This window comes from Pirellulales bacterium (genome assembly GCA_036490175.1).
Classification (GTDB): domain Bacteria; phylum Planctomycetota; class Planctomycetia; order Pirellulales; family JACPPG01; genus JACPPG01.
This window is the reverse complement of sequence record DASXEJ010000077.1, coordinates 1-57,671: the sequence shown is the minus strand read 5'-3', so window position 1 is coordinate 57,671 and position 57,671 is coordinate 1. Positions and strand designations below refer to the sequence as shown.

Below are 57,671 nucleotides of genomic sequence, written 5' to 3'. Positions count from 1 at the left end.
CTGGTAATTCCTGGACGGGCTGGCAAAGACACATGCGACGGAGTCACCCGCCGCGAGTTGCTGCGAGTCGGCGGTTCGTCGATGTTGGGACTCTCTCTCGCCGACATGTTCCGTCATCAGCAGAGCGCACGTGCTGCCGAAGCCGCCGTGACCGGTGGGCCTGGTTGGGGCAAGGCGAAAAGCGTGATCTTGATTTTCTTGCAGGGCGGTCCCAGTCATCTCGACTTGTGGGATCCCAAGCCTAACGTTCCTGACAATGTGAAGAGCGTCTTCAATCCCATCGATACCAAAACGCCAGGGCTGCAAGTCACGGAGCTGATGCCCAAGCTCGCACAAGTGACTGATAAGCTGACACTGATCCGTTCCGTAAGCTACACGCCGAATGGCCTGTTCAATCATACGGCTGCCATCTACCAAATGCTGACCGGCTATACGACCGATCGCGTCAGCGCGTCGGGACAATTGGAGCCGCCGAGCCCGAAGGACTTTCCGAACTTTGGCTCCAACATCGTCCGTCTGAAACCGACGACGGTGCCGATGCTGCCGTTCGTGATGATGCCACGACCGCTGCAGGAGAGCAACGTAGTGGGCAAGGCCGGCACGGCAGGCTTTCTCGGCCGCGCCTTTGACCCGTACTATCTCTATCCGACTGGCGACGACATGGACATGGCCAAGATGTCGCGCATCAAGGTCGACGACTTACAGCTGCGTCCCGAAGTTTCCTCGGCGCGCTTGGAGCGTCGTGCCAAGCTGCGTGATGTGATTGCCGAGGGCATGCCCGCCGTCGAGCGAGCCACGGCGCGCTACGATCTGGACGAATACTATGACCGGGCTCTCAGCCTGGTGATCTCGGGACGAGCACGCGATGCGTTCGATCTATCGAAGGAAACGCTCGCCACACGCGAAAAATACGGCAACAACACCTTTGGCCAGAGCCTGCTGCTCGCCCGCCGATTGGTCGAGGCCGGCACCCGCGTGGTGGAAGTCAATTGGCCCAAGGTCGCCAACAGCGACAACCATTCGTTCGATGTACATGTGGGGTTATCGGGCCGCATGAAGAATCAATGTGCGCCGCTGCTCGATGGCGGCTTGTCGGCATTGATCGCCGACCTCGACGAACGCGGTTTATTGGCCGACACCCTGGTGTTGGCCATCGGTGAGTTTGGCCGCAGCCCCAAACGCGGCGTGAGTACCTCGGGCAATACCAACAGCGACGATGGCCGCGACCACTGGCCGTATTGCTATACGGCCTGCATCGCGGGTGCCGGCATCAAACGGGGCAGCGTGTACGGCAAGTCGGACGCCACGGGCAGCGGCCCCCTCGAGGATCCGGTCCATCCGGCCAACCTGTTGGCGACGATCTATCATTCGGTCGGCATCGATCCGAATACGATCGTTTACAACCACCTGAACCAGCCTCGCGAGCTGGTGAAGGGGGAAGTCGTTACAGGGTTGTTGGCGTAGAACCGCCGCGCGATCGTGCGTGGTTGGTGTTTGCGGATGCGTGTAATCGCAATTCTTGGTGCGTGTAGACGCTCGCCTTTCGGCTGCGCTCGTGGGATGGGACTCCCTGGCAACTTTCTTCCGAAACTTGCGGTGTCTGTTGTGCGTGCGCACAATAGCGGCCGACCGAAGCCTGCTTTCTCAATGCTTCGGTGCATACGAGTCATTCCCGCGCCACAAGGAAACACCATGAGCCGCCTCTTCGCCCGCGCCGTTCTGCCCGCCCTGTTGCTGTTTGCTGCCGCGCCGCTCGGCCAAGCGATCGCTGCCGACAAGGGGCAGTCCACGTTCACCGCGGCAGCCGACGCTGGGCCTGACTACAAAGTGCAGGGCGAGTACGTGGGCGAACTGACGATCAACGGAGAGCCCCGCAAGGTTGGTATGCAGGTCATCGCGCTGGGGGACGGCAAGTTCGATGCCGAGGGATATCCTGGCGGTCTGCCGGGCGACGGCTGGAACAAGGACGCGGGTCGGCGCCATCGCTCGGGCGAGACCAAGGACGGCGTGACAACGATTAGTGGAGAGGGCCCCACCGGCAAACTGGTCGACGGCGTAATTACTGTGACTGGTGCCGACGGCGCCAAAATCGGAACATTGAAGCGCGTTGAACGCAAAAGCCCCACACTCGGTGCCAAACCACCCGCAGACGCTATCGTATTATTCGACGGCACGTCGGTCGATAAGTGGAACGGCGGTCGATTGGCGGACGGCGGATTGCTCGCTGCTGGTTGCATCAGTAAGGACAGCTTCCGCGATTTTCAGTTGCACATCGAGTTCCAAACCCCGTTTATGCCAGCCGCGCGCGGCCAGGGCCGGGGCAACAGCGGCGTCTACCTGCAAAACCGCTACGAACTGCAAGTGCTCGATTCGTTCGGGTTGGACGGAAAAGACAACGAATGTGGCGGGTTTTATTCAATTCAGGCGCCGGCCGTAAACATGTGCTATCCGCCGCTGACGTGGCAGACCTATGACATAGACTTCACCGCGGCACGATTTGATGACGCCGGCAAGAAAACGAAGAATGCCATCGTCAGCGTGCGGCACAACGGCGTGCCGATCTACGAGAACTTCGAACTGCCGAAGCTGACGCCAGGCGGCTTGCCGCAAGAGGCACCCGGCGTCGGACCGTTCCAGCTGCAGAACCACGGCAACCCGGTCTACTATCGCAACATCTGGATTGTCGAGAAGAAATAGAGCGCCATGACCAATTTCCCGCAGAGCCCCGCGGAGCGACGAGTTCGGCTGGCCGAGATTCGGCAAGCCATCGAGGCCGGGACGTACGAAACGCCCGAGCGTCTGTCGGCCGCTGTGGACGCCCTGCTGGACGACTTTGAGGGTCGGGAGGACTCTGCCAACGGTCCGCGGCGCCGGCCGAAATAGGCCATAGGCGGTTCTGCCGCTTCCCCGCCGTGCGAGTGCCAAACTGTCTTACGACAGCACTCCGTCAGGCGATCGTCGTCCCGGGGCCCAGGCGGCTTATTGTTGGCGTGGATTGCCCTCATGGGTTCGACGCTGCCGTAAGGCCAGCCCGCGACTGCATGAGGACGCCCGTTGCTACCCTTTGCCGGCAATGCAAATCACGAGCCGCAGCGCAAATCTCGGGAAGTTTTCGCCTCCTGGAATCACTCTAAGCGTTCGCGCGGTAGAATGTTATTACCGGGTTGCAAAATCGCCCGGCGGGTGGCGACGTAAAAAATCGAAAATTCCGTCGTACCCGCCGGGCAATGCTGCCGATGTAATCTGCAACCAGTAGATACGACTTTTAGAGCCATGCCTCTCGCCTCGAATTCCGTCGGAGGTGCCAACCCAAAAAGCGAGGACCGGGGTCCTAGACCGGCTAGTGCCTAGCACAGCCTGACCATCGTCCTTCTCGCAGCGACTCCACCGTCGCAATCGGCGGGAGGTTGGATTCAGTTAGGCCGCGGCCATCTTCTCAAACAAGATGGCCGCGGCTTTTTTTATGCGCGGCGCGGCAAAGGCAACGCGCACTCTGGGCTCGCGATCGCTCGGCGATCGCGTGTCACGGAGCCGTCGTCACCATCTCGGGCCGGCTGGTCGCATTCTGGCCGAAGTTGGTGGCGATATCAGGATGCCGGCGCACGAAATCGACCATCGCGGGCACGCATTCTCGCGGCGACGGGCAGTGAATGCCCGAGCCGGCGAGCGCGGCATCCAGATTGCGCGTATCGTAGGTCACGTCGTGCTTCATGTAGGCGAACACTTCGGGCGGAAATTGTAACGCCCGCGACAGAACCGGAAACATCTTGAAGAAAAAACGGGCGAGCCATGGGGGCGTGCTGAACGGCGGCGGTCGCAATCCGAATGCGGTAAACAATGCGGCGCTCAGTTCTCCCATCGTCACGGCTGGATTCGGCAGCACGTGATAGGCTTTGCCCGCGGCACTGTCATGATGTGCCAGAAACTCAGTCGCGTCGCAGATGAAATCGACCGGCACCATGTAGAAACGTGTGTCGCGCCCGCCCGACCAGAAGTAACGGCTCCAGCCGAGCAGACCTTTCTGTTCCAGGGCGGCCATCGCGCGAATCACGAAGTAGGGCCCGTCGTACTTGTTGATTTCCCCGGTTCGCGAATCGCCGGTTACGACGCCTGGCCGGATGATCACGGTCGGAATCCGTTTCCAGCGCCGGCGCACGGCGACTTCGGCCTCCCACTTGGTGAGTTCATAATAGTTCTTCCAACTGGTCGACTCGGACAACTCGTCTTCCAGGACCCGGCCGGTTCGCGTGCCCGAGACGTAAGCCGTGGAAAAGTAAACAAGCTTGCGTAAATGGGGAAGCGATTCGCAGAAATCGAGAACGTTTTCCGTGCCTGTGACATTGACCAGCCGCGAAATCTGCTGCGGCGTAGCCAAATCATAAATCGCGGCCAGGTGATAGACGGTGTCGACTTCGGCGGCCAGGCTGGCGAGGGTGGCTGCGTCGAGCCCCAGATAAGGCCGCGTAATATCCCCCAACACGATTTCCGTCCGCTCGCGCCCCAACGGGATTTCCTCGCGGGCTGCCTCGGCGGCGGCGCGCATTGCCGGAATGACGAGCAGCCGGACCGTGGTTCCGGGTTTGGCTAGGAAACGTTTCAACAATTGTCCAGCGATGAAGCCCGGATAGCCGGTCACGAAGATGCAGCGGGGAATCAGGCACCTCGGGCGGATCTTGCTGTAGATATGTCACGGATCCCGAATCGTTCGGGATCCGTCCTTAGCTGATTTGCGCGGCTCTCATCACTTTGCGGCGACCGGAGCGGCCAGGTACTTGTCGAACCAATCTGCCAACAGGGCCGTGTCGGCCACCATGTCGGGCCAGCCATGCGCGGCCCCTTTCTTGACGACTACTTCGGCCGGAACACCCGCCGCTTTCAGCTTTGCGACGATCGAATCCGCCTGCTGAATTGGCACCAGCTTGTCGGCATCGCCGTGAATGATCAATGTCGGCGGGTCGTCGGACGAGACATGCGTGATCGGCGAAATCTGTTTGCCGACTTCGACGATCTTGGGCTCGTTGGTCAGCGGCACGAAATGCTTCGTTTCCTGATCGAACTCATGGAAGTCGAAGGGCGCCTTGAAGTTCTTCAGTACGCCGCGCCCCAGAGCGTTCTCGCCCGGCTCGCCATAGTTCAAAAAGTCTGTCGGGGGGAAGAAGCAGGCCACGGCCTGCACGCGACTGCTTTCGCGTTCGACGGGATCCTTGGCTTCGGGATTGCCGGCGGTGCCGGCGGTGCCCTGCATCAGCGAAAGATGCCCGCCCGCCGAGCCCCCGCTGATGCCGATCCTTTGCGGGTCGATCGCGTAGTCGGCCGCATGATAGCGGATGTAGCGGACCGCGCGGTGCATGTCTTCTAGAACCTCGGGAATGGTGAACTTCGGTTGGCTGCCGTGTACCACGGCAAAGACTGTATAACCGCGCTTGAGGAACTCGTTTAAAAGTGAAGTATTGATCGCCTCGTGCGCCGAAAACCAACCGCCGCTGACGCAAAACACGATCGCGGCGCCGTTGGGCTTCGAGGGTTGAAAGACATCCATCGTCAGCGCGGTACCGAACTTGCGGCCGTAGATCACGTCTTCGGTGCGCTTGTACTTCGGATCATCGGCGGCGCCGGCGATCGCCGTGCCCAGCATCAGGCTGCAAACCGCGATCAGGCTGGCGATCGTCAGACTCCGCCCACCACTAACTCGAAGGCAACGCATGTCCGAATACTCCTTAATGCCGCTGTAGTTGCAGTTGAACTCAAGAAGTGCGATCGACCGTGAGGCGGGGCCTGAAGTGCGGCCAACCAACACGCTTGCGAGCGTACCCATCGGAACGTGGCGCAGCAAGCAAATTGGGAGAGAATCAGGTTGGATTTGGATGTGCAGGCAAGTCGCCGCTACATAACCTTTACCAATGTCAAGACGATTTCCAACGCGATCAGTACGATGATCACCACCTCCATGAACTCGGCGCGGAACGTGTCGGCCCGATCCGAGACGATGGCGTAAACATCTTCCATCGTGCGCAACGACCGGGTGATGCTCTGTTCCCAGGCGTCGAGGTGAAATCGGCCCGCCAGCAGGCGATAGACACGGGCCAGGTATTGATCGCCGACTAGCTTCAGCACGTTGCCCGTCCGCTCGAAGACGTCGTTGGCTTCCATCCGCAACTCGCCCAGCGCCCGCAGCGGCAGTGAGTGTGTACGCCAGAAAGGCAGGATCGATCGCTGGCGTGGGTGGATCAACCGATAAGCCTCTGACAGTCGCCGATCGAGCTGCTCGTCCAGGAAGCGAAATTCCAGCAGCTGCAGATTAGCAAACTCGATCGTTTGCAGTGTCTCGCCACATTCCTGATCCAACAAAAAGGCGGCTGACCATTCGGGTATGAACAAATCGCGCGGGCCGTAGCCGATGCGCGCACGCAGCGCCTCGTCGATTTCTTCCTGGCTGAGCGGCTCGTCCTCCAATCGCACCAGGCCTGCCAACCAGGCGCCGTGCTGCGCTAGCAATGCGGCCGGCGGCGGCAGCGAGTCGTTAGGCGGAAGCTGAAAAACAAAATACTCCTCGGTGAGGTCGCTCCAGTCGGGCTGATGAATCGCCGGCAGCAAACTGGCATACAGCGGGGCGAACGATTGTCGGGTGACGCGCACGATTTCGCCAGGCTCGGCCAGACTGCGGGCAAGCCGCAACAGCGCCGCGGCCGAGAGCTGAAACGGCACCTGCAGCGTCACACCAACGGCGCCAAAGTCGAACACGGTAGCTTCCACCGAGGCTTGGACCGCGCCCAATTCCGCCAAGGCCAAGTTCGCAGGCGGCAAGGGAAATCGCAGCGGCGCAGGCCGATAGGCAATCGAGGGTGGCGTGCGTGGCCGGCGCGGCAGGCTCTGCGATTCGGCCGGCACCAACTTTCTTGCCCGCTCTAGCAGCACCTCGCCCCCGATATCGAACGCCACGTGAATATGCAGCGTGCCACAGAGCATGGCGGTGAGAGTCGCTTGCCCCAGGTCATTCCCGCGCGGTGAATCGCAGGGCTGGCTACTCATGTCGAATCGGGCGCGCGTTGGGGCATGGCAGTGAGAACGTTGCCCTATCTTACGAGTCGCGCGCACGCGGTGCCAGGACGTCGCCCAAGCGGTGATCTACGGCGCAGGACTGCCGACGAGCGTGCTAAGAATCTACAAGCCGGTTTCGGGATAGATCTTGATCGGCTCTTGCGGCAGTTTGGTGCCGGACGGCAAAGGGGTCGGAGGAACCGTACGATCCAGCGGAGGGAGCCGCCAGACTTTCGGTTCCGGCTCAGCCGCGTCGGACGGTGCCTTCGCCGAAGTCGACTGGCTCGATGCGAGCGCTTGAGCCGCGGCCTTGGCGCGCTGTGGCGATGTGACCGGGACCACAGCCGCGCCGCGATGGACGTCGGCAAAGCGCATCACACGCAGCGGCGGACGTGTCGATGCTGCGAATTTACTTTGCGGAAATAAGTCCGCGCGCGACGAACCCGCGCCCAGGCCCGAACCGATTTCGTTTGTTGACCCACTTGTGATTGTCATCCCCGTCGGCTTGTCGGCCCTGCGGAACAAATGCAACAGGCCGGTATTCGGCACGAATGGCTTAGCCGGGGGCGGCCGTGACACGACGGAAGTTTTCGATACCTTGTCGCGAGCCGTTGTTGGCGCGGCGGGTGCCGACGGCGCGCTGCGTAAAGGATTGCCAACACCCGGCGCCGTGGCTGCCGTCTGGCGAGAGTTGGCCTGGTAGCGAACCCCTGCGGAACGTGACGGATTTGTCGAGGGGGGCGCCGCTGCAACGTGGCGTTGTCCCGTGGCACCGGAACAAACAATGCCAATTACGAAGACGCCGTAAAAGATTCCGGCGCGGAAAGCCTGAGCCATCGACTCGTTCCCTGTCTCGGGCCGGCCAAGGTGGCGCGGAGGCGCGCACAAATGGGCCGCGAAAACATAACCCGCGGATGACAGATGTCAATTTCAGCAGCACGTAGCTCCGGTCACGGCAGAGCTGACGGATGCCCAGGGCCATGGGAACGAGCCCTGCGTTCGGCAAGGTTTCGCGCTAGACCGCGTTTTGCGATGCCGCGGGCCCGCGATCGAGGAGCGCCTGATCAATTGCAGCTAATTGCGTCGCGCTGAGCTGCCAGTCGAGTGCGCCGGCGTTCTCACGCAATTGTTCCGGACGTTTCGCGCCGCACAGCGCGGCCGTGATCCCCGGACGATGGATGGTCCAGTTAACGACCACCTGCGCGACGGTTTTTCCCGCTTCGTGGCCGATCTCGCGCAGGGCCTCGACAAGGTCCTGATTCCTCTGCCACTCTGTGCCCTGGAACATCGGATACTTGGCGCGGCCATCGGTGGGATCGAATTGGTGATCGCGCGGCAGTTTGCCCGCCAGCAGTCCCTTCATCAGCGGCCAGTACGTGACCAACGACACCTCGTGCGCTTGGCACCAGGGAAGAATGTCGGCCTCGATCTCGCGTTGCAGCATGTTGTACTTCGGCTGGCAGGCAGTCACGGGGCACACGCTAGCAAACTGTTGGAGTTGTGCCAGAGAGACGTTGGAAACTCCCACCGACCGCGTTTTGCCCGCGGCCAGCAAGCCGGCCAATGCTCCGGCCGATTCAGTTATCGGTGTCTGGGGATCGGGCGCGTGCAGATACAAAAGGTCGACGTGATCCGTCCCTAACCGGCGCAGGCTTTCGTCGCATTCGCGCCATAGCGTCTCGGGCCGCGCATCGTGCTGGCGATCCTTCTGAGCGCCCCAGTGCAGGCCCCCCTTGGTGGCGATGACAACTTCGTCGCGTCGCCCGCCGATTGCCTGGGCGATCAAACGCTCGCTTTCGCCGTCGGGACCGTAATTGAATGCCGTGTCGAGAAAATTAATGCCGACGTCCAGGCACGCTCTGATCGTGGCGATGCTGTCGATGTCGTTGACGTTGATGCTGGTCATGCCGGCGATGGGCCAGCACCCCAGCGCCACCGGCGAAACCAGCAAATCGGTTGTTCCCAGACGACGAAGTTCCATAGGTTTTCTATGCGTGATCGTGAGTTGCCTCTAGTTTGCGCGAACGTGTTGGCCCGCGGGGGCGCCGGAACCATTCGCGGCGGCACGCGCGGCCGCTGGGCCGGGCGCGAGCAACTGACCGGCTTTGACGATGCCACCCTGCATGATGGCAATGAAGCGCGAGCGGTCTTCCAGCACGCGAATATCGGCCAGCGGATCGCCATCGACTATCAGCACGTCGGCCAGCTTACCGGGCGCGAGCGTGCCAAATTCCGTGGCGCGCCCCATGATCTCGGCACCGGTTTGCGTGGCCGAGCGAATAGCTTCGAGCGGAGTAAAGCCGACATAGTTGACGAAGAAGCTGATCTCCTTGGCGTAGTCGCCATGAGGATTCCAAGCGAAACCGTAATCGCCCCCCAGCCCGATACGTCCGCCGGCACGGAGAATCAGCCGGGCGCTTTCGGCGCCCCCTTCGAGCGTTTCTTGATGGCCATCGATCACGGCTTGAGACAGGCCAAACTCGGGGCCTCGCTCGACGCTGGCGTACTCGAACTGTAAGGCCGGGACCACGGGCGTATTCTGCGCGAGTAGCATGTCGAGCGATTCGGCGTCCATGAACGTGCCATGTTCGAGCGTGTCGTAGCCGGCACGAATCGCGTTCTTGATTCCTTCGGTCGCGCGGCAATGCCCCGTGACCTTCAGATGGTGATTGTGTGCCTCGGCTACGACGGCGTGCATCTCTTCGAACGTCATGCATAGCGTGTGGTGATCGTTAGTATCGGGGGCGGCGGCGTCGCCGGTCGGGTACGTCTTGACCCATTCGACGCCGTCCTTTACCAGTTTGCGAACGGCGCGGCGCCCTTCCTCGGCGCCGTTGATCAATAGCACCAACCCTTCCATGCCGATCTTGCGAAAGTCGGGGTTCCAGTCCATCAGCCCCCCGGCGCCACAGATCTCACGTCCGCTGGCTGCCAGGCGCGGTCCCAGCGAGAGGCCGTCTTCGATGGCCTTTTTCAGCCACACATCGACGTTGAACAGGCTGCCGCCGCTGCGCGCCGCGGTATAGCCGCATTCCAACGCCAGCCGCGAATTGGCGGCCGCCAGCAATGTGACGAACTCAACGGGATATTTGATATCCAAATCCTGCAACTCGGCAACGTCGAAGTACGTCGGATGGAAATGGGCTTCCACGAGCCCAGGCATGATCGTGCCGCCGCGAGCGTCGATGCGCGTGGCATCGGCCGGTACTGCCGGCGCCCCGACTGCGGAGCCGGCGTACACAATGCGCCCATCGCGAATCACGAGGGCTGCATCCGCCGTGGCCTGCGACCCTGTACCATCGATCAATTGACCGTGTTCGACGAGGATCGTTCCTTGCGCTGTCTTCATGGTCGCAGCTCCGCCCGCGATGGTGTGTTTACAGGGATTCCAGAAAGGACGTGACCAGGCGCAGGGTCGTTTCGGTTTGCATTGAATGAATCAAATGTCCCGCACCGGCCACGCGTACGTGCGTCGCGCGTGGTAATAGCGCGGTGACGCGGGCTGCCTCCGCGTCGTCGAGCATGCTTCCTTGCGAGGCTTCTCCTTGTAGCAGCAGCGTCGGACAAGCGACGCGCCGCAGCAGATCATCTTGATCATAGCCGTCCAGCCAGCATCCTTCGACCAGGGGTGTCATGGTCGCAGGATCGAGTTGACTAAGACATTTGGCCATGAATCGCAGAGCCGCGGGATCGCGCAGCTCACCCAGCCGCAAGCGTTGTGATTTTCCCGGAGTCGCCAACGTGACGCCCGCGAGTAGCGCGACCAGCTCGTCGACCGTTTGTCCTGACGCGGCCAATTGGCCAAAGGCCGCGAACATGCCGTGATAGACGGTCTGACGAATGTTTGCACCAAGAGTGCCAAACGGTGGGTCTTCGAGCACGATGGCCCGCACCTGGCCTGGCAGTTCAGCGGCGACTGCCGCTGCGACCATGGCCCCCAACGAATGGCCGTACACGACGACAGGCTCGGAAGCGTTGCGCGCGACAACGGCCGCGGCGTCGCGCACGTAATCGACGACGCGGTATGACGTGGCGCGTGACGATCGTCCATGCCCACGAAAATCGAGCGCCATGACTTGCCAACGCGTGCCCAGCGTCGGAATCAGCGTGATATAGTCTTGCCAGCAGCGCGCCACTCCGTGCAGCAAAAGAAGCGGCGGCCCGGCCGACGGCCCGGCGGCCAGATTGAGCGTGACACGATCGGATTCGAGCTGGGTTTCTTGCAACATGTTGAGAGTCTAGGTACGCGATGCGGGGCGGGGGGCTGCAAGGTTGAATTAAAGGATGGTCGTACGTTTGACGCCGCCTTGCGCGGTTGGCCACAATAGCTGCGTTGCTGGTGATCATCCTTCCTGGTAGTTCCGCCCGTTTCGCCGGTCTCTCGGATTGTGGCAGTCTACCAGTCGTGCTCCCGATCGTAAAAAGGTTCTGCTCACGATGAGAATGTTCGCTTACGCCGGTATGTGCTTGGTGATCGTGGGCGCGATTGCTGCCGCTTTGGGTGCGGCCGAGGACAAACCGCCACCGAAGGACGCGTCCCCGCGACCGAAAAAAATCGTCCTGGTGGCAGGCACAAAAAGCCATGGGCCGGGGCACCATGAATATGAACAGGGCGCACGGTTGCTGAAAGCGTGTCTCGATAGTTCGCCGAACGTTCCTCCCGTGGTGACCGAAGTTCATACCGACGGATGGCCGAAGGATCCCAGCACGTTCGACGATGCCGACACGATTTTGTTTTTCTGTGATGGCTCCGACCACGACGAGCGAGACCATCCGTTGTTGCGGCCCGAGCGCCTGGCGACCATCGAACGGCAGATGAAGCGTGGCTGCGGATTGGTGGCGCTGCACTACACGATCTTCGTTCCCAACGAAAAAGGGGGACGGCAGTTCCTGGATTGGATCGGCGGCTACTTCGACTACCAGAGCGGTCCGGGCGAGCGCGGCTGGTTCTCGAAGATTGCCACGCATAAAACCACGCCGCGTCCCGGTGCGCCCGAACATCCCATTTGTCGCGGTCTCGGCCCGTTCGAACTGCAAGAAGAGTATTACTACAACCTGCGATTCGCGGCGAAAGACAAGCGGCTGACGCCGATCCTGACGACCGAGATTCCCGGAGAAACGCAACCGCAAGTCGTGGCGTATGCCGTCGAGCGGGCCGATGGTGGACGCGGCTTCGGTTTTTCTGGCGGGCATTTTCACAGTAATTGGCAGGTCGAAAACTATCGCCGCATGGTGCTCAATGCACTGTTGTGGACGGCGCACGCCGAAGTGCCCGTTGGCGGTGTGCAGTCGACCCTGCCGGACGCCGCGTCGCAGTCGATCGACACGAAGCCGATTCGCACCCTGATCATTACCGGGCATCAGCATCCGGCTCACCCCTGGCGCGAAACGACGCCGGTGCTGGTCGAAGCGCTATCCGGTGCCGACAAACGTTACCAGGTCCAGGTCGAGGAGGATCCCGAGTTTCTGGCACGCGACGAGCTGCGAAAGTTCGATCTAGTTGTGCTGAACTATTGCAATTGGCAACGTCCAGGCTTGAGCCAGCAGGCCCGCGACAACTTTGTAGAGTATCTGCAAGCGGGCGGCGGACTGTCGATTATCCATTTCGCGAATGGGGCCTTCAATTTCTCGTTGCCCGGCGCGGGAGAATCCGATTGGCCGGAATACCGCACCAAAATCTGCCGCCGCGTGTGGGATCACACAGCCGGTAAAAGCGGGCACGACGCCTACGGACCGTTCCGTGTCGATATCGCGGACGGCCAGCACGAGATCACGCAGGGATTGGCCGCGTTTGATACGACCGACGAGTTGTACTACCGCCAACAAGGGAGTGAGCCGATTCACGTGCTAGCCACGGCCCGCAGTCGCGATACCAAGCAGGACGAGCCAATGGCGTTCGTCTACGACTATGGCCAGGGTCGCGTATTTCAGACGGTGCTGGGGCATGATGCGGCGGCCACGCGCAATCCGGGCACATCAGCACTGATACGTCGCGGATCGACTTGGGCAGCCCGGCGACCACAATTGTCGGTCGCTAGCGCTGCCGCGCCCTAAGGCCCTGCCAATACACTGATCCCCGAGACCGCGCGTGTCACGCGTTGGTCGCGCGTCGCGATCTCAGGGAGTGTATTCAAGTGGTAACTATTGAACGCTTCCGCCGGTATAAGGCGCGTAATCGAAGTTTGCCTTCGAGCCTGCGTAACGAATGCTACGCGAGTCGCCAGAAGCGCGGGGGGTGCGAAATACGCGCGGATATCCGGACGATCCCGGGGCGTACGAATATCGTCGCGTTGCGTTGTTGCTGGCCATGTTGCGGTCCCCCGCGAACATACCTGCGGTGTAGGGAACCCAAGCATTGTTCTGCCAGACGACCCAACTGTTGTTGGGCATCGAGTACCACCACCGTCCGTTGTGGCGGCGATACCGCGACTGGTTCGTGGCGGCGGGCGTGGTCGCCTGTGGGGCCGCTTGTGGCGCGCTGGCCGCGGCGGCCGGCGCAACAGCATTCTGCGCGGCGGCAGCATTCGCGGACGCGGGATCGGCGGCCGAGACTACACTTGCCACCAGCAATGCGGTGGTGGCCCCCGCTGTGCAAAGTAGGGCATACATGGGCAAGCTCTCCTGACTGCGTGTAACCGAGCAAGCACGGCGCTTCTCGGCGAGACAAATTCCGCACGCAGTCAGAAGCAGCAGCGGAAAGGAAGCCGCACGACTTCCCCGCATGCGGTGGGCGATATCTAAATCATACCGCGCCCAGCAGCATAGCAAGGGCAGCATTTCCCGCGCCCTTGCAGTTGCGATGGCGAAATCGCAAGCAAATGCACGTTGCCCCTGCACATTCCATCACCGCAAAAGCCGGTTGCACGACCTGGTCACTTGGTTTCGCCACGTGAGGGCCTACCTGATCGGCTGGGGCAACCAGCGCGGATGATCCGCACCGCGATCGTCGACACCCTGCGTGATTCGCCGCGGGCTCGTGCCGTCGGCATCCATAACCCAAATGGCTGGGGCGGCGCCGGTCGCTGCCCGACAAATTACGAGCTGTTTTCCGTCCGGAGACTCGCTGGCGCGAAAATCCCACACTGGTGGGTCGCTATGCGTCAGGGCCGTGACCTGGCCGTCGCGTGGATCAAGGCGACAGATCTCGGTGCCGCCGCGGGCTAGCTCGGGCTTGAAGTCGCGATTGAAATGGTCAACGTCGGGCTGCCCCACGCGGTACTGCCAAGGGACGACCGCGCCCTCGGTGCGGCGGGGGAACAGTATCTGGCCGTCGCGCGTCCAGGCCGGCAGATTGGAACCGCTGCCGCGCGTCTGCGGATCACCGTACGTGGCGGCAAACCACATCGCCGCGCCCGTGGTCAGCACGCGATGTTCGCTGCCGTCTGCACGGCCGACACACACATCGGCCCAGTCATGCCCCGGCTGTTGCTTGTATTGGCAATCGACGTACAAGATCCATTTTCCGTCGGGCGACCAACTGGTGCCAAAGTACAGGTGGTCGGGATGGGCCGCCACGCGCACGCGATTGCCGCCATCGACATCGCTCGTCCAAACTTGATAGCCCTGGGGGCTCGCCAGATGAAATGCCACGCGTTTGCCGTCGGGGCTCAGGCTCAGGCCGTAGGGCAGGCCTTCGCCGGCGCGGGTGAATTCGCGCGGATCGCTGCCGTCGAGCCGCATGCTGAAAATCTGGCCCACCCTGTTGCGCACGACTTGCACCAGCAATCGCTCGTCATTGATCAGCAAGGCCGGAGTTTCGAAGGGCGCCAGCCTATCGCGATTGCAAATCTCGGTGAGTGAACCGTCGGCCAGGTCATGAATCCACAGATGTGTCGGCGTTTGCGTGTAATACTCATCGAACGGCCGGCCCGGTCCGTCGCGACGTGGCTCCATGCTGAGGAACACCACGCGCCGGCCGTCGGTAAAAGCCGAACTCGGTTGCCAGGTGGCCTGCCCCGGCACGTCGAAATCGAAGTATCGCAACCCGCTACCGTCGGCATTGACGATGGCGGTCTTGCCTTGCGAGGTGAAGAATAAACGCGCCGGCGACTTGGATGCTTCGCTGTCGGCGGCGGGCGCATGCTGCGAGACGCTGGCCACAAGGGCAAGCGAAAACGCCAAGGCCAACTTGGGAAGCAAATCGCGGCGTGTTGGACCGACGGGGACTCTTAAGAGATTTCGTGCGAGCATGGGAGGGATCCGGCAGGGGAAGGCGGGAAGTTGGTCACGCTGTCGCCTGTCGATTATCACCCAACCACTGCCGAGTACAACGCCCTACACATTCAGCAGTCGACGTGCCTCGGCCACGCCCGGAGCCGGTTGGCCATATTCGCTGGCCGTGACGCGGGCCAGCGCCACGAATTGCCGCCAGCGGAATTGCGGCCGCGATCGGGCGAACTCTTCGCTGGTGGTGCGGTAGAACTTCTCTGCGTGCAGGGCTCCGTCTTCACTGATGGCATATTGCCGCAACAGGTCCTGCACCGGTCGGACCGCGAATCCTTGCTGGCCGTAGACATGTACCAGGGCGCACGCCCTTGCCTGATCTTGCTGGCGGATGGCATCGTCCAACTCGCGGACCAGGGAATCTTGATCGCGCACCGCGATTTTGTCGACCTGCTCGGTGTCGGGTCGCGGATGCGCGGCCAATATCTCGCTACCGCCGTAACCACGGTCGCTGGCAATTTGCCAGGCCGAGAGGATCAAGCTGGCCACGGCGTTGCGACGGTTGCTCACCGTGGCAATATTCCGCCAGGCGTTCACCGAGTCGCAGGCGTGCACGCCGATCGAGTCGCCGTGAACGCTGCCGACGGGCTTGTTCGGTTGGACATTTCTGGCGGCACGTCCGGCATCGCGCAGCACCAGCTGATTAGCTGCCAGGGCAATGCCGTCTGCCACCGAGCTTGCGCTCATTCCATCGGCCAGTGCGGCGGCAACGGCGTCGGCCGCCTGATCGGCGCTGGAGGTGAATATCGTGTTGCACATCGACTCGATCCAGGCGTCGTCGGCCACGCGCGTGCCCGCTTCTCGCTCGACCAGCTTGTATTGATCGAGCAGCCGCGGCAACAGGGCGCGAATTCCGGCAAACCGGTCCGTGTATTGCGGCTTGCAGTTCTCGACGCAGTAGTGCAACGATTGCCGTAACATGGTCACGGCATGTTCGCGACCCACCAGGTCCAACAGATCCCAGGCCCGATAAGCCAAGACGGTTCGATGCACTTCGACACCGTCGGCCACGGCCGGCAACAAATCGTTGAAAGCTTCTTCGGGTGAATTGCGGGCAGCGGCGGCCAGCAGCTGTTCGGCAAGAGGCAGGTTTTTGGCACGTACCGCCTCGCGAATGCGCTCGTCCGCTTGAGTGGCGTCGACCGCCGCGCTATCAGCGATCGGGTGCAGCACTTCTTCGGACGAACCTCCCTTGGCCTGGATGCGGCTCGTGTTGCGGTAGAGCACCTTCAGCACCGGCAATGCGGCGCTCGCCTCGGGCATTTCGTTCGCCATCTGCCAGGCGGGCGCCAGCGCCATGAAGGCGTGGAAGCCGATGTAATCCTCGCCGCCGAAAGTGCGGGCGTTGGCCAGCGTCCCTGCGGCGACCAGCTCCTTGAGTGCGACTCCCTGGCGAAGCTGCTCGACCAGAGTTGGCATCAGCCGATCGATGGGCGTCTCTTGCATCAGCGCGACTAACGACTCGCGCGGACCGAACGACAGCCGCAGCGGTGCTTCGTCGGCGACTGCGCGTGCCAGCCCCATTTCGACGGCCGCCCCGTAGCCAATCGTGGCGACCATGACTCCCTGACCCACTTCGGCCAAAAAGGCCCGCCGGTTTCGCTGAGACATGGCACGCTCCTTTGTCGTTGGGACTGAGCCGTGACGCACGATCTTTAGAAGACGGTCGGCCAAGACCGTCGTTAGCACCCCCGCTGAGATTCCAGCGTCACTCTACCGCGCGCAGTGCGGCGGTACAACATTTTCGGTCGGTCGACCGGGCGCGCCGCAGGTTCTTATGCTTGTGCGGGCTGGCGCGTCAGTTGGCTGCTACTGGCGCCGCCAGCACCGGGGGTTGTCCGCCTAGGGCGCCATTTTCGGCGCGGCCCGCCTGCACCAACTCGTGAATGAAGCGAAGCTTCTCCACGACCGGCGGCACAAAGACCTCGGGCACCACGTCCAACAAACCCATGCTGCGGTTGATCTCGTTCAGCGCGATCCCCAGTTGCTGATAGCGCTTGACCATGCGGTCGACATCGGCGCTGGCAGGTTCCGGTTCCCCGCCGAAGCCGACGTGATGGGCCGTATCGAGGCCGCTGACCATGTCCAGATACGTGGCCCAGGTCTCGGCAAAATCTTCCCAGGGATGCATCGTGGCATAGGCGCTGACGTGGCTCAAAGCCCAATCCGACGGTGCCCCATTTTTGTAATAGGTATCGAGCGCATCGGCGTAGGTCGGTTGATCGTGGTCGCCGAAGACCGCGCGCGAGGCATCCTCGCGACGCCCTTTGATGAGCTGATCCCAATAGTAGTGCCCTACTTCATGGCGAAAGTGGCCGATCAGCGTGCGGTGCGCTTCACCGAGGTCAACCCGCAGCTTTTCGCGGACGACGTCGTCCGCTTCGCGAATGTTGATCGTGATGCGTCCTTCGGCGTGGCCGGTAAAGACTCTTTGCTGCGAACCGACCGAGCGCCAGAACCCGGAGTTCTTGATCACGTCGGCCTTGAAGTCGAACGTGAGGGGCGGATCGACCTGGTCGACCGCGGTGCCGTAGGGGAGCCCTAGTTCGTCAAGGTCATAGAACAGGCGTCTCTTGGCGGCTTCGAGGCGGCGCCATTTTTCCAGATTTCCCGCGACCGAAAGGTCCGGAATGGTGTCGTTGAACCGACAGCAGTCGCACAACCCCCCTTCGCCGGCATTCTGCCGCGCGACGCATCGATTGCAGACGTTGTGCTGGGAATAGTTGATGCACTTCACCAACTCGGCGCCGCACTCCGGATTGCTGCACGTAAAGCCGCCATCCGGCTGCGGCGCGAGGGCCACCAACCGCCGACAAGTCGGACAGAAACCCAGCTCGCGCCCGCAAGCCAGGCACTGGCTGTTCTCGTAGAAGATTTTGTTATTACAGACGCAACGGTACTGTCGCATGTCGAAGACCCTTGCCTGGCGGAAGAAAACGCTCGGAATCAGAGCGTACCAAAGTGTAATACGTGAATTGCGAAATACGTAAATTGTTTGATCTGGGACCCTGCCATGGTAAGTCTTGCCCTGGGACCCGAATTCTTGACCCCCGTGTGCCCCAGACGCCTATCAGGATGCCGTCGGGCGGTGACTGCGACGACTACCGAGTAGCGAGTCCGACGGGAAACGCCGGCGGGAAACGATAGCAAACTCTGCGCCAGTCGGCAAAAACCGCAGCGCCGCGTCCGGCGCAGCGGGACTTAACGGCCGGCTTGCCTCTGCCAGCCCGTGGCCTCGTGTCCTGCCGATGCACGGTCGCTGATCCGCAACCTCATGGCGGCGGCCGGACTTTCCCGGGCTGCCACCCTCCCAAGTCGGCGACGCCCCTCCCAGTTCCTGGCCGCCGAATTGTTTCCTCCGCTCGTACGATGGTTTACAATCATGGCCAGAGGCGAGTCGCGCCGACCTCAGCCCTGCCTACCCCACCCGGCGCATCGTCTCTTGGCATTGCACCCTCCCGCCTGAACTGCTTCTCCGGGGATTTCGAAATGACGCGACGCGCGCATCTGCTGGCCGCTCTGGTTTGCCTGGCACTATTGACTGCCACGGCTCAGGCAGGCGAGGCGATCGGCTACAACCACGACATTCGGCCGATCTTGGCCGAGAACTGTTTTGCCTGCCACGGGCCGGACAGTGCGTCGCGTAAGGCGGACCTGCGGCTCGACCGTCGCGAGGCGGCCATCGAGAGTGGGGCGTTTCAACCCGGCAAGCCGGAGGAAAGCGAGCTGGTGAAACGGATCAATTCGACGGATCCAGACACCGTGATGCCGCCGGCGGCCGCGCACAAGACGCTCTCGCCCGAGCAGAAGAAAATGCTCACCGATTGGATCGCGGCCGGTGCCGAGTATCAGCCGCACTGGTCGTTTATCGCGCCGGTGCGTCCGGCTGTGCCCGAGGTGCAGGATAAAGCCTGGCCGCGCAGCCCGATCGACAACTTCATCTTAGCGCGGCTCGAATCGTTAGGGCTGAAGCCTGCGCCCGAAGCGGATCGCCGCACCTTGGCGCGTCGCGCGAGTCTCGACCTGGTTGGCCTGCCGCCAGAGCCGGCCGACGTCGAGGCGTTCGTCAATGACCCGTCGCCCGAGGCCTACGAACATTATGTCGATCGCCTGCTGGCCATGCCGCAGTGGGGCGAGCATCGCGGGCGTTATTGGCTCGATGCGGCCCGCTACGCCGATACGCACGGCATCCACTTTGACAACTATCGCGAGGGCTGGGCCTATCGCGATTGGGTCATCAACGCGCTGAATCGCAACTTGCCTTTCGACCAATTCACGATCGAGCAATTGGCCGGCGACTTGCTGCAGGGGCGCACGCTCGACCAATTGGTGGCCTCGGGCTTCAATCGTTGCAACATGACGACCAACGAAGGGGGGGTCATCCCGGAAGAATATCTGGTGCTGTACACGCGCGATCGCACCGAGACGGTTTCTCAGGTGTGGCTGGGCATGACGACCGGTTGTGCCGTGTGCCACGATCACAAGTTCGATCCCTTCTCGCAGCGCGAGTTCTACGAGATGGCGGCGTTCTTCAATAACACCACCCAGGGTGCCATGGACGGCAACATTAAGGATACGCCTCCGGTGGTGGTCGTTCCCACGATGGAAGATTGCCACGCTTGGGAGCAACTCCCCGGCCAGCTAGCGACCGCGCAGCAACAGATCGATTCGCGACGTGCCGCGGCCCGCGGAGAATTCGACGTCTGGCTCGCGCAAGCCGCGCCGGCCACGATCGAAGCCAAACTGGTAAGCGCCGGCCTGGCGTTTTATGCCCCGCTGGGCGAGAGCGCCGGCAACGTGCTGGCCGTATCGGTTGGCGGGCAGCCTCGGCCGGTCACGCTCGGCGCGGAGCCAGCCTGGGATACCGGCGTGACGGCCAGCAAGGCTTTCAAAAGCCGGCCCGAAACGGTGATGGAGGTGGCCGGTGTCGGCGACTTCGAGAAGGATCAGGCGTTTACCTGCAGTGCCTGGGTCAAGGTGCCGCGCGAGAAACTCAGCGGGGCGATGGTTGCTCGCATGGACGAAGCGAGCGGATATCGTGGCTGGGACATGTGGCTCGATAATGGTCGCCCGGCGACGCACATTGTTCATAGCTGGCCGGATGACGCCGTGAAGGTGGTCGGCAAGAAGCCAATGACGGTCGACAAGTGGCAGTATGTGACGGTCGCCTACGACGGGTCGGGTAAGGCCGAAGGGGTGAAGCTGTACGTCGACGGCGCGGTGCAAGACGTCGAGGTGGCGGCCAATTCGTTGAAGAATTCCATCCGCACCACGGTCCCCTTGAAACTGGCGCAGCGCAATACCAGCTCGCGCGTTGACGATTTGTCGCTGCAAGATCTGCGTTTGTACAGCCGGTCCCTCGAGCCGGCCGAAGTGGCACAGCTTGCCAGCGCGACGCGCGCCGCGTACCTGGTGGCCAAGCCGGCCGAAGGACGCAGCCCGAGCGAGGTCGAAGAGCTGTACGGTTGGTGGCTAGCAGCGGTCGATCCTTCGTACCAGCAACTTACGGCGCGCAAGCGCGAGTTGGATTCCAGCGAGGCCGCCATCAAGGGGCGGGCCACGATTGCCCATGTGGCCCAGGAAAAAACCGATACCCCGGTGGCCTACATCCTTTATCGAGGTGACTACGACAAACGCCGTGACGAAGTAAAGGCCGACACACCGGATATCCTGCCCCCTTTCCCGGCCGAAGTGCCGCGCAACCGCCTGGGTTATGCCCAGTGGTTGTTGCGACCCGAGCATCCGCTGACGGCACGGGTAACGACGAACCGATTCTGGCAGGAAGTGTTCGGCACGGGGCTGGTCAAGACGAGTGGCGAATTCGGCGTCGCGGGCGAACTGCCGTCGCATCCGGAGCTGTTGGACTGGATGGCCGTCGACTTCCGCGAAAACGGCTGGGATATGAAACGCTTCTTCCGGCAGCTCGTACTGTCGGCGACATACCGGCAATCGGCTGCCACCACCACCGAGAAGCAGGAGAAGGATCCTCAGAACCGCTTGCTGGCGCACGGCCCGCGCTTTCGCATGGATGGCGAAATGGTGCGTGACTATGGCTTGGCGGCGAGCGGGCTTTTGACGCGCAAGCTCGGTGGCCCGAGCGTCCGCCCCTATCAGCCTGAAGGCGTGTGGGAGGCGGTGGCCATGATCGGCAGCAACACCCGCGACTACAAGCGTGACTCGGGCGATAACCTGTATCGCCGCAGCATGTATACGTTCTGGAAGCGTGCGGCCCCGCCAGCGTCGATGGAGATTTTCAACGCCCCCAACCGCGAGCAATGCACCGTGCGCCGCGAACGGACGAATACGCCGCTGCAAGCTCTGGCAACGTTGAACGACCCCCAGATGGTTGAAGCGGCGCGACGGCTGGCCGAGCGAACACTGCGCGAAGGGGGAGACAACGATCCGTCGCGGATCGATTTCCTGGCCCGACGACTGCTGGCGCGCCCCTTTACCGCTGAAGAGCAGCCGCTGGTGGAAAAATCGGTGGCGTCACTGGTCGCCTTTTATCGTGAGCACGCCGATGACGCGCGACAGGTCGTCACGTTCGGCGAATCGCAACCCGACGCGGCACTCGACGCCGGCACGCTGGCCGGTTGGACGATGCTGGCCAACGAACTACTGAATCTGGACGAAGTGTTGAATAAATAGGAACACAGTGGCGAGCAATCCGTCGTTATTAATCAGAATGAATTTGCGAGACTGAGCGCGGGCTCCTGACGACTTGCCCCCCGGCTATCGAATACTAATTCCGAGGTTTTTATGCATCCGCTTTTCGAAGAATGGGTTCGCAGTGAGACCCGCCGCCAGTTCTTTACCCGCGGGGCGAATGCCCTGGGTACGGCGGCGCTGGCGTCGCTCTTGGGGGGCGGATTGTCCCGCGCACAGGCCGCGACCAGCAGCACGCCGGCCGGCATGCCTGACGGTCATTTGCCGATCGGCCCCCATTTCGCCCCCAAGGCCAAGCAGGTGATTTACCTGCACATGGTCGGCGGCCCTGCCCAGATGGACCTGTTCGACTACAAGCCCACCATGCAGGAATGGTTTGACAAGGACCTGCCCGATTCGATCCGCATGGGCCAGCGGCTGACGACGATGACTTCGGGCCAGAAGCGGTTTCCGATTGCTCCCTCGAAGTTCAAATTCGCCCAGCACGGCGGCAGCGGTATGTGGGTGAGCGAGCTGCTGCCGAACTTGGCCAAATCGGTCGACGACATCTGCTTTATCCGCAGCATGCAGACCGAAGCCATCAATCACGAGCCGGCCATCAGCTATATGCAGACCGGCAACCAGATTACCGGACGGCCCTGCCTGGGCTCTTGGGTGTCGTACGGCTTGGGCTCTATGAACCAGGACCTGCCCACGTTTGTGGTGTTGGTGGCCAAGCCAACCAATACCGAGCAGGTACAAGCTATCTCGGCACGGCTCTGGTCGGCCGGTTACCTGCCGGGCGAGCACGCCGGCGTGTCGTTCCGCGCGGGCGCCGATCCGATTCTGTACATCAACAACCCGCCGGGTGTGCCCTCGGCGGTGCGCCGCAATACGCTGGACGGATTGCGCGAGCTGAACGAAATGAATTTCAGGCAGGTGGGCGATCCCGAGACGCACACCCGCATCCAGCAGTACGAACTGGCGTTCCGCATGCAATCGAGCGTGCCCGAGTTGACGGATCTGAGCAGCGAGCCAGAATCGACGTACAAGCTTTACGGCGAAACGGCGCGCAAGCCGGGCAGCTTCGGTCATACCGTGCTACTCGCGCGGCGGATGATCGAGCGTGGCACGCGCTTCGTCCAGGTCTATCTGAATAACTGGGACACGCATGGCAACGTCGCCGGCCGATTGCCGGATCAGTGTCGCGACATCGATCAACCCTGCTACGGACTGATTCAAGACCTGAAGGCTCGCGGCCTGTTCGACGAGACCTTGATTATTTGGGGTGGAGAATTCGGCCGCACGATCTACTCGCAGGGAGGGTTGTCGAAGGACAACTACGGCCGCGATCATCATCCGCGCTGCTTCACCATGTGGATGGCGGGCGGCGGATCGAAGGGGGGCATGATCCACGGTGAAACCGATGAGTTTTCATACAACATTATCCGCGATCCGGTCCACGTGCGAGACTTCCACGCCACGGTGCTGCATCTGCTGGGCTTCGACCATCAGCGTTTCACGTACCACTTCCAGGGACTCGATCAACGGCTCAGCACGGTTGAGCCGGCGCACATCGTGCCCCAATTGATGGCGTAAGCCGGGATGCGTACGGTCTATAATTACCGCGCGGGTTCGGCCGCAGCGGGCTTTTTGACAATCGCCTGAATCGCGTCGAGCGCCGGGTCGCGGTTGGCGAAGTAGTCGGCCGAGGAGAGTTCGGCCGGCACATCGGGCGCGATCCAGATCCGCCGATCGGTCGCGTAGGCGTGCTGGTGCAGACGCGTCGAAATGCTCAGCCCAATGCCGCTGTAGGGGAGCACCGCCATTGTGCCTTCCCCAGCGAAGCTGGGGCGCGAGCCCGTAGGCTCGCCGACGAAGATGGTCCCAGTCAGGCGATCGACGTCATTCGTGAAGTTCTGCGCCGCCGAGAATGTAGCGCGGCCGATCACCGTAAATATCTGCCCTTCGGGTTGCGTCAGCTCGTAGTACAACAGCGCCTTCAACAACGGCAAAGTAAGATAGGTATTTCCACCGCCATTGTGGCGAACATCGAGCACGAGCGTTCGAGTGGGATGCGCCGCCAGGTATTCGCGCAGCTCGCGCGACACATCGACGATTTGTCGCCCCTTTTGATCGCTCACATCATTGAATTGAACGTACACGCCGTCGATTTCGGGCAGAGGTTGGAACCACAGGTTTTCGTCGGCACGCCGTAAGTAAAGCGGCGAATCAGCGACATCCGGCAGCCGCGAGGCAATCAGCCGATCCACTGGGGGCAGCGGCGCGCCTGGCACGACGTCGACTGTGCGCTGTTTGTCGGCTTGATCTGTGACGGTCAGTTTCACCGTGCTGGGGTTTTCGATGATCCCCAGGGCCATCAGCCGCTGCGGATTCACCAGGCTGGCGGGCCCGTTCGACTTGATGCCCATCGGATTGTCGTGGCTTACCATGTGCGACAGGAGTTGTTCGGCCTCGGCGGCCGTAGCCGAGCCGATGCGATCGATGCGGCAGCCGATCAGATCTTGATACGGCGCGGCCGCATCAATGATGAATAGTCCGTCGGTAAAAAAGTACAGCCGTAGCGGCAGCCGCTGGGGCACGGGCACATTCCCCGCGGCCCGCACCAACGAATGCCCGTCCCCCAGTTGCACGACTCCCATTTGGATTTCGACGAGCAACTGCTCATCCGTCAATTCGCGGATGCGTTTGCGAATCGCGTCCAGTGCCTGACCAAATCGCGTGGCGCGGTCCCCTTCGTGCCACAAGATGTGCATACGAGCCGCTTCGGCGGCCAGGTGATCCAGGTCGCGATTCCAGCGCTGCTCTCGGCTCAGCGTGTCGGCGTCGACCGGTCCGCCAGCTAGCGCAACGAAGCGAGGGTCGGACCGCAACGGGTCGAGCCGTTTGTCCGTGCGCAACACGTGCCGGTGCTCGTGGCGCGCGGCCATCGCCTTTTCCAGCCAGTCGATCGCGCTCTGGATTTCTCCGCGGCGAGCCTGCAGGACGGCAATCTGATATTGAGTCTGCCCGGGGGGCGAATCCTCTCCCAGTTCCAGTCCTCGCTCGAACGACGCCACGGCCTGGTCCAACTGTTCGCACCGCTCCTGACAGCGGGCCAGGCGCAGCCAGTAGTCGCCGTTGTAAGGATTCCATCGTGTGATGCGCTCGTATAGATCCGCCGCCCGCGGATAATCAAAGCCGCGAAACGCGGCATCAGCCGCACCGAGCATTTGGAAAAGCTCCGCAGGCGCCGGCGCCTCGGCCGCGGCGGAGGGTGCTTGCGATGCAGCCGCTACCGGCTTTGCGTCGGCCGTGTCGCCTTGGCCCCGCACCGCCGAAATGAAAACGGTTGTTGCCCAGGCCATGGCCAGTGGGCCGGCAAGCGCCGCATTTCGTCGCAGGAACGAGTTTGCACGCGACATGGCGTATCCTCGCAAGAGAACGCGATTCCGTGGCTTTTGAAACAAAAGCCGGGGCCGAAGCACCGAAAGCGTATTCGTGTACGACCGCGGATTCTTGAATCGCACGGGACCCGAGCTGTGTTCAAAATCGGCCGGGCTTGGCAACCCGCTGGATTCTGAGCCGCCGGACTCGGAACCTGCGCCGACTGCCTCAGGACGACATCACGATCAAAACGACATCGTGGGGGCAGCCCTGCGACTGTTACTCGGCTGTCAGCCAGTCGAACTTCCAGAGCGGGTTGCCACATTGACGGCATTCCTCGCCATTGTCGAGCAGGCTGCCGTGGCAGGCGTGACAGTCCGCCAGATTCGCCAGCACCTCGATCTGCCGCTTCCGCGCTGCCTGGGCGCCCTCGGCATCGTCAAAGGCGATGGCCGTGGCGATCTCGATAGCCATGGGAAATAACCGATACAGTACCACGGGCGCGCGAACGGCTTGTGGCAGGGCACGATCGATTGCCGTCTCGAAGGCCAGACGCCGCCCGTCGCTCGGTTTGGCGCGATATACCGCCAGCCGCGCGATTACCGCCGGTTCGAGGTAACGCTCAGGCAGACGCGTCTTGGCCAACCAGCGCAGATACCAATCGTCGCTCGCGGAAATATAACCTCCGTTTCGCGCGGCTGCGGCCGATTCGACCACCTGAAAAAGCTCGATCTCCAAGCCGGCCGCCACGTGACCACTGACGACCATGCGGGGCATGATCATGGAGTCGACGCCGAACTTCATCTCGGGCTCGGTCGCGATGCGGTCAACCATCAGCACGGCCAGCCGATCCAAGCCCGCCGTGAGACCGGCGACGATTTGAGTACCATCGTCGCGCTGCGAATGGGCAACGAATTCTTGCACTGCCAAGTGGAACGAATTGTCTGGATGGTTGGACATCAACGGGGTCCTCTACTTGTCACCATACGGCGCAGCGATGGGCCGGTCCAGTTGCGAAGTCAATGTCCTTAAAAAAGCGCAGTCGACCGGATCGGTCAGGCCGTGCAAACGGCATCGAATATCGGCAGTACGAGAAACTCAGTCCTCAGTTCGTCGATTGTCCTGACTGCCGTGGCCGCGCAGGATCGAGCTGGTGCCCTGGCTTCGTCCGTCAAGTAAACGTCGAATGCGCGTGCCCATTCTGCCGGGTCCAATCGATCGATGGAATACACCGGCCAGTCGACCGCTTGGGCTTGCGCCGTCACTTTCGCTCCGCCTGAAACCGAATCGAGTGCTAATACCGGCACACCATTCTTTAGGGCCAATACCCACCCGTGCAGATGCGTTGTCAGAACCACGTCCATGCGGGCGATCGCCGACTCCACCTCGGCCGCCGTGCGCAGGTTGGTGGCATTGTGGCCATCTAGCCGAGTGTCGATCGATACCGGTACGCAAGATCGGGTGTGGACCATTTCTTCCAAGGCGCGATTAGCTTCGGCGGCTTTGCTGCGCTCTCCATATTCGGACTGAGGATGAATCCGTACCAGACCGACAAGCGGCACCGGCCGTGTCTGGACGGCCGTCCATCCCGCGCCAGCAGCATGTCGAACGGATTACTGCCGTCGATCATCGAGAGGTTGACGCCGATCGTGTGGCAATGGGCAAATCGCGCGCGGAACTCGGAAATCCAATCACGCCCGAAGGGCCCGCATACAAAGACAAAGTACGTATAGGGCGCAGGATCGACCGTTCGCCAGTCGAAGGAACCATTGGGCACCGCCAGCGCCATGTCGCCGGGGATGCCACGTTCGCGCAGCCAGCCATGCACCACCTGGCCGGCAATCAGGTCGCTGGCCGTCGCGGATGTCGCTGGCGGCTCGCACGGAAAGGCGCTCCCGTCGCCTTCCTTGCGTGCTGAAAAATGTGTGCGAACCCCTGAAAACGTCCATGGCATTTACCAGTTCCAATGTGGCATTTAGAGTCCCAATCACGCTGTGGTCATCCGGCGAGCCTCCTATTGGGTAGTGGCGTGCCGCTTGCGCGGTTCGCGCCAGTCATGGCCCCCCACTATTCGGAACCGTTGGGCCGCCCCGCGACCACCGCGAATAATTTTGACGTCCACCAGCGACGTGCATTTTTCGTGTCGAGCTATATATCTGTGGAGTCCATGAAGAGCTAAGGGGGAGGAAAATGCCACTCGAACTGCAAAACAAGCAATCGGTGCGTTCGGTGATGCGACCGATACTTCTAGCGGCGCGCGACGAAGATTTGCGCGAGAACCCCAACGGTACGCGGCATCCTTTTTTTCATCCCGTTTCCATCCAGTTCGACAACGGTCATCGGCTGATGGCTTTCAGCCGTGACCTTTCTGGGCTGGGGATCGGATTACTGCACGAGGTGCCACTTCCGCTCGAAGAAGTTGCCGTCAGCATCAAGACTGGACGCGGCTACCATGTAAAGGTCCGCATCTCGATCTCGTGGTGCAGGCCATGCGGCGATGGACATTACATCAGTGGCGGTCAATTCACGTCGGTTCCCACGGTGGGCGAGGAATAGGGCATCGGCCGATCTCGTGGCCCCCCGACGCGATGGTGCCGTGGCCGAGCCCGTTCCACATAGGCGGGGTCGTCACGGTAGCCAGCGAACGGGCTTTGCAGAGGGGGTTGGCCGCGGACAAACCGCGCGACGATTTGACTTCCGCAATTCGTCGCGCATGATTTCCTGCTGGCTGCGACTGCGTCAACATGCCGCCGCCATCTGCCGCCCGGAGAACCTTTGCCTCCGTGCGGCTGTTTTTATGCGCCGCGCCCGTCTGGCCCATGCGCTGCATGATCACATGGCAGCAAATGGGCGAACGTTGACGTCCTCGAAAGATTGCCGGCCCGTTGGTTCGCCGGGAATCGAGACCGCCTTCGTTAGGGTGCCGTAGCGGACGTTCGCTTGTGCTCGAGCAGCCAGGCGTAGACTTCGGGATTATCGTACGTCGCCGTCCACGAATCGTGCATGGCCTCGGGATAGACCGTCAATTTCGCTTGCGGATTATTCTTTTGCAGGGCGTTGATCAATTCCTCAGAGCGCCTAAGAGGAACGATCGGATCTTTGGCACCATGGAATGCCCAGATGGGCGTCTGCCGCAGCCGCGCGGCCGCCAAAACTTCGCCACCGCCGCAGATCGGCACGATCGCGGCGAATCGATCGGGGTCGTACGACGCCAGCGCCCAGGTGCCGAAGCCTCCCATGCTGATGCCGGTGAGATAGATGCGATCTTTGTCGACCTTGTATTTAGCCACCACATCGTCGATGAGTGCCGACAATTCCCGCAGCTGCCAATGCCACCAGTTGTTTTTGGCACATTGTGGGCTCACCACGATGAACGGGAACGCCTTGCCTTGCTCGATGAGCTTGGGAGGCCCATGCTTTTTCACAAGGTTCAGGTCGTCTCCTCGTTCGCCAGCCCCGTGCAGAAACACCACGAGCGGCCAGTCCTTTTTCGCGTCGTAATCGGCCGGCAGATAGAGCAAGTAGTCGAGCGTCACATGTAACTGCGTGTCGAGCTTGGCTGGCTTTTGCGCAGGCTCGTCGGCGCGGGTCAGGCCAGCCAGGGAGAATACATTCAGCAGGGCCAGCATCGAAATTGCGTATCGCATTGCTTTACCTCGTCGACATCTGCCGGGAACGTAAATCAGGGGCCAACTCGTTGCGGCTCGCCGAGGCTCTGTATAGCATTGCACCGAAGAAGCGAGCTGTACCCCGGCCCCTAGTGTAATCGCGCCCTCAAGTTCATGAACGCTGTCACTGGATTATTTTCTCGATCTCTGTTGGTGGGGTTTGCATGCTGCTGCGCCGTAGTCTGCTGCGGTCCGGCATTGACGTACGCCGAGCACGGGCAATTCGACCGCACGACGCCCGACAAGCGTGACGAGGCGTACCTGTTCACCCCGGCCGGGTTCCGACAGGCCGGCAAGCCAGCTACTACCGAGGGTGCACAGGCAGCACGGCTGAACGTCGTGATCCTCGACAGCGCGACGGGCAACCCGACCCCTTGCCGTGTGAATGTCGTCGGGAGCGACGGCAACTATTACCAGCCCAGCGACAATCCGCTGCGGCCTTACAGCCTGATCGGCAACTGGCCCGAAACGTTGGCCGGCAACCGGCCGGGCAAGGCGCCGATTCGCTACTTCGGCCACTTCTTTTACACGCGCGGCACTTTCAGTGTCGAGGTGCCAGCCGGTGCCACGCGTATCGAAGTCTGGAAGGGTTTTGAATATCGTGTCGAGATGCTTTCCACCCACGCCGTTGCCGGTGCGCCGCAGGACGTACAAATCAAGCTGGTGAAAGCTGTCTCGATGCCGGATTTGGGTTGGCACTCGGCTGATCCGCATTTGCATTTCACGCGCGCCAACGACGCGGATGACGATACGATCTTCGATTTGCTCGCTGCCGAAGACATCCGACTAGGAATGGTCCTCTGCTATAACGACGACACGAGTGCCTATCCGGGGCTGATGCCTGAGTTGGCGACGCCGCAGTTGCGCGGACTGGGCGCCAAGTCGGTTCGCCAACGCGGCGACTATCGAATTATCTCAGGCCAGGAGTACCGTAACGGGGTGCTGGGGCACCTGAATCTATTCCTACGCGACCGGTTGTACCTGGATGGGGTGCGGCTTGATCCCAATAACGGGCCGCTTTTCGGCGCGATTGGTGAAGAGACCAGGCAGCAAGGAGGTTACGCTTTTCACGCGCATGGCGGATACGGACTCGAGATCTGGGCCGATTTAGTGCAAGGGGCCACGACCGGCGTCGAGCTGTTGCAGTTCGGCATTTATCGCGGCATTGGATTGGATGGCTGGTATCACGCCCTGAACGCGGGCTTTCGGTTTCCGGCGATTGCCGCCAGCGATTATCCCGCCTGTCGCAAGCTGGGAGATTGCCGCACGTACGCGCATGTAGATGGTGAGCCCACCTTCGAGGCCTGGCTGAAAGCGGCCGCCGCAGGACGCAGCTTCGTCACCAGTGGACCGCTGATCCTGTTGGAAGTCGACGGGCATCATGCCGGCGACACGGTCGAGGTGCAAAACGTTGCCGAGTCGAAGCCGCATCGCGTGCGTGCCCAGGTGCGCGTGCGCAGCGAGACGGCGGCCGTTACGAATGTACACCTCGTCGTCAACGGCCGGGTCGTACGCGAGCTGAAGGTGCCGCGCGATGTGGGGGCCGGCCAATGGCTGGAATTGAATGAGACAGTCGAGATCAAAGAATCGAGCTGGATCGCGGCGCGCGCCTTTTCAACCGCACCCACCGGTGCGGCCGACGCCGAAGCGCATACGAACCCGGTCTACGTGAGTATTGGCGGGCGACGTCCGTATCAGGCAGCCGACGTCGATTGGCTCGTCGCGCGATTGGACGAACAGATTCTGGATCACTCGGCCCGCACGGCGCCGGAAAAGCAAAAGGCGATCGATTATTTTCGTCGCTCGCGGGACATCTTGCTCGAACTCAAAGGGCGTCACGCCGCGCGCACGACGCCCGCCGCTAAGCCGGGCATTTCGGAATTGCAGATGGCGCTTGAGCAATCCTTATTGCCGGCCGGCACGCCGTTGACCGAGCTGAGAGCATTTGCCGAGCCACGCATCGTCGCGCCGCCAAAGTTCGAGAGTCTTCTCAGGTGGCAACAAGACGCAGCGAAGATACGCCAGAACATGCTCGAAAAGATAATCTTCCGTGGCCGCGCCCGGGCCTGGCGCCAGGCGAAGACGGAAGTCGCGTGGCTCGACATGGTGCCGGGCGGGCCGGGCTACCACTTGCGCAAATTTCGCTACGAGGCGCTGCCCGGCATGTGGATTCCGGGCGTGGCCTACCTGCCAGAGCACATGCAGGATTCGGTGCCGCTGGTGCTTAGCCTGAACGGCCATACGAAGGAAGGAAAGGCGACTGATTACAAGCAGTTGCTGAGCATCAATCTCGCCAAGCGGGGCATGATAGTGCTCGATCTGGAATGGATCGGGATGGGGCAACTCGCGACGTCAGGTTTCTCGCACTACCGCATGAATCAGCTCGAACTGTGCGGCGCCGGTGGTCTGGCGCCGTTTTATTTGTCGCTGACGCGGGCATTAGACTTAGGGCTATCGCTTGAACATGTTGATCCCAACCGCGTGTTGGTCACAGGATTGTCGGGTGGGGGCTGGCAAACCATTTTGTTATCTGCGCTCGACGAACGCGTCACGCTGGCAAACCCCGTGGCCGGATACGGTGGCTTTCGCACGAACCTCCTATTTGACGATATGGGAGACTCCGAACAGTCTCCCACCGATATGGCGACCGTGGCGGACTACACGCATCTGACCGCGCTGCGCGCCCCGCGACCCACGCTGTTGACGTACAACGCCGGTGACGACTGTTGCTTCAAGGCAGGATACGCGCTCGCCCCGCTTTTGGAGGCGGCTCGGCCGGCGTTTGCCCTTGGCGGTGCCGCCGATCAGTTGCGTTGGCACGTCAACTACACGCCAGGCACCCATAACTTCGATGAAGAGAATCGCGAACAGTTGTACGCCATGATCGGCGATTTCTTCTACGCGGGCGACACCAAGTTTGTCCGCGAGGAGATTCCGTCGCGCGCCGAGTTGAAAACAGCCGCGGAATTGCACGTGCCGCTACCGACCGAGAATCTCGATTTCACGCGGTTGGCAAAGAGCTTGCTCGCAGACGTTCCGCATGCGGAATCGATGCCTACTGAAAAAGTCCCAGCCGAACAGTGGCAGCACGCCATGCGAGAACGACTGGAACAGTTGTTGAAAATTCCTCGATACGAAGTCGCGGACTCACCAAAGACCGCTAGTCGCATCGAGGGCTACCAGCTTGCGTCGCACCTCTGGCGTTGTGGCGATCAGTGGACCGTGCCATGCCTGGAGATCATGGCCAGTGACGCACGGCCCCAGAAAACGGCGCTGCTGGTCAGTGATGCCGGCAGAAGAAACGCTACGGACGAAGTCCGGCGACTGGTGCCGGCCGGCTATCGCGTGCTGGCGGTCGACGTCCTCTCGTTGGGCGAATCCGAGGTCGTAGCGCAGGACCCCCCGTACCTTTATCCGCTGTTCCTGTCGGCCGTTGGCGAGCGGCCACTGGCGATACAGGCCGCACAATTGGCGGGGATAGCCCGCTTCGTTCGAGAGCTTCGTCCCGACGAGCCGATCACGATTTTTGCAGCCGGTCCGCGTTCGAGCACAGCCGCGCTTGTTGCCTCGGCGATCGAGCCGTCGGCAATCCAAGGCGCCGAACTCACGGGCTCGTTAAAGAGCCTGCGGCAACTGATCGAAGAAGATAAAACCGTTGCGGAGTTTCCCGAGCTGTTTGCCTTCGGATTGCTGGCCGAGTTCGATATTCCGCAGTTGCTGGCCCTGTCGACTGGGCGTTCGATCGTGTTGCGCGAACCGAATTAATCGCGCGATGCAGGCTGGCCAACGGCTATTAGCGCTCTCGGCCTGCGACTTCAAGCTTGCCCGTATCCGACAACAAATCCAAGGCCTGCATCGCCTGTACCAGTTCTTTGGCGACGGCCGCCGCTTGATCGGACGAGCCGTGATGTTCCAGCGCCACGGCAAACGCCACGCGCGGTACATGGGCCGGCGCATAGCCGGCAAACCAGGCATGATCGGGCGAACGATCTCCGGTTTCCGCGGTGCCCGTCTTGCCGGCCACGGCGACGCCGCTGTCGGCGAGCGCCGCATAGGCAGTTCCCTGCGGATCATCGACGACGCGTGTCAGCGCGCCACGCAGCAGCGCCAGTTGGCTGGGTCCGAGACCTGCGATCAGCCGGCTCCGCACTTCGGCCTGCGCCGTTGCGGCCGTGATGTCCCCTCGCCTTTCGATCGTTTCCGCGTCGAAATTTGAAAGAATGTGCGGCCTCACGAGCAAACCGCCATTGGCGATAGCCGCCATCAGGCGTGCCACCTGGAGCGGCGTAGCCGTGAGCGTGCTCTGGCCAATGCTAAGTGCCTGCGTGTCCGCTAAGGACCAGGTGTGTTCCGACATACCAGTGTGGGCCGGATCGGGGACAAAGCCTGGTGACTCGCCTGGCAAATCGACTCCGGTTGGCAGGCCCAGCCCCAGTCGTGTTGCCCAATCGTGTAATGCTGCCGGCCCTACTCGTTCGGCATGGTGAAAGAAGTACACATTGCAACTCTGGGCGAGTGCAGCGGAAAGATTCGTCGGACCGTGCCCCAGCCCATATCGGCGAAAGATCTGGCAGCGTTGCCGATCTGGCTGCACGAGAAAGCCCTGGCAATCGAACGTAGCTTCAGGATCAAACTCGTTGTCAGCCAACAGGGCCAACGCCGTAACGACCTTGAATACGGATCCGGGTGGAATGGCCATCTTGATCACCCGATCGAAGAGCGGGTGCGCCGGATCGTGCAACAGGCGTTCCACCGCGTCGTTGCCTTGGCCCGCGAAGAGGTTTGGGTTGAAGCGAGGTGCCGTCGCCGCGGCCAGTATCGCGCCGGATGTAACATCCAGGACAACAATCGCGCCGCCGGCAGATAGTACGGCGTCTTTTTCTCCCACTTTCTTGGACAAAGCGCGGTCCAGGTGTTCTTCCGCGATATGTTGCAATCGCGCATCCAGCGTCAGCACCACGTCGAGCCCGCTGGCTGGCTCCGTCTGGCGATAGGTGCTGAGCAAGCGTCCGCTGTGATCGGTCAGATCTACCAGGCGACCGTTGCGGCCGCGCAGCAGCGACTCGAACTCGCCTTCGGTTGCCAACCGACCGACAAGTTTGCCTGGAACGTCGGCTTCGTCACCTGCGCGCGCATCGTCCGGCTGACCAAGGTGGCCCAGAATGTTTGCGGCGGATGAACCTGCTGGATATTGTCGACGAGATTGCTCGACGATTCGAACTCCCGGGTAATCCAGCGGGCGTGACTCGATTTCGGCAACGACCTCTAGCGGTATATCCGCCACGAGCACGTGATAGTCCAACTCCTCGGCGACAATAACGTTCGCCGGATCGCGCGGCTCGTCCGAGGCAAACAGCCACAGTGGCAATTGCGCAAGCAGGGTCTGCCAGATTTGCTGTTCGTTCGTGTCGGCGACGGAATTCGGCGGCGCGGCGGCGCGGCGGTTGCGATTCACGGCCTTGGCAATGCCGCGCACACGCATTTGGATATGCTGACTCTGGGCGGCAACCTCATCGCTGGGGCGGCCGCAGAGCCGCGCCAAGCGATCGATCAACCCGGCACGATAGTCGGTGACCCAAGTCAATTCGGCGGCCAGCCGGGTTGCGCGGTGTGGTTCATCGCGCGGTATCCGCGCCCGCGCCTGGCTTCGCAACCAACGGGCGCTGGCTGGATCTTCCAGGTATCGGTAGTGAACCGCCAGCGAAGCTATGCGCTGGTCGAAGGCCAGCACCTGGCGATCATGCGAGAGAATCCTCCCGCGCACGCCAGGCAATGGGCGCGTCTTTTCTAGCGGCTTGGCTGCCAAGGCGCGAAACTCGCGACCTTCGGAAAACTCGAGCCCCACAATGCGCAAGAAGACCAACGCTAAACAGATTGCGAAGCCGATCGCCATCCGACGCATCCGCCGGACAGAGTCGGCAATCGTCGCCGGCGCCGACGAAGGGGCCTGCGTAAGGAGACGGGGCACATTATTCGGGGAAGGTTTGTGCATGGATTCTTTGGCACGGACAGGCCGCCGTACGCTTCGCGTTGTCACAGCGTCGACGCGGCGCGACGGACTTCGCGCGTCCAGTCGACCATCATCCAGATCGGCAAGCTGACCGCTGCCGAGTAGACCGCGGTTGTCGCCGCCCCCCACAAAACAACCGAAAGCGGAGGGACGGCCTCTCCGAATAACCGATTTCCCATGGCGACGATTAGCATCATCCCGGCCACCAGCGGCGCGCACACCATCGATTGTTGCACTATTCCCAGGCAACGTATGGCGGCCCGCGCTTGAATCACAGCGAACGCCAGCAGCGCAAAAGCAACCACGCCGACTCCCACATGGCTGCCAGAATTTAGATCAAACACGAGGCCGATCGACGCCCCTTCGATAATCCGCAGTTGAGACGAGCCGGCTGATGCCGCCCATAGAATTCCCAAAAGCGCCAGCACGTTGGGCACTGCGTGATAGACTGCGAGCGTCGGCACAAACGCCGTCTCGGCGATGGCTGCCACGTACGTCAACAATAGGATTCCCAACAGGCTGATCATCGTTGCTTGCTCGCCGACTGGCTTACCTTATTCGTCATTTCGACCAGGCACGAATTCGGACTGGGTCGCTACCAGGCGATCCGGATTCACTCCGGCACGTAGCACCACCAAGTGGCTAGGCTCGTCGCCGCCCGCGGCAAGATCGACCCAAATGTCCCAATGCGGTGCGCCCCCACGATGCTCGGCCCGAGCCACAACGCCATATAAAAGGGGCTGCTGCGCCAGCCCTTCGTGCCCTGCGGTAAAGACAAGATTACCGGGCTCGATCGTCTCGCTCGCGCTCACCAGTCGAACACGGCCATGATGCTCTCCGCTCCCTTCCAGGATTCCCCTCGGCCCGAATTGCAGCGTGCCGTCGATCTTGCGCGCCAATTGGACGACATCGCGGTAGCCTGCCTGGTCAGCACGCCGTATCCCGGAAGTGTACGGTCCGACGTCGCATATCTTGCCGAAGACGCGCCGACCTTCGAGGGTGATGTCTCCGGCGGTTAGTCCGTTGTCCTGACCCAAATCGAGACCAATAGTGCTATCGACGAGCGCCAATGACTCGCGCTCCGCACCAGCGCGCGCGCCGACCGCCACGATATGCGTAGCGGACAATACGGCACAGGCGCGGCGCCCCAACACCCGGCCGCGAATCGCACTTGCCAGCAGCAGCGGCGGTGCCTCGGAGGCTGCGAGCGAGCAATCGCGTTGACTCGACCTGCTGCTGGCTACGGCCAAGGCTGTTTCCAACTCGCGATTTCGAGCGCGCAAGCGGCGCACCTCGTCGGCGAGTTGCGTAACGTCGTCGGCCGTGGCCGACGATTCCTGCACGCGCGCGACGACCTGCGTTCCTAGGTCGCGCACGTGCGCCGCCGCCGTTCGGCCCGGATCGACGCAGGCCGCATAAAGCGTGGCCAGCGGCTCGATGGCGCGGCGCGGCAGCAGGGCCAAAATCAATCCTGCCACGAGCGTAACGGCCAGCGTCACGCGTGGAGTGCCAGCCAGTTTTCGCCAGGCGTGCTCTTTATACATCGTCGTCGCTCGATTCGAGCATCTGTTGCCATTGGGGCAGGTGCTCGAGCAGGGTGAGCATGCCGCTGGCGACAGTCGTTAGCGGCTCCGGAGCCACGCGCGCCGGCAGGCCTATCCTCTGCTGGACCAACACATCGAACTGCCGCAGCAAGGCCGCACCGCCGGACAGTACAACGCCATGCTCAACCAGGTCAGATGCCAGGTCGGGACTGCAGCCGTCGAGCGTGGCTTTTAGCGCGTCAATGATGTCAGCCAATGGCCCGGCCAGCGCTTCCCGCATCTCGACACTCGACAGTTCCTCTCGACGCGGCAGGCCGGTCGTCGCGTCGACGCCGCGCACCTCGGTGAGCAGTTCGTCTGCGAGCGGCGCTGCGCTACCGATTTCGATCCGCAATTGTTCAGCGGTTGCCACGCCAATCCGCAAGTTGTGATGGCGGCGCAAGTGATCGAGGATCGCTTGATCCATGCGATCGCCCCCCACGCGCACCGAGGTGCTGGCCACGACGTCTCCCAGGCTGAGCACGGCCACTTCGGTTGTGCCACCACCCACGTCGCAAATCATGCTGGCCACGGGCTCTGTGATCGGAAGGCCCACGCCAACCGCTGCGCAAATTGCCTCGCTGACTAGAAATACTTGCCGGGCGCCCGCTCGATGCGCGCTGTTGTACACGGCGCGTTTTTCGACCGGCGTTATCGAGCCGGGCACGGCCACCAACACGCGTGGTCCACGTGACCACGCGCCGCGCTGCGCCTTGTTGAGAAAGTAGCGCAGCATCGCTTCGCACAACTCGAAATCCGTGATGACGCCAGCCGAGAGAGGACGAACTACTGTAATGCTGCCAGGCGTTCGCCCCAGCATCTGCTTGGCCAGATGGCCGACCGCGCGTCCCCCCGCGACGACGCGAGTCGTTCCCTCTTCGACGGCCACGACCGAGGGTTCGTCGACGATCAGGCCCTCGCCCGCCACGCCGATCAGCGTGTTGGCTGTACCCAGGTCGATGGCCAGGTCGGAACCCAGCAGTCCGAAGAGTCGCTCAAGCATCCTTGCTCGCGATCGCAATGAATCCGTTCGGGACTATTTCAAAGACGCACGCACTCCCTTGCGTTGCGGTGCGCTATGGGCACCATTTTTTGCCACGACAGAGTGTCTGTGCGGCAACGGCGACGTTTACGCTATACGCGGGCTTCGCTCCAGGCTAACGATTCTTCCATCGGCAAACCCCGAGTTGGGCTTGGCATGAGATGGGTCGGCGTTGGGGGCATCATGGAAAATTTGGCGCTACTGGCTTTCCAATCCCAGTTGTAACGGCCCAATTCCAGCACCAGACAGAGAATGGCAATCAGGATCGCCGCCAACGAAAGGCCAAGCAATACCGTGTAGATATCAGGACGAGGCTTCGGGACGGCAATCCCGGTCCCTTTGTCAGTTGAGCCGAGTTGCGACATGGTCGTCCTTCTCGATGGGGCCCTTACGGAATTCGCGTAGTACCTTGGCTACCGATTTATCGGGCGAAGTCTGAAAGACTTCGATCCGGCCCAAATACCGCGACCCGCGAAATACTTCCAGCGTGTGGCCTCGCTCCAGCCCGTCGTCGGAACCCAACGAGATCTCGACCAGGCCATCCTTGTTGCTGGCCAGAACCAAGCCGTCGAGCGTGGGCTTCACTCCCTCAGGCTGCACGTTGAGGTTTACTTTCAAGCGTCGGGCCACGGCTTCGTATTTGGTGATTTGTTCGGTTAAGGTCAAGGTCTGTCCCTGCAGACGTTTCAACTCTCCTTGTGCCTGGTTGAAATCATCTGTGAGCTTGACGAAATTCTTGAATTGCTCGTCGCGTTCGGTCTGCGCCGTGCGCACCGAGTCGCGAAGTGCATCGAGCTCCTTGCGCATGTTCGCCAGGTGATCCTGGGTGCTCTGCATGGCGGCTACTGCCTCGCGCGATTGCTGCACCAGCTTGGCGTTGTCGTTGACCAGGGCTTCATGCTCGGTGCGTAGTTCCTTGGCCTCGGTTTCGAGTTGCGCCAGGCGAGCCTGACGTGCCGCTAGTTCGGTCTTGGCACGTTCCTCGGCCAGTCCCTTTTCCTTGGAGAGCTTGTCGCGTTCCGCACGCGCCTCGTCCCGCTGAATGCGCAAGCCCACCGGCTGGTTGGCCGTGGCCTTGTCCTTGGGCAAGTTGACGACCTTCTCCCAATTCTGGTGCGTGGAGTAGACCGCCACCGCAAAGCCCATAAACAGGAAGCTCATCAACAGAATGAGCACAACGAAGATTTTCCCGACGAGGTTCATCTAACGGGCCTCAAAGCGCTGCTTCGACGGAAGATCAATCAGAAGTTGGCAATCGCCGGCGTGCGACCGATGAATTCCATCATGGTCTGGGCCGAGTGGAATGTCGAGTTAATCACCGAACATTCACGTACGAAAAGAGATAGGGCCGATCGCGACTAGACCCCTACTATAACTTCGCACGCGCGCACGAGTCAATCACGATCGACCCAAAACCGAGGATTTAGGGGCTTTGGGCAGGCATCGGCGAGGAGTCATGCCGGCGAGTGATCCGCCGCATTGCTGGAAGTACCGCGGGCATCGATTCGCCGACTACGTCGGCGCCACAGGCCCGTCCCTGCTAGCGCGACGCCACAGGCAAGGCACAAGCCAGCGCCCCAGTCGCCAAAACGCACGTAAGGGCTTTTCCGGCTGTCGAGTTGCACGTCGTGAACCAGGATTTCCGTGGCACGGCGAGGACCTTGTTGCAGGACGCGTCCGTCGCCGTCGACCACGGCCGAGAAGCCCGTATTGGCGGCAATCAACAGGGGCTTGCGGCATTCGACGGCGCGGAATATCCCGCACATCAGGTGCAAGTCCAACTCGCTCGAACCCCAAAACCAGCCATCGTTGGTCAGATTGACCAAGACATCCGGTTCGCTGCCAGCATCCGATAGCGCGGCAACCTGTCCGCGGATACAATGAGGCAGCAGCGTTTCGAAGCAGATGCTCGGGGCGACCCGCACTCCGCCCACGGAGAGCGCCTGCGGCGACTCGCCCGAATTCAGTCCGTGGTCCAGCGGCGTCAAACCATACAGCCACGGCAAGTAGGTCGCCCCCGGGACGTACTCGCCAAACATGACCGGTCGCATTTTGTCGTACCGACCGCGCACTTTTCCGTCGGCATCGACAAGCACGGCTGAGTTGTAGAAGCGCACATTGCCGGGTCCGAAGACGACCGTGTCCATGCCTAGTAGCAGCGGGACCTTGAACCGCTCCCCCATGTACGACAGGGCCATCTTTAAATCCGCGGCCCGGCGATCCAAGTCGTCCTTGGTCCAATCTTCTCCCGCCGGGGGATACATGTCGGGCGTATAGATCCGCAGTGGCTCGCGAAACATCGTCTCGGGCCAGACGACCAGATCGAGCCCCGGGTTTTCCTGCACAGCGCGATCCGTGAGCAACAGGTATTGCTTGTGGACTTGCTGCGCTTGCTCGGGATCGGCCTTCATTTCCGTATCGATTGATCCCTGGATCAGGGCCACCTTGAACCCGGGGCGCAAGTGCTCGCCCGAAGTGCGAAAGTGACCATATCCCAATACCGCGGCCATTGTGGCGGCCGCTGGCACGAGCGGCCAGAATGCGCGGCGTGCCCCAGCGAGCGGTAGCATTCGCGCCAGGCAGGCAGCGATCAACATGATCACAAAGCTCACGCCGTATCCGCCGCACAAATCGCTGATCTGAATCAACTCGATCCAGCGATATTGACTGTGGCCGGGCGTGGCGATGTTGATGCCTGTTAGCGCGTGCGACTGGGCGAGCTCTAGTCCGCTCCAAACGACGGGGGCCGCAACAATGACGGACAACCGCAGCTCGTGCACTGCCACACGGCACAGCGCGATGAATAGCGGAAGATAAAATGCCAGATAACTCGACAGCGCCAGCCAGCCCAAGCTGGTCGCCGGATGAGGCAACCGCAGCCAATGCAGAGCGCCCAACCAGAAAGCGAATCCAGAGAACCAAAGTGCCGCGTAGGGGCGACGCCCTGGTAGCAGTTCGCGGCGCACCAGTAACAACCACGGTACCGGGGCTACCCACGCCAATGGCCACCAACCGACCGGCGGCAAAGCCAACCAAGACAGCAGGCTACCCGTTAACCCATACAGAAGCGTGACGCGGCTGCGCGTGACAGAATCGATGTGTACCGCGGTGCGCCCTTTCATTCTGGCGCGCTGGGCGGGATTGTTGCCGCTGGTATCCGGGCGCGGTGCATTGGGTCGCGGCTTCACGCTGGACATGTCCGGGCCACTTAATACTCGGAAGTTACGAAGCAGCAAAACCCTAGCAGCCGTCCCGTGTGCGTACACGCCAAGGATCAATCGGCGTCGTCGCCGGAACGTCGGGGTCGGTTGCAGACCAGCCAGGGCAAGTTCGTGCGCCCCCTTCCAGACTACGGCAGTTCGCCAAACTTGCCCAGGTCAGCTCGTCGTCGGCGGTCCCCGTCCGGGAGCCATGTGTCGATGAATTGCCCGGCGAGCTAAGCGCCTTCGAGCAATAAGATGTCCACCAACTCGCCTGCCGCGTACTGGCGTTCGCCAGGGGCGAATTCGATCAGGACCGTGGCGGCTGCCAAGCCACGCAGGTCGGCCGACCCCTGCCAATCGACTAGCCTGACGCCCGGCTGAGCATCGCGCGACGTGCAGAGCACGCCGGGGAGATAGGTCTGGCGATCCCCACGCTGAGCATGCTCGGCTTCGAGGCGTGCGCGGACTCGTCGCAGGCCGGCACCCTCGCGTCCGGCCAATTGTTCGATCGCCGGTCGCATGAAGAGCTCGCTGCAGACGAAACTGCTCACGGGATTACCAGGCAGACCAAAAATCAATGTCCGCCGGTCTCCGCGTGGGGCGATCCCGAACCACAATGGCTTGCCAGGTTTGAGCCGCACCTTGTGAAAGATTTGCTGCGCACCCAACTCGGCGAGCACACGCGGTACCAGGTCTAGTACGCCGGCCGAAACGCCGCCCGACAGCACCAGCATGTCATGCGCGAGCCCCGCGGAAATTTTTTCTCGTAGATCCGCCTCGTCATCGCGTGCGACAGGAAGAACGATTGGGTCGCCTCCGGCTTGCGAGACCAAGGCGGCCAAGAGGGGTCCGTTTGAATTGCGAATTTGTCCGGCGGACGGTATTTCATTCGGTTCAACCAATTCGTTGCCTGTGGCCAAGATGGCGACCGTGGGGCGCGGAACGACCGTAACGACTGCCCGGCCCACTTCGGCCAGCAATCCTATTTCGCTCGGACGCAGGCGCACACCACGGCGCAATACCATGTCGCCTGTGCGCATGGCGGTGCCGCGCCGCAAAATGTTGCGACCAACCCCTATTCCGGCATCGCAAATAACGACTTGGCCGAGAGGACTTTCGTCATGATGTTTTATTTCATGGCGTGGAAGTTCATCGCGTTTGATATCGGTCCGCACGACCTCGGTACGTTCGATCATCACCACGGCGTTCGCACCCGCCGGGAGGGGCGCCCCGGTCATGATCCGCGTGGCAGTGCCGGGCACGACGCGCGCCGTCGGCACGGCGCCGGCGACGACTTCCTCAAGGATCGTCAAGTGTGCTTTGCCGCCACGCAAATCGTCGGCAATGACGGCATACCCGTCGACGATTGACTTATCGTAGGGGGGGGAGTCGATGTCGCTGGCGACGTCATCGGCTAGCACTAGTCCCAGTGCCGCGGCGAGTGGGACTTGCCGTGCCGGGTTGGCTTTCGCCCGATCACGCACGTGAGCCAGAGCTTCGGCAACAGTGATCATGCGAGTGATGTTTTGAGTAGGCGCCGCGGCGCGGTTGCCAGTGCGTATTGCGTTTCAGCAGATCGGTCAGGTGCCTATCGCCTGCTGATCTGCGGAATCGCCAGGAACGCACGCAGCATCTCGTTGCCCTGGGGCGTAAGAAAGCTTTCCGGGTGAAATTGCAATCCATGCAGCGGCCACTCGCGATGGCGGATGGCCATGATCTCGCGCTCGCCGTCAGGGCCGTCGCACCAGGCGCAAACTTCGAAGTCGTCCGACAGGGTTCCGGGACGAATCACCAGGCTGTGATAGCGCGTGGCCTGTAGCGGATTCTCCAGCCCGGCGAACAGGCCGAGATTGTCGTGATACACCATGTCCGTTTTGCCGTGCATCAGGCGGCGAGCCCGTACGATCTCGGCACCGAAGGCCTGGCCGATCGACTGGTGACCCAGGCAGACGCCCAGGATGGGAATCTCGCTGGCGAAACGCTCGATGGCCGCGATCGAAATGCCCGCCTCGGTGGGCGTGCAGGGACCCGGCGAGATGATCAGGTGCGTGGGCGCGCGGGCGGCGATCTCGTCGACGGTGATCTGATCATTGCGCTGCACTTCGAGGTCCAGCGACGCATCGATCTCACCCAACCTTTGCACCAGGTTGTATGTGAACGAGTCGTAGTTATCTATCAGCAGGATCATGCCCGGCAATTCTTGGAAACGATTTCGTGCGAACCGTGGTCGCGCGTCTGGCACGGCTTGACGCATGTCGAAGCCTATTACGTCTTGCGCCGTCTCTGTAGTCTACCACAGAGCAGACAGGCGGGCAGGCACGCGGGGTTCGCGCGTTGAGCGCGTTAGGCAAAATCCTGCGAGCTGGGCTTGATTACCAGATCGGTCACGTGCGCCCGCGGCGGCAGGCAGGTCACCATCAAGACCGCGGCAGCCACGTCAGCAGGCTGCAAAATGCGCGCGCGGTGCTCAGCACTTACTGGCACGGGCCGATTTTCGAGAATCGGCGTCTCGACTTCGCCGGGATAGATGTTGGTCACGCGAATGCCGTGTTCGGCCTCTTCGCGGCCCACGGTCGTGCCGAGGCCGGTCATGGCGAACTTCGAGGCCGTGTAGCCCACGCCCCCCAGGATCGATGAGCGAATCCCCGCGATCGAAGAAATATTCACGATCAATCCTGTCCGCCGCTCGCGCATCTGGGGGAGCGCGCAATGCAGGCAATAAAATGTCCCGCTAGCGTTGATCTGCATCATCTTGTCCCAGTCGGCGGGCGAGAGCTCGGCCATCGTACGGCGCCGTACGTTCACCCCCGCGCTGTTGACCAGAATGTCGAGGGGGCCGAGGGCTTGCTTAGACCACTCGAAGAGCTTTTCGACACTGGCGAGATCGCCGATATCGACCGTTTGAAAAATCATTCGCGGCTCGCCTTTGAACTCTCGGGTTGCGGCTTCGAGAGGTTCCCGCCGGCGGCCGGCGATCGCGACCCGGCACCCTTCCTCTGCCAGCGCCAAGGCGACACCCAGTCCGATGCCTGTGCCACCTCCGGTTACTAGCGCCGTCTTGCCCGCAAGTCGATTGGCCATTGTTTTCATTTCCATCGATCGTGATATCGCGTAACAGCCGAAGTTATGAAGTTCTTCCAGACCCAAAGCAAGGGGGTGACCCGAGTCGCTGCCGCGGCGCCGGCAACACCATGCGCTGCCCAAAAGCCGGTGATCTCTCGGCGATAACCGATCTCGTTTGCCGCGCAGGCCCCACTTGGCATAGGATTCCACAGGCATTCTTGCCGAGGACAGGGCCACGGCCGCTAGCGCCGCGTGGAGCGACGACTTTGATTGCACAATGGACCGACAAAGACCTGGACGCGATCGAATCGTCGACCCAGCAGATTGGCCGGCACATATTTGCGCATCTGGCCGACAGCCAGCCGAATATTCTGCAGCGTCGCTGGTGGGACGATCGGATCATGGCCTGGGCCATGCGCGACGAGTCAGTGAAAGTGCAGATGTTTCGGCTGCTGGATGTGCTCCCCATGCTCGGCAGCAGCGAATCGTTGACGCGCCACGTGCACGAGTACTTCGACGACGTGGCGAAGTTTTTGCCCGCCGCCGCGCGATTGGGGCTGTCGTTGGCCACGGCCCGTTCGCTGGCCGGCCGCACGCTGGCCGTCGCCGTACGCCGCAACGCGCTGGCCCATGCGCGGCGGTTTATCGCCGGGACGAACGCCGCTGAAGTCCTGGCGGCCGCGCTGCACGAGCGGGAACTGAAGCGCGCGTTTACGCTCGACATTCTGGGTGAGGCCGTGGCCAGCGAGGCCGAGGCCGACAGCTACTTGCAGGCTTATCTGGATCTGATCCGCGACGTTGCCCCCACGGTCAATGGCTGGCCCGAGGTCTCGCAGATTGATCGTGACGGCGGTGGCAAACTGCCGCGTGTGAATGTCTCGGTCAAACTCTCGGCCCTCGACAGCCAGTTCGATCCGATCGACCCGGTCGGAACCACCGAACGCGTCGGCAGGCGTTTGCGATTGCTCTTGCGCGCTGCGCGCGAGGCGCGGGCGTTTGTCAATGTCGACATGGAATCGTACAAGGTCAAAGATCTGACGCTGGCCATCTTTCAGCAGATTCTGGCCGAGGACGAATTCCGCGGCACACCCCATGTGGGCATCGTCATCCAGGCGTACTTGAAGGATGCCGAGGCCGATCTCCGCGGACTGGCCGATTGGTCCCGGCGCCGTGGCACGCCGGCCTGGGTCCGTCTGGTCAAGGGGGCGTATTGGGACTACGAGACGGTGCTGGCTCGCTCTCAGGGTTGGCCGGTGCCGGTATTCGAACGCAAATGGGAAACGGACGCCAACTACGAGACACTGACCCGTTTCCTGCTGACCCATCACACGTATCTGCACCCGGCGTTGGGGAGTCACAACATTCGCTCGCTGGCGCACGGCCTTGCCGTGGCGCAGCACCTGGGCGTGCCGAAGACCAACTTCGAGCTGCAAATGCTGTACGGCATGGGTGACCCCGAGAAGCAAGTGCTGGTCGACATGGGCTATCGCATGCGAATCTATATGCCCTACGGCGAATTGATCCCCGGCATGGCCTATCTCGTGCGACGCCTGCTGGAAAACACTTCCAACGATTCTTTCTTGAGAGCGAGCTTTGCCGAGCACATCTCGCCGGAGACTTTGCTGATGAATCCGATCGATCAGGGCGGGCGCCCCTCACCGGCGCCGGTCGCCGCGCCGCGCCGTGAATCTCAGACAACAATGGCGTCCGAGCCGTTTTGTAACGAACCGCTGGCCGACTTCGCGAAGGAAGAAAATCGCCGTGCCATGCTCGCCGCGCTGGCTAAAGTGCGCAGCGAATTCGGCCAGTACTATCCACTGTGGATTGGCAATCAGCCGACAGAAACGAACGGGCAGCTGACGTCGATCAATCCGTCAGACAAAGATCAAGTCGTCGGAATCGTGGCCGCCGGCACCAAGGAAGACGCAGCCCGCGCCGTCGCTGCGGCGCGGAGCGCGCTGCCGGCCTGGAGCGCCCGGCCCGTCGAGGAGCGGGCCGAATTTCTGCATCGTGCGGCGGACCTGATGCGCAAGCGCCGCTGGGAATTGTCGGCCTGGGAAGTCTACGAATGCGGCAAGGAGTGGCGCGAGGCCGATGGCGATGTCTGCGAGGCCATCGACTTCTGCGAGTTCTACGCCCGCGAAGCGGTCCGCATGCAATCCGAGCGTGGTGTCGACGTGCCCGGCGAGGAGAATCGTTTTCTTTATCTGCCGCGCGGCGTGGCCGTGATCATTGCGCCCTGGAATTTTCCGCTGGCCATTCTCACCGGCATGTCGGCCGCGGCCTTGGCGACTGGCAATACCGTGGTGATGAAGCCGGCCGAGCAGTCGTCGGTTGTGGCGGCCAAGCTGTTGGATATTTTTCAGGAGGTGGAGCTGCCGCCGGGCGTCTTGAATTACTTGCCGGGTGCGGGTGAGACCGTCGGCGCGGCACTGGTCGAGCATCCTGATACCGCCGTGATTGCTTTCACCGGGTCGCGCAGCGTAGGACTGGCTATCAACGCCCGCGCCGCCGAAACCTCGGGCCGCGGGGCTAATCCGCTTGTCAAACGCGTCATCGCCGAGATGGGCGGCAAGAATGCCATCATCATCGATGATGACGCCGATCTCGACGAAGCGGTGTTGGGTGTAGTGAAGAGCGCGTTCGGCTACCAAGGGCAAAAATGCTCAGCCTGCTCGCGCGTGATCGTGCTGGCCACGGTTTACGACCAATTCCTTACACGGCTGGCCGAAGCCACGCGCAGCCTGAAGGTTGGACCGGCTGACGATCCATCCACCTCGGTAGGACCGGTCATCGACAACGAAGCTTTCGAGCGGATTCGCAAATATGTTGCTATCGGACGCCAAGAGGGACGAGCGCTCTTGTGCGTGGAAGCGGGCCCACTCGCGCAACGGGGTTTCTATATCGGGCCGCACATTTTTGCCGACATCGGTCCCGAGTCTCGCCTGGCACAGGAAGAAATCTTTGGCCCGGTGTTGGCCGTGCTGCGCGCCGGCGATCTGGACGAGGCCATAAGAATCGCCAATGGAACGGATTACGCGCTGACCGGCGGCATTTTTTCGCGCAGCCCGGCGCACCTTGATCGTGCCCAGCGCGAGATGCTGGTCGGAAACTTGTACCTCAATAGGCCCATTACCGGCGCCCTGGTCGCGCGGCAGCCGTTCGGTGGGTTCAAAATGTCGGGCATTGGCAGCCAGGCCGGCGGCGTCGACTATTTGTTGCAGTTCGTCGTGCCGCGCACCGTGACCGAAAACACGATGCGTCGTGGTTTCGCGCCGCCGATCGGCACCGAGAGCTAGGAAGCCATCATCCCGCAGCCGGAGCAGGTGCATCGTCGCGTTCGGCCGGATAGCCCGCGAAGCTGCCGCGCAAGACTTCTACGCCGTCGGCATTCGTCCAGCGCGAGCGGGCATTGACTTTTTGCCGCGTGCCTTCGATGGCCACGATCTCGACTTCGAGGGTGATCGTGTCTCCCACATAAACCGGGGCGAGAAATTCCAGGTGCATCTCGGTGGCCAGAAAGCCCCATAATCCGCCCAAGTGCGTGGCCATGCTGGCCGCCAACAATCCTGGCAGAATGCGGCGGCCAAAGCGTGTCTGGGCGGCGAAACGATCATCAGTGTGATAGGGATTTACATCCCAGGTCGAGCCGATGAACAGCGACATGTCACCTTCGGTAAACGTGCGTGTGAACGTCACGCGCCCGCCGACTTCGAAGCTCGCTGGGATTTTGGAACTGATGCGTGGGCGCGACATACGATGATCTCCGAAGCGTGCGCTAGCGAGCGCGCGGGAAGTCGACCAGCACTTTTTGCGCACCATCGACGCGATCGCGGAAGGTCTCGAACGCCGTTTGGATCTTGGCCAGCGGAAAACGATGCGTCAGCAATGCCGAAAGATCGATGCGCCCCTCGCAGATCCAGCGCATCGCTAAAGGAAAGTCCCTGCTGAAGTCCGGATCGACGCTCGTATGAACCGTGATATTCTTATAGAAGAGGTCCTTCCAACGCAGGGCGTCGATCCGCTCGGGGGGAACGCCGAACGATAGAATCCGGCCGAATTTCGTGCACAGGTCGATGCACACGTTGAGCGCCTGGTCGTCGTGCCCGACGGCTTCGACCACGACATCGGCCAGGTTTCCACCGGTGATTCTTCGCACCGCCTCGACAGGGTCTTCGCGGCTGCTGTCGATCGTGGCTGTGGCCCCCATTCGTTCGCTCGTCGCCAGGCGCGAGGCGAGCTTGTCGACGCCGATAATCTCGCGCGCTCCCAGGTTGCGCAGGCTGGCGTTGAACAGTTGGCCAATCGGCCCCTGGCCCACGATGACGACGTCTTTGTCCAGCACCGTAGGGAGCTTCTTGAGTGCATAGATGACCGTGCCCAGCGGTTGGGCCAAGAGGGCCTGCTCTGGCGGGCGGCGGTGATCGAGCGGAATGGCCCGCTCCTCGCTGAGTGTGTAACGCTCGTAGAGTCCGCGCTGACGGATGGGCACGGCCAGCACGCGATCTCCTGCCTTGAACCGCTGACCATTGGTGGCCACGACCGTGCCGACCATCTCATGCAATGAGTAGCCGACCGGCTGCGGATATTCAGCATGCGACGAATCGAAATAGGGGAGGTCCGATCCGCACAGGCAAGTCAGGTGGGGCTCAAACAGGATCTGCCCTGGTTCCGTGCCGGGGTCGGCCAGGCTCGGTTCCGGGATGTCGACCAGCGTGATTTTGCCTCGCGCTTGAATGTGTCCGGCTAGCAAGAGAAGGCTCCCCGCAAAAGATTCGGTCCTAAGAGCCGGCGTCGCAGCTTCAATACCAGCGCGCCGTGTCGCATCAGCATACGCGCGCCGCGTAAGAGGGCAAGGCGGTCATTACGATCGTTCAACACCGCGGCGAAGTCTCGACAAGGGATCGTTGACACCAACTGACGTGCCGAGCATGCTGGCCCCAGACGGCAAATCATGCTCTGGTCAGGGAACTCGCACATAAAAGCAAGCGGCACCGTCCGCTGGTCGGTCAATACGCCATGTCTTCGATCTACAGCCAACTCGGTGTCCCCACGGTTATCAACGCGGCGGGCACGCTCACGCGCCTCAGCGGCAGTTTGATGGATCCGGAAGTGACGCGGGCCATGGCCGAGGCGGCGCGATCCTTCGTGCGGATGGATCAACTGCACGCGGTGGCAGGCGCCAAGATCGCGGAGTGGACTGGCGCCGAGGCCGGGCTGGTCACGGCCGGGGCCGCGGCTTCGCTGACATTGGCCGCCGCGGCTTGCCTGGCCGGCACCGATTTCGGCCGGATCGACCGGCTGCCCGACACCGCGGGCATGCCCAACGAGATCATTATTCCCCGATCGCACCGCAACGGCTACGACCATGCGCTGCGTGCCGCGGGGGCACGGCTAGTGGAAGTCGGGCTGGCCGAGCGCACGCGGGATCCACAGCCCTGGGAGATCGAAGCCGCGATCAGCGAGGGCACCGTGGCCGTTGCCTTCTCGGTCGGCTTTTCACCGCTGGCGCTTAGCGAAGTTATCGATGTGGCCCATCGCCACCGGCTGCCGGTGATCGTCGACGCCTCGGCCGCGCTACCTCCTCGGGGAAACCTGAAATCGTTCATCGCCGCCGGTGCCGACCTGGTAGGGTTTAGCGGCGGCAAGGGGATTCGCGGTCCGCAAGCCTCGGGCATCCTTTGCGGCCGTAGGGGCCTGATCGCCTCGGCCGCGCTACAGATGTGGGATCTCGATTTTCTGCCAGAGTTGTGGAATCCGCCGGACTCACTGATCGATCCTGCTCTGTTGCAGTCGGGCGTCCCGAACCACGGCATCGGCCGCGCGATGAAGGTTGGCAAGGAAGAAATCGTAGGACTGCTAGTAGCGCTTGAACGTTTCGTAACGAGCGACGAGATAGCCGATCGGGCAAGATTGGCAAAGACAGCGGCACAAATCGTGGCTGCTCTCGCCACGCTTCCTACGGCGCAGGCGACACTGGTCGAACGTGCCGACCTGTGGCCGATCGTCCGTATCGAGTTGCCTGGTACTGCCAGACGCTCGGCGATCGAGGTCGCTCGCGTGCTCGAGGCTGGCTCGCCGCCTATCTATGTGGCTAGTGGCGACGCCCGGACCGGCCGGCTGGCGATCGATCCCTTCTGTTTGCAGCCGGGCGAGGCCGAAGTTGTCGTGGCCCGCCTGCAGACCGTGCTGGCAGGTTGAGTGGCTGTCACATCCGATGGCCTTGCAGGACATCTTCTGTTTTTCAAAAGTCTTCATTTCCGGGTGCCACGGCTGGCTTGCCAAGCCGTGTAAAGCGGCAAAGGATCGTTGACGTTTAGACTCCGCTGCAGCCCGTGGATACCCGGCCAGCAACGGTGCATACGTTGACACCATGAAAGCCTCTGTGACCGATGCGTCTGCGCGTTGACCTCGAGGTTTGTCTGGGCGAAAATGCCCGACGCACGATCCACGTTATTTCGGCACCCATCACGCGCACGAGGTTCACGATCATGTCTACAACTGCGACCGCCGCCCCCAGTGTGCTCTCGGAAACCAAGGGTTCCGTGAAATGGATCTGGTTCAACCGCCCACAGGTCAAGAACGCGCTCACGCCCGAGGTAGCCGACCAGATGCGGGCTGAAGTGGAGAGCAGCGTCGCCGAAGGGGCTCGCGTTGTGGTGATTTCGGGCAAAGGGGGCGCCTTTTGTTCCGGTGCCGATCTGAAGGCCGTGGCACCGCGATTGGGTGAAAGCGTTAACGTCAAAGACATCCTGACAAATCATTATCATCCGCTGGTCGTGGCAATGACGCGTCTGCCGCTGCCGGTGATTGCGGCCGTCGACGGAGCATCGGCCGGCATTGGCTGCGATATCGCGCTGGCCGCAGATCTGCGCCTGGTGAGCGAACGGGCTTTCTTTGCCGAGATTTTCGTCAACATCAATCTCATGCCGGACGGCGGCGGATCGTTCACGCTGTCACGGCTGGTCGGAACGGGTCGAGCCCTAGAGATGGTGATGACCGGATGCCGTGTGCCGGCCGAGGACGCCGAAAAGTGGGGTCTGGCAAATCATCTCTACCCAACGGAAGGGTTCGAGGACTCGGTGCAGAAGTTCGCCGAGCTACTGGCCGCCAAGGCCCCGCTTTCGATCGCGCAATCGAAAGCAGCCATCCGCAACAACGAGGGGGCGGCCACGTTCGAGCAAGCGCTGCGTCACGAGGCCGCAACCCAGCAATCGCTGTGCGAGACGCACGACTTTGGCGAAGGGGTGATGGCATTTCTGCAGAAGCGGGCGCCGAACTATCTGGGAAAATAGCCACGCACGCGCCATGCCGACTGCCGTCGAAGAAGTGCTGGGCCGCATGAAGACCTGCTGATCGATCGCCGGCTGATTTAGGGAGCGATGCTCCTACCGGGAATTCCTGCCGCCCCCTGTCTGCAACGTGAACATGTCGGCCAAAACCCGCACGAAGGCGAAGTCGAACGCGGCGCGCTCGGTGCCGCGCAAAGACGCCGACAGTCCCTCGTATTGGCTACCCTGGGCCTGGGCAGGCGTGTTGCTGCTGTTCGCCTTGATCGCGTACTCGCATGCGATCGGCTGCGGTTTCATTTGGGATGACGATTACTACGTCGAAGCCAACGAGACGCTGCACTCGATTGACGGACTGCGGCGCATCTGGTTCGAGCCGGGCGCGGTACCGCAATACTATCCGCTGGTCCATACGACGTTCTGGGTCGAATATCACCTGTGGGGTTTACACCCTGCGGGCTATCATCTGGTGAATGTGTTGCTGCACGCCACGGGCGCCGTGCTGTTGTGGCGGCTTCTCGCGCGGCTTGGTTTGCCGGGCGCTTGGTTGGCGGCAGCCATCTTTGCTGTCCACCCGGTCGAAGTCGAAAGTGTCGCCTGGATCACCGAGCGCAAGAATGTTCTCTCGGCCGTGTTTGCACTGGCCGCGATTCTGGCCTATTTGCAGTTCTCTCCCCCCGAGACGGTGAACGACGGCGCAACACAGCCCCTAACGGCGCCTCGCTGGCGGGCGTACTTCCTGGCATTTGTACTGTTCGTGGCGGCGCTATTGAGCAAGACGGTTGCGGTTTCTGTGCCGGCTGTGCTGTTGGTGATCCTGTGGTGGAAGCGAGGGAAGATTTCCTGGCGCGATCTAACGCTATTGGGGCCGTTTTTCGTCATCGGAATCGCGCTAGCCCTGGTCACTGTGACGATGGAAAAGAATACCGTGGGCGCGGTCGGTGCGGCCTGGGACTTGAGCTTTGTCGGCAGATGCCTGATCGCGGGGCATGCGCTGTGGTTTTACGCGGGCAAACTCTTATGGCCGGTGGGGCTGAACTTCTTCTACCCACGCTGGGACATCAACACACATGACCTGTGGCAATACGTCTATCCGGCGGCAGCGTTGGCTGTGTTGTTGGGCTTGTGGCTGGCGCGAGGACGAGTCGGGCGCGGCCCGCTGGCGGCGGTGCTGATTTTTGCGGGCGTGCTGGTGCCGGCGTTGGGTTTCTTCAATGTCTATCCGTTCCGCTACTCATTCGTGGCCGATCATTTTCAATATCACGCCAGCATGGCGCTGATCGCGCTTATGGCGGCGATTGCCACTATCGGCTGGCGGCGGCTGGGGGACTCGTCTCGATGGCTCGGCGCACTCACGGCCGCGGCAGTTTTGATCGTGTCGGGCGTGCTCACCTGGCAGCGCACGTTTGTCTACGACGATCAACTGACGCTGTTCACCGACGTCGTCGCACGCGATCCCAAAAGCTGGATCGGGCACAACAATCTCGGCACACTCTATTTGCAAAAAGACGTACCGCAGGGAATCGCTCACCTCAGCATTGCCCTGCAACTTCAGCCGACCTATACCGAGACGCACATCGCGTTCGCCGCGGCATTGGCCGAAATCGGAGAGTGCCAGCGCGCGATTGAATTGCTCGAACAGGCGCTGGCAGTGCCCGACGTTCCGCAATCGCGGCGTGCTCTCGCCTGCAACAGCCTGGCCTGGATCTTGGCGACTTGTCGAGACGAGCGGCATCGCGATCCGCAACGGGCCGTGGCGATGGCGGAAGAGGCCGTGCACTTGGCCCCCGACGTTGGCGCTTTGCAAGGGACGCTCGGCGCCGCGCTGTACCGAGCCGGTGATCTGGCAAAGGCGACCGAGGCCCTCGAGAAATCCGTAAAGGCGAACGGGGGCTACAGCGCCGATCGATTCTTTCTGGCCATGATCAACGAAAAACTGGGGAACCACGAAGAGGCATTGCGGTTTTATCGCGAGGGCGTCATGTGGCGCCAGCAGCATGAACCACAAAGCGCCGAAGCATTGCGCATCGAGGCCGAAGCGGCCAAGGCTATACGGCCAACTCCCTGAGGCGCTGCCAAACCGTTCTATCTGGGGGCGTAGCGACGTCGCAGGCGTGGTCAGCGCTTCGCAACGGCAGCCGAATCGTATTACGTCGAGGATTGCGCGGGGATTGCATTCACCGTGGCGAACTGTCGGCGAGTGCCCACAAGCCACATGACCGAGATGCAAGTCAAGCTGATCGACGCCGTCAGTGCCGCGAATCTCCAAGCATCCAATCTCCACGTCTCATTATCAGTCAATTGTGCCGCGACCAGGGGCAATGCGATCAGGCGCGCGATCTCGGCGACAAAAGCCCAGCCACGGCGCTCCATGATCCCGCCGAAATTCGCCAGAGACCACAATATGAACGCCGCTGCCGGAGCGATTGATACGAGCGGCGCGTGATCATCGCCGAGCAATAAAACGACCACACCCACCACCAGCACGACCAGGAAATGGACAAGGACATATGCTGTAAGTGGCCATGGCACGTAGGGATCATATTTCTTGACGTCCGCCCGGGTGACCTCCTGGGCCCGCGGCCGTTCGGGCAGGCCAGGCGGGGTCCAGCCCAGCGGCATGAACCAGATGCGAATCTTGTCCTGCCAGCGCGGCGCATGCCAGGCGTCGTGTGCGAGATCGGCCCAAGAGTGCAGATTGGCCCACAAGGGATTCCAACTCTGTAGCGGCTTGGTGATGCCATAGACGGGTTGCTCTTCTTCCAGCTGGAAGGTGCCGAACAAGCGATCCCAGATAATGAACATGCCAGCGTAGTTCTTGTCGAGATATTTTGGATTGCGGGCATGGTGTACACGATGGTGAGACGGCGTATTCATGACCCATTCCAATGGGCCCAGCCGGTCGATGGCTTCGGTGTGGATCCAGAACTGGTAGAGCAGGTTGATCCCCTTCATGGCGACGAACCAGACGGGCGGAAACCCGATCACGGCCAGCGGAAGGTAGAACACCCAGGCAAAGCAGCTCTCGAGCGCACTTTGGCGCAGCGCGACCGAAAGGTTGTATTCCTCGCTCTGATGATGCACGACGTGCGTCGCCCAAGGAGAGGCATACTCGTGCGCGATGCGATGAAACCAGTAGAAGCAGAAATCGACTCCGAACAACAAGCCGATCGCCGCCACCCATTTGGCAGCCGGCGAGGCATCGGCGATCTCTAGCATCCGGAAATGCTCGAACAGGTACAAGTAGCTGGCCAACAGCAGCACGTTCAGAAACAACCCCAGGATCTGATCCACGATGCCGCAGCTCAGATCGTTGATCGAGTCGTTGAGGCGGTAGAGACGTTTGCGCTCGACCAGGCCCGCCACTAGTTCCAGACCGATCAGCAGAAAGAAAAACGGCACTGCCAGAGTGACGTAATTGGTGCCGGAACCGAGAACGTTGTCGACGAGCGTGTCCATTGCCGCAAAACCACTAGCGCTTACGTGAACAATCCCCTGATGTGCGATTTTCGGACGGCCAGGGGTTGGCGTCAACTACAAGAACGCCAATGAGGACGATTGCTCGTCGACAGCCGCTTGCAGTGCCCCGGATCACTGGCGGGGGCGGTAAAACAGGGCTTGCAAGAGGAGTACTACCGCACAAATCGCTCCGGGGCAATTCGATCCGAACACATACGTGTCCCCCTTTACATAGCCGTACCACACCCAACTGTTGAAAGTGGCGGCAATGGACACGCCAAACAGCAACGACGGCCGTACCGTATGGCGATTCTTGAAATTGTTCCAAATCTGGGCCGGCATCCCGCAAATTGAATAGAGCACCGTCACGATCAACGCCCACCACCCCACGACGGACGGATCAAAAAGAAATGCAGCAAGATCGTGAAACATCGATCGGCCTTTCTGCCGGGAATCGCGCTACCGAAGCGAACGCAGTTGTCCCTAGCTGGTCGTCTTGACAATGTAGCCGTTGCGTTTGCATTCGACAGGTGCCCGTCGCAATCCGCTCTCAGTCCAATTGATTGTTGCGAGGAGCCGCACGAGCGACATGACGCTGCCACCCAAGGAACGGAGTCCATTGAGTATGAGATTTTGGCCGGAAATGATGACGGCGGCAGCGACGAAGAAGTCGCTGTGTACGGATCGACAAAATGGTGTCCGCAGCATGGCAATTTACGAGCCATTGCCAGGCGGTAGAGGTGGTTTTCAGGATAAATCGCTTATCCACCTTAGCGATTTGTAACGCAATGGCGGTAGATTACCTGTGGGTATCGCCTTAGCATCCATGGAAGCGACGGCGAAGACCGCCGCTGAAACATACACCGTTTCACCTGCGGGCATGGCAGCCCGTGGCGCTCGCCCGTGGCTGCATCGTTTGGGTCGAGATGTCGTTATGTCGTGGTCATTTGGCATCCTCGTCTACATTATGCGCGCTCGCGCGGTGGCCAGTCACACGCGGGCGGGATGGATGAGTGAGGCAGCTTGCCATGAATGATATGAAAGCCACAAGCGCCGCTCGCGACACGAATTGCTCGGGTCAACGCTTCGAACCGAATCTGTATCGTTGTTTCCACGCCAACGAGCCACCGTGGCGCGAGAAAGAGAACGGTGTAATCACCGGCTGGACGGGACGATATCTCACGCGATCATCCCCTCACGATGACGGTCGGTTCGGGATCATATCCACTGCGAAAATCTTCGACACTTCCGTACCAACGGATTCGTGTTTGTCGTCGAGGCTGTGGAGCATGACGGAAATACCGTTGAGGCGCTGTGGGTTCATACCTGTCCATCCTCCAGCAAGGCGCTTCGCCAAAGGCGTGATGTTGGACGCGGCGCGGTTATTCGGCGCGTTTCGGCTTCGCGTCCCAGGGCGACGTGGTGACGCGAACATGAAAGGTGATGTCTGCGCTAAAGCAGTTGTGATAAAAGTTCGGGGAGTATCTCACTATGTTATGGTGCAAGCGAGTATGCCAAAGTGCATGCGTGGTAAGTAGCCTACTGGCGGCTATGCCAGGTCCGATTGTCGTAGCGGCTCCGGTCGCTAATGACGCGAGGCTTGACGTATTTGCAAAAGACGACGCTGCGTACTTCGTATTGCGCCTTGCGCCGGCTATCACGCGACCCCCGCGCGTCGCGACAGACGTTGTCATACTGTTTGACACATCTGCCAGCCAGGCGGGCGAGTATCGCACCAAGGCGCTCGCCGTACTTGATACCGTACTGGCCGCGTTGCACCCGGATGATCGGATTCAATTGTTGGCTGTCGACCTGAATGCGATTCCGCTGACACAGGCATTCGTCTCACCCACTAGCAAACAAATGGCGAAGGCGGTCGCGGCATTGCGCGAGCGCGTGCCTCTGGGCGCGACGGATATGGTGGCTACTCTATCCGCGGCCGGTGAATCGTTCGCAGAGGTCAAGGAGGGAATGCGTCGCCGCGCGGCGCTATACATCGGCGATGGGATGAGCGGCGCCAGTATGCTGGCGGCCGAGGTCGTAAGACCTCGAATCGATCACCTTCGCGACCTTCAGGTGCCGTTCAACAGCTACGCGATAGGGCCGCGCCTGGATTCGGCCCTGCTGGCCTGCGTGGCCAGGCAGACCGGAGCGGTTTTAGCCGTAGATACCGACGACTTGAACGCATCTCAAGTTGGCAATTGGCTGGCTGCTGCCCTACCTGCTCCTGTGGTGTGGCCCACGTCGATCGAATTGCCGCAGCCCTTGCAGGCACTCTCCGGTGTCCGCGGATTACCGCTGCGTTTCGACCGGGATACGATTCTGATAGGCAGTGGCTCGTTGTCAGCGCCGGCCATTGTCAAGTTGAATGCAAAAAACGCCGATGGTCGTGCTATCGAATTGAGCTGGCAACTCGCGCCAACGGAATCGAACACAGACTATTCGTTTTTGGAATACTTGGTCGAAGCCGGCCAACGCGACGGTGGGGTGAACCTTCCGACATTGGGAAGTAAGGGGCTGGCTGAAGTTCGCCGCCGGTTGCTAAGCGACGCCAAGGGGCTAGATCGGCTCGCGCGAGTCGCCTTGGCATCTGGCGATTCTGCACATGCCTTACGGCTGGCCACTCAGGCATTAGAGATCAATGCAGCTGATTCCGAGGCCGGTACGTTATTGCGATTGGCTGAGAAAGCCGGAAAGCCTGGATCCGATGCGCCTGCTATCAAGTTTGGTCTTCTGCACGACGAGTTGTCGGATACTCCGTCCGCCGATGAACCCGACGGCGGCTTGCTAGACGCGGTCGATCGCGAGCGGCGCGTGTTGCAACAATCGGTGCAGACCGAGGTTCGCACTGCCGTCAACGACGCCCGCACCCAGATGGCCACCAATCCGGACGCGGTGATCGATGGATTGAAGGTCGAGCTGGAGCGCGTGCGCAAGACGCCCGAACTCGATACCGCGCTGCGTGGACAATTGGCCGGCCAATTGGAAACGGCCTTGCAAGACGCTTCGCGTCGCTCCTCGGAGAAGTTCGAGCGCGAGATTCATCAGCAAGAGGTGCAAG

At 61.6% G+C, this 57,671-nt stretch carries 43 protein-coding genes (1 of these 43 running past the window's edge); 13 read left to right on the top strand and 30 right to left on the bottom strand.

All coding sequences use genetic code 11. The features are described from left to right. The 3 genes from VGG64_05570 to VGG64_05560 all read left to right on the top strand — a co-directional run. Positions 1-1,464, top strand: the 3' portion of a protein-coding gene (locus VGG64_05570) for a DUF1501 domain-containing protein (GenBank protein ID HEY1599048.1). The gene continues 3 nt to the left of window position 1, outside the view; the window shows 1,464 of its 1,467 coding nt (coding positions 4-1,467); the start codon falls outside the window, past its left edge; the stop codon is at positions 1,462-1,464. Positions 1,465-1,692: 228 nt separating this feature from the next. Beyond that, entirely contained in the window at positions 1,693-2,697 is a 1,005-nt protein-coding gene (locus tag VGG64_05565; protein ID HEY1599047.1) for a DUF1080 domain-containing protein, read from the top strand. 6 nt (positions 2,698-2,703) lie between these two features. Further along, a complete protein-coding gene (locus VGG64_05560; GenBank protein ID HEY1599046.1) occupies positions 2,704-2,883 on the top strand; it encodes a hypothetical protein in 180 nt (59 codons plus the stop codon). Positions 2,884-3,523: 640 nt separating this feature from the next. On the opposite strand, the gene VGG64_05555 is transcribed toward VGG64_05560, so the two are convergent. The 7 genes from VGG64_05555 to VGG64_05525 all read right to left on the bottom strand — a co-directional run bounded on the left by VGG64_05555 (position 3,524) and on the right by VGG64_05525 (position 11,267). Continuing rightward, entirely contained in the window at positions 3,524-4,636 is a 1,113-nt protein-coding gene (locus tag VGG64_05555; GenBank protein HEY1599045.1) for an SDR family oxidoreductase, read from the bottom strand. Between the two features lie 105 nt (positions 4,637-4,741). Then, positions 4,742-5,704, bottom strand: a complete 963-nt coding sequence (locus tag VGG64_05550) for an alpha/beta hydrolase (protein HEY1599044.1) — start codon at positions 5,702-5,704, stop codon at positions 4,742-4,744. Between the two features lie 179 nt (positions 5,705-5,883). Then, complete coding sequence (locus VGG64_05545) at positions 5,884-7,029, bottom strand: hypothetical protein (protein ID HEY1599043.1); 1,146 nt, start codon at positions 7,027-7,029, stop codon at positions 5,884-5,886. A gap of 132 nt (positions 7,030-7,161) precedes the next feature. Further along, positions 7,162-7,875, bottom strand: coding sequence for a hypothetical protein (locus VGG64_05540; GenBank protein HEY1599042.1), 714 nt, complete (start codon positions 7,873-7,875; stop codon positions 7,162-7,164). 178 nt (positions 7,876-8,053) lie between these two features. Beyond that, the gene (locus tag VGG64_05535; GenBank protein ID HEY1599041.1) at positions 8,054-9,019 is read right to left on the bottom strand and encodes an aldo/keto reductase; all 966 of its coding nucleotides are present in this window, start codon (positions 9,017-9,019) and stop codon (positions 8,054-8,056) included. A gap of 30 nt (positions 9,020-9,049) precedes the next feature. Beyond that, positions 9,050-10,387, bottom strand: coding sequence for an amidohydrolase family protein (locus VGG64_05530; GenBank protein HEY1599040.1), 1,338 nt, complete (start codon positions 10,385-10,387; stop codon positions 9,050-9,052). Positions 10,388-10,415: 28 nt separating this feature from the next. Then, the gene (locus VGG64_05525) at positions 10,416-11,267 is read right to left on the bottom strand and encodes an alpha/beta hydrolase (GenBank protein ID HEY1599039.1); all 852 of its coding nucleotides are present in this window, start codon (positions 11,265-11,267) and stop codon (positions 10,416-10,418) included. A gap of 208 nt (positions 11,268-11,475) precedes the next feature. Here VGG64_05525 and VGG64_05520 point away from each other — a divergent pair, with 208 nt between their 5' ends. Next, positions 11,476-13,092, top strand: coding sequence for a ThuA domain-containing protein (locus tag VGG64_05520; protein ID HEY1599038.1), 1,617 nt, complete (start codon positions 11,476-11,478; stop codon positions 13,090-13,092). Between the two features lie 87 nt (positions 13,093-13,179). Here the strand turns inward: VGG64_05520 and VGG64_05515 are convergent, their stop codons facing one another. From VGG64_05515 to VGG64_05500, 4 genes are all read right to left on the bottom strand, one after another. After that, a complete protein-coding gene (locus VGG64_05515; protein HEY1599037.1) occupies positions 13,180-13,647 on the bottom strand; it encodes a hypothetical protein in 468 nt (155 codons plus the stop codon). Positions 13,648-13,935: 288 nt separating this feature from the next. After that, on the bottom strand, positions 13,936-15,228 hold the full coding sequence (locus VGG64_05510) for a hypothetical protein (protein HEY1599036.1): 1,293 nt from the start codon (positions 15,226-15,228) through the stop codon (positions 13,936-13,938). A gap of 84 nt (positions 15,229-15,312) precedes the next feature. Continuing rightward, on the bottom strand, positions 15,313-16,872 hold the full coding sequence (locus tag VGG64_05505; protein ID HEY1599035.1) for a hypothetical protein: 1,560 nt from the start codon (positions 16,870-16,872) through the stop codon (positions 15,313-15,315). A 187-nt stretch (positions 16,873-17,059) separates the two neighbouring features. Next, the gene (locus tag VGG64_05500; GenBank protein ID HEY1599034.1) at positions 17,060-18,169 is read right to left on the bottom strand and encodes a putative zinc-binding metallopeptidase; all 1,110 of its coding nucleotides are present in this window, start codon (positions 18,167-18,169) and stop codon (positions 17,060-17,062) included. A 581-nt stretch (positions 18,170-18,750) separates the two neighbouring features. Here VGG64_05500 and VGG64_05495 point away from each other — a divergent pair. Both VGG64_05495 and VGG64_05490 read left to right on the top strand, forming a co-directional pair. After that, positions 18,751-21,909, top strand: a complete 3,159-nt coding sequence (locus VGG64_05495) for a DUF1553 domain-containing protein (protein ID HEY1599033.1) — start codon at positions 18,751-18,753, stop codon at positions 21,907-21,909. A gap of 111 nt (positions 21,910-22,020) precedes the next feature. Next, positions 22,021-23,505 carry a DUF1501 domain-containing protein gene (locus tag VGG64_05490; GenBank protein HEY1599032.1) on the top strand — a complete coding sequence of 495 codons (1,485 nt, stop codon included), beginning with the start codon at positions 22,021-22,023 and terminating at the stop codon, positions 23,503-23,505. A 23-nt stretch (positions 23,506-23,528) separates the two neighbouring features. Here VGG64_05490 and VGG64_05485 read toward each other — a convergent pair whose 3' ends face one another. The 4 genes from VGG64_05485 to VGG64_05470 all read right to left on the bottom strand — a co-directional run bounded on the left by VGG64_05485 (position 23,529) and on the right by VGG64_05470 (position 27,247). Then, positions 23,529-25,331 (bottom strand): tetratricopeptide repeat protein, encoded by a 1,803-nt coding sequence (locus VGG64_05485; GenBank protein ID HEY1599031.1) that lies wholly within the window; start codon positions 25,329-25,331, stop codon positions 23,529-23,531. Positions 25,332-25,572: 241 nt separating this feature from the next. Further along, complete coding sequence (locus VGG64_05480) at positions 25,573-26,253, bottom strand: hypothetical protein (GenBank protein ID HEY1599030.1); 681 nt, start codon at positions 26,251-26,253, stop codon at positions 25,573-25,575. A gap of 95 nt (positions 26,254-26,348) precedes the next feature. Beyond that, a complete protein-coding gene (locus VGG64_05475; protein HEY1599029.1) occupies positions 26,349-26,765 on the bottom strand; it encodes a polysaccharide pyruvyl transferase family protein in 417 nt (138 codons plus the stop codon). Beyond that, the gene (locus VGG64_05470) at positions 26,717-27,247 is read right to left on the bottom strand and encodes a hypothetical protein (GenBank protein ID HEY1599028.1); all 531 of its coding nucleotides are present in this window, start codon (positions 27,245-27,247) and stop codon (positions 26,717-26,719) included. Before VGG64_05470 ends, VGG64_05475 begins: the two co-directional genes overlap by 49 nt. Before the next feature lie 236 nt (positions 27,248-27,483). Between VGG64_05470 and VGG64_05465 the strand changes: the two genes are divergently transcribed. Beyond that, positions 27,484-27,849: a hypothetical protein gene (locus VGG64_05465; GenBank protein ID HEY1599027.1), complete on the top strand. Its 366-nt coding sequence runs from the start codon at positions 27,484-27,486 to the stop codon at positions 27,847-27,849. A gap of 359 nt (positions 27,850-28,208) precedes the next feature. Here the strand turns inward: VGG64_05465 and VGG64_05460 are convergent, their stop codons facing one another. Further along, the gene (locus VGG64_05460) at positions 28,209-28,940 is read right to left on the bottom strand and encodes a prolyl oligopeptidase family serine peptidase (protein ID HEY1599026.1); all 732 of its coding nucleotides are present in this window, start codon (positions 28,938-28,940) and stop codon (positions 28,209-28,211) included. Positions 28,941-29,075: 135 nt separating this feature from the next. Between VGG64_05460 and VGG64_05455 the strand changes: the two genes are divergently transcribed. Continuing rightward, positions 29,076-32,726 (top strand): CehA/McbA family metallohydrolase, encoded by a 3,651-nt coding sequence (locus tag VGG64_05455; protein HEY1599025.1) that lies wholly within the window; start codon positions 29,076-29,078, stop codon positions 32,724-32,726. 28 nt (positions 32,727-32,754) lie between these two features. Here VGG64_05455 and VGG64_05450 read toward each other — a convergent pair whose 3' ends face one another. The 10 genes from VGG64_05450 to VGG64_05405 form a co-directional block, all read right to left on the bottom strand. Next, entirely contained in the window at positions 32,755-34,854 is a 2,100-nt protein-coding gene (locus VGG64_05450; GenBank protein ID HEY1599024.1) for a penicillin-binding transpeptidase domain-containing protein, read from the bottom strand. Between the two features lie 140 nt (positions 34,855-34,994). Next, positions 34,995-35,498, bottom strand: a complete 504-nt coding sequence (gene mreD / locus VGG64_05445; protein ID HEY1599023.1) for a rod shape-determining protein MreD — start codon at positions 35,496-35,498, stop codon at positions 34,995-34,997. A 27-nt stretch (positions 35,499-35,525) separates the two neighbouring features. Beyond that, positions 35,526-36,515 carry a rod shape-determining protein MreC gene (locus VGG64_05440; GenBank protein ID HEY1599022.1) on the bottom strand — a complete coding sequence of 330 codons (990 nt, stop codon included), beginning with the start codon at positions 36,513-36,515 and terminating at the stop codon, positions 35,526-35,528. Then, positions 36,508-37,557 (bottom strand): rod shape-determining protein, encoded by a 1,050-nt coding sequence (locus VGG64_05435; GenBank protein ID HEY1599021.1) that lies wholly within the window; start codon positions 37,555-37,557, stop codon positions 36,508-36,510. The genes VGG64_05440 and VGG64_05435 overlap by 8 nt, the downstream gene beginning before the upstream one ends. A 131-nt stretch (positions 37,558-37,688) precedes the next feature. Beyond that, entirely contained in the window at positions 37,689-37,961 is a 273-nt protein-coding gene (locus tag VGG64_05430; GenBank protein HEY1599020.1) for a hypothetical protein, read from the bottom strand. Then, positions 37,939-38,799: a hypothetical protein gene (locus VGG64_05425; protein ID HEY1599019.1), complete on the bottom strand. Its 861-nt coding sequence runs from the start codon at positions 38,797-38,799 to the stop codon at positions 37,939-37,941. The genes VGG64_05430 and VGG64_05425 overlap by 23 nt, the downstream gene beginning before the upstream one ends. Before the next feature lie 251 nt (positions 38,800-39,050). Continuing rightward, entirely contained in the window at positions 39,051-40,793 is a 1,743-nt protein-coding gene (gene lnt, locus VGG64_05420) for an apolipoprotein N-acyltransferase (GenBank protein HEY1599018.1), read from the bottom strand. Positions 40,794-41,032: 239 nt separating this feature from the next. Beyond that, positions 41,033-42,313 carry a gephyrin-like molybdotransferase Glp gene (glp, locus tag VGG64_05415; GenBank protein HEY1599017.1) on the bottom strand — a complete coding sequence of 427 codons (1,281 nt, stop codon included), beginning with the start codon at positions 42,311-42,313 and terminating at the stop codon, positions 41,033-41,035. Positions 42,314-42,387: 74 nt separating this feature from the next. Then, positions 42,388-42,987: an aminodeoxychorismate/anthranilate synthase component II gene (locus VGG64_05410; protein HEY1599016.1), complete on the bottom strand. Its 600-nt coding sequence runs from the start codon at positions 42,985-42,987 to the stop codon at positions 42,388-42,390. 155 nt (positions 42,988-43,142) lie between these two features. Further along, positions 43,143-43,880 (bottom strand): SDR family oxidoreductase, encoded by a 738-nt coding sequence (locus VGG64_05405; GenBank protein ID HEY1599015.1) that lies wholly within the window; start codon positions 43,878-43,880, stop codon positions 43,143-43,145. A 248-nt stretch (positions 43,881-44,128) separates the two neighbouring features. On the opposite strand from VGG64_05405, the gene pruA reads away from it, so the two are divergent. Next, a complete protein-coding gene (gene pruA, locus VGG64_05400; GenBank protein HEY1599014.1) occupies positions 44,129-47,161 on the top strand; it encodes an L-glutamate gamma-semialdehyde dehydrogenase in 3,033 nt (1,010 codons plus the stop codon). 7 nt (positions 47,162-47,168) lie between these two features. Here pruA and VGG64_05395 read toward each other — a convergent pair whose 3' ends face one another. Continuing rightward, positions 47,169-47,618 carry a MaoC family dehydratase gene (locus VGG64_05395; GenBank protein ID HEY1599013.1) on the bottom strand — a complete coding sequence of 150 codons (450 nt, stop codon included), beginning with the start codon at positions 47,616-47,618 and terminating at the stop codon, positions 47,169-47,171. 22 nt (positions 47,619-47,640) lie between these two features. Continuing rightward, a complete protein-coding gene (locus tag VGG64_05390) occupies positions 47,641-48,615 on the bottom strand; it encodes a zinc-binding dehydrogenase (GenBank protein HEY1599012.1) in 975 nt (324 codons plus the stop codon). Between the two features lie 266 nt (positions 48,616-48,881). Here VGG64_05390 and VGG64_05385 point away from each other — a divergent pair, with 266 nt between their 5' ends. The 3 genes from VGG64_05385 (at position 48,882) to VGG64_05375 (ending at position 53,219) form a co-directional block, all read left to right on the top strand. After that, entirely contained in the window at positions 48,882-50,063 is a 1,182-nt protein-coding gene (locus tag VGG64_05385) for a DegT/DnrJ/EryC1/StrS family aminotransferase (GenBank protein HEY1599011.1), read from the top strand. Positions 50,064-50,353: 290 nt separating this feature from the next. Continuing rightward, complete coding sequence (locus VGG64_05380; protein HEY1599010.1) at positions 50,354-51,157, top strand: enoyl-CoA hydratase-related protein; 804 nt, start codon at positions 50,354-50,356, stop codon at positions 51,155-51,157. Between the two features lie 133 nt (positions 51,158-51,290). Then, on the top strand, positions 51,291-53,219 hold the full coding sequence (locus tag VGG64_05375) for a tetratricopeptide repeat protein (GenBank protein HEY1599009.1): 1,929 nt from the start codon (positions 51,291-51,293) through the stop codon (positions 53,217-53,219). 80 nt (positions 53,220-53,299) lie between these two features. Here VGG64_05375 and VGG64_05370 read toward each other — a convergent pair whose 3' ends face one another. Both VGG64_05370 and VGG64_05365 read right to left on the bottom strand, forming a co-directional pair. Continuing rightward, entirely contained in the window at positions 53,300-54,610 is a 1,311-nt protein-coding gene (locus VGG64_05370) for a sterol desaturase family protein (protein HEY1599008.1), read from the bottom strand. A gap of 132 nt (positions 54,611-54,742) precedes the next feature. Continuing rightward, the gene (locus VGG64_05365; GenBank protein HEY1599007.1) at positions 54,743-55,042 is read right to left on the bottom strand and encodes a SemiSWEET family transporter; all 300 of its coding nucleotides are present in this window, start codon (positions 55,040-55,042) and stop codon (positions 54,743-54,745) included. A 1,059-nt stretch (positions 55,043-56,101) separates the two neighbouring features. Between VGG64_05365 and VGG64_05360 the strand changes: the two genes are divergently transcribed. Continuing rightward, positions 56,102-57,671, top strand: a 1,570-nt coding sequence (locus VGG64_05360; protein ID HEY1599006.1) for a hypothetical protein, incomplete at its 3' end; no start/stop codon positions are given.

Bases quoted from the DNA above. Each gene is read 5' to 3' on its own strand.
- VGG64_05460 (HEY1599026.1), bottom strand. From the start codon at position 28,940: ATGCGATACGCAATTTCGATGCTGGCCCTGCTGAATGTATTCTCCCTG.
- VGG64_05560 (HEY1599046.1), top strand. From the start codon at position 2,704: ATGACCAATTTCCCGCAGAGCCCCGCGGAGCGACGAGTTCGGCTGGCC.
- VGG64_05510 (HEY1599036.1), bottom strand. From the start codon at position 15,228: ATGCTCGCACGAAATCTCTTAAGAGTCCCCGTCGGTCCAACACGCCGC.
- mreD (HEY1599023.1), bottom strand. From the start codon at position 35,498: ATGATCAGCCTGTTGGGAATCCTATTGTTGACGTACGTGGCAGCCATC.
- VGG64_05480 (HEY1599030.1), bottom strand. From the start codon at position 26,253: ATGTCCAACCATCCAGACAATTCGTTCCACTTGGCAGTGCAAGAATTC.
- VGG64_05435 (HEY1599021.1), bottom strand. From the start codon at position 37,557: ATGCTTGAGCGACTCTTCGGACTGCTGGGTTCCGACCTGGCCATCGAC.
- glp (HEY1599017.1), bottom strand. From the start codon at position 42,313: ATGATCACTGTTGCCGAAGCTCTGGCTCACGTGCGTGATCGGGCGAAA.
- VGG64_05535 (HEY1599041.1), bottom strand. From the start codon at position 9,019: ATGGAACTTCGTCGTCTGGGAACAACCGATTTGCTGGTTTCGCCGGTG.
- VGG64_05520 (HEY1599038.1), top strand. From the start codon at position 11,476: ATGAGAATGTTCGCTTACGCCGGTATGTGCTTGGTGATCGTGGGCGCG.
- VGG64_05385 (HEY1599011.1), top strand. From the start codon at position 48,882: ATGTCTTCGATCTACAGCCAACTCGGTGTCCCCACGGTTATCAACGCG.
- VGG64_05465 (HEY1599027.1), top strand. From the start codon at position 27,484: ATGCCACTCGAACTGCAAAACAAGCAATCGGTGCGTTCGGTGATGCGA.
- VGG64_05470 (HEY1599028.1), bottom strand. From the start codon at position 27,247: ATGCCATGGACGTTTTCAGGGGTTCGCACACATTTTTCAGCACGCAAG.
- VGG64_05475 (HEY1599029.1), bottom strand. From the start codon at position 26,765: ATGGTCCACACCCGATCTTGCGTACCGGTATCGATCGACACTCGGCTA.
- VGG64_05430 (HEY1599020.1), bottom strand. From the start codon at position 37,961: ATGTCGCAACTCGGCTCAACTGACAAAGGGACCGGGATTGCCGTCCCG.
- VGG64_05365 (HEY1599007.1), bottom strand. From the start codon at position 55,042: ATGTTTCACGATCTTGCTGCATTTCTTTTTGATCCGTCCGTCGTGGGG.
- VGG64_05495 (HEY1599033.1), top strand. From the start codon at position 18,751: ATGACGCGACGCGCGCATCTGCTGGCCGCTCTGGTTTGCCTGGCACTA.
- VGG64_05550 (HEY1599044.1), bottom strand. From the start codon at position 5,704: ATGCGTTGCCTTCGAGTTAGTGGTGGGCGGAGTCTGACGATCGCCAGC.
- VGG64_05405 (HEY1599015.1), bottom strand. From the start codon at position 43,880: ATGGCCAATCGACTTGCGGGCAAGACGGCGCTAGTAACCGGAGGTGGC.
- VGG64_05545 (HEY1599043.1), bottom strand. From the start codon at position 7,029: ATGAGTAGCCAGCCCTGCGATTCACCGCGCGGGAATGACCTGGGGCAA.
- VGG64_05500 (HEY1599034.1), bottom strand. From the start codon at position 18,169: ATGCGACAGTACCGTTGCGTCTGTAATAACAAAATCTTCTACGAGAAC.
- VGG64_05505 (HEY1599035.1), bottom strand. From the start codon at position 16,872: ATGTCTCAGCGAAACCGGCGGGCCTTTTTGGCCGAAGTGGGTCAGGGA.
- VGG64_05485 (HEY1599031.1), bottom strand. From the start codon at position 25,331: ATGTCGCGTGCAAACTCGTTCCTGCGACGAAATGCGGCGCTTGCCGGC.
- VGG64_05440 (HEY1599022.1), bottom strand. From the start codon at position 36,515: ATGTATAAAGAGCACGCCTGGCGAAAACTGGCTGGCACTCCACGCGTG.
- VGG64_05540 (HEY1599042.1), bottom strand. From the start codon at position 7,875: ATGGCTCAGGCTTTCCGCGCCGGAATCTTTTACGGCGTCTTCGTAATT.
- VGG64_05450 (HEY1599024.1), bottom strand. From the start codon at position 34,854: ATGGCGATCGGCTTCGCAATCTGTTTAGCGTTGGTCTTCTTGCGCATT.
- VGG64_05515 (HEY1599037.1), bottom strand. From the start codon at position 13,647: ATGTATGCCCTACTTTGCACAGCGGGGGCCACCACCGCATTGCTGGTG.
- VGG64_05425 (HEY1599019.1), bottom strand. From the start codon at position 38,799: ATGAACCTCGTCGGGAAAATCTTCGTTGTGCTCATTCTGTTGATGAGC.
- VGG64_05455 (HEY1599025.1), top strand. From the start codon at position 29,076: ATGAACGCTGTCACTGGATTATTTTCTCGATCTCTGTTGGTGGGGTTT.
- VGG64_05525 (HEY1599039.1), bottom strand. From the start codon at position 11,267: ATGTTGCAAGAAACCCAGCTCGAATCCGATCGTGTCACGCTCAATCTG.
- VGG64_05565 (HEY1599047.1), top strand. From the start codon at position 1,693: ATGAGCCGCCTCTTCGCCCGCGCCGTTCTGCCCGCCCTGTTGCTGTTT.
- VGG64_05380 (HEY1599010.1), top strand. From the start codon at position 50,354: ATGTCTACAACTGCGACCGCCGCCCCCAGTGTGCTCTCGGAAACCAAG.
- lnt (HEY1599018.1), bottom strand. From the start codon at position 40,793: ATGTCCAGCGTGAAGCCGCGACCCAATGCACCGCGCCCGGATACCAGC.
- VGG64_05490 (HEY1599032.1), top strand. From the start codon at position 22,021: ATGCATCCGCTTTTCGAAGAATGGGTTCGCAGTGAGACCCGCCGCCAG.
- VGG64_05530 (HEY1599040.1), bottom strand. From the start codon at position 10,387: ATGAAGACAGCGCAAGGAACGATCCTCGTCGAACACGGTCAATTGATC.
- VGG64_05375 (HEY1599009.1), top strand. From the start codon at position 51,291: ATGTCGGCCAAAACCCGCACGAAGGCGAAGTCGAACGCGGCGCGCTCG.
- VGG64_05370 (HEY1599008.1), bottom strand. From the start codon at position 54,610: ATGGACACGCTCGTCGACAACGTTCTCGGTTCCGGCACCAATTACGTC.
- VGG64_05395 (HEY1599013.1), bottom strand. From the start codon at position 47,618: ATGTCGCGCCCACGCATCAGTTCCAAAATCCCAGCGAGCTTCGAAGTC.
- VGG64_05410 (HEY1599016.1), bottom strand. From the start codon at position 42,987: ATGATCCTGCTGATAGATAACTACGACTCGTTCACATACAACCTGGTG.